The organism is Bartonella birtlesii IBS 325 (assembly GCF_000273375.1).
GTDB classification, from domain to species: Bacteria; Pseudomonadota; Alphaproteobacteria; order Rhizobiales; family Rhizobiaceae; genus Bartonella; species Bartonella birtlesii.
Genome location: NZ_CM001557.1, coordinates 300,738 through 358,408, shown reverse-complemented (window position 1 = coordinate 358,408; position 57,671 = coordinate 300,738). Strand labels below are relative to the sequence as shown.

At 40.4% G+C, this 57,671-nt stretch carries 47 protein-coding genes and 2 pseudogenes; 24 read left to right on the top strand and 25 right to left on the bottom strand.

Features of this window, described 5'->3' with window-relative positions; translation table 11 throughout:
- Nucleotides 1–323: 323 nt before the first annotated feature.
- The 5 genes from QWU_RS01965 to QWU_RS01935 all read right to left on the bottom strand — a co-directional run bounded on the left by QWU_RS01965 (nt 324) and on the right by QWU_RS01935 (nt 6,547).
- Complete coding sequence (locus QWU_RS01965; RefSeq protein ID WP_425338961.1) at nt 324–962, bottom strand: YdcF family protein; 639 nt, start codon at nt 960–962, stop codon at nt 324–326.
- Nucleotides 963–996: 34 nt separating this feature from the next.
- The gene (locus tag QWU_RS01960) at nt 997–1,950 is read right to left on the bottom strand and encodes a cell division protein FtsX (protein WP_006589862.1); all 954 of its coding nucleotides are present in this window, start codon (nt 1,948–1,950) and stop codon (nt 997–999) included.
- Entirely contained in the window at nt 1,943–2,602 is a 660-nt protein-coding gene (ftsE, locus tag QWU_RS01955; protein ID WP_006589861.1) for a cell division ATP-binding protein FtsE, read from the bottom strand. The genes QWU_RS01960 and ftsE overlap by 8 nt, the downstream gene beginning before the upstream one ends.
- A 638-nt stretch (nt 2,603–3,240) precedes the next feature.
- Nucleotides 3,241–5,199 carry an acetate--CoA ligase gene (gene acs, locus QWU_RS01950; RefSeq protein WP_006589860.1) on the bottom strand — a complete coding sequence of 653 codons (1,959 nt, stop codon included), beginning with the start codon at nt 5,197–5,199 and terminating at the stop codon, nt 3,241–3,243.
- Nucleotides 5,200–5,845: 646 nt separating this feature from the next.
- Nucleotides 5,846–6,547 (bottom strand): YggS family pyridoxal phosphate-dependent enzyme, encoded by a 702-nt coding sequence (locus QWU_RS01935; protein WP_006589859.1) that lies wholly within the window; start codon nt 6,545–6,547, stop codon nt 5,846–5,848.
- A 154-nt stretch (nt 6,548–6,701) separates the two neighbouring features.
- Between QWU_RS01935 and leuS the strand changes: the two genes are divergently transcribed.
- Both leuS and lptE read left to right on the top strand, forming a co-directional pair.
- Entirely contained in the window at nt 6,702–9,344 is a 2,643-nt protein-coding gene (gene leuS / locus QWU_RS01930) for a leucine--tRNA ligase (RefSeq protein ID WP_017196086.1), read from the top strand.
- Nucleotides 9,331–9,921 (top strand): LPS assembly lipoprotein LptE, encoded by a 591-nt coding sequence (gene lptE / locus QWU_RS01925; protein WP_006589857.1) that lies wholly within the window; start codon nt 9,331–9,333, stop codon nt 9,919–9,921. Before leuS ends, lptE begins: the two co-directional genes overlap by 14 nt.
- Nucleotides 9,922–10,190: 269 nt before the next feature.
- On the opposite strand, the gene fsa is transcribed toward lptE, so the two are convergent.
- Entirely contained in the window at nt 10,191–10,844 is a 654-nt protein-coding gene (gene fsa, locus QWU_RS01920) for a fructose-6-phosphate aldolase (RefSeq protein ID WP_006589856.1), read from the bottom strand.
- 719 nt (nt 10,845–11,563) lie between these two features.
- On the opposite strand from fsa, the gene QWU_RS01910 reads away from it, so the two are divergent.
- The 8 genes and pseudogenes from QWU_RS01910 to QWU_RS01875 all read left to right on the top strand — a co-directional run bounded on the left by QWU_RS01910 (nt 11,564) and on the right by QWU_RS01875 (nt 22,168).
- Complete coding sequence (locus QWU_RS01910) at nt 11,564–13,774, top strand: primosomal protein N' (RefSeq protein ID WP_017196084.1); 2,211 nt, start codon at nt 11,564–11,566, stop codon at nt 13,772–13,774.
- Between the two features lie 531 nt (nt 13,775–14,305).
- Complete coding sequence (atpH, locus tag QWU_RS01905; protein WP_006589854.1) at nt 14,306–14,890, top strand: ATP synthase F1 subunit delta; 585 nt, start codon at nt 14,306–14,308, stop codon at nt 14,888–14,890.
- Nucleotides 14,890–16,425: a F0F1 ATP synthase subunit alpha gene (gene atpA / locus QWU_RS01900; RefSeq protein WP_006589853.1), complete on the top strand. Its 1,536-nt coding sequence runs from the start codon at nt 14,890–14,892 to the stop codon at nt 16,423–16,425. The genes atpH and atpA overlap by 1 nt, the downstream gene beginning before the upstream one ends.
- Before the next feature lie 21 nt (nt 16,426–16,446).
- Entirely contained in the window at nt 16,447–17,358 is a 912-nt protein-coding gene (locus tag QWU_RS01895) for a F0F1 ATP synthase subunit gamma (RefSeq protein WP_017196083.1), read from the top strand.
- Nucleotides 17,359–17,377: 19 nt separating this feature from the next.
- Nucleotides 17,378–18,988: a F0F1 ATP synthase subunit beta gene (gene atpD, locus QWU_RS01890; protein WP_006589851.1), complete on the top strand. Its 1,611-nt coding sequence runs from the start codon at nt 17,378–17,380 to the stop codon at nt 18,986–18,988.
- Nucleotides 18,989–19,062: 74 nt separating this feature from the next.
- On the top strand, nt 19,063–19,479 hold the full coding sequence (gene atpC / locus QWU_RS01885) for an ATP synthase F1 subunit epsilon (RefSeq protein WP_006589850.1): 417 nt from the start codon (nt 19,063–19,065) through the stop codon (nt 19,477–19,479).
- A gap of 24 nt (nt 19,480–19,503) precedes the next feature.
- Nucleotides 19,504–21,164, top strand: a pseudogene (locus tag QWU_RS08895) (MFS transporter).
- Nucleotides 21,161–22,168, top strand: coding sequence for an HlyD family secretion protein (locus tag QWU_RS01875; protein WP_006589848.1), 1,008 nt, complete (start codon nt 21,161–21,163; stop codon nt 22,166–22,168). Before QWU_RS08895 ends, QWU_RS01875 begins: the two are co-directional and overlap by 4 nt.
- Before the next feature lie 362 nt (nt 22,169–22,530).
- On the opposite strand, the gene QWU_RS01870 is transcribed toward QWU_RS01875, so the two are convergent.
- Nucleotides 22,531–22,818, bottom strand: a complete 288-nt coding sequence (locus QWU_RS01870) for a hypothetical protein (protein WP_006589847.1) — start codon at nt 22,816–22,818, stop codon at nt 22,531–22,533.
- A gap of 514 nt (nt 22,819–23,332) precedes the next feature.
- Between QWU_RS01870 and ispG the strand changes: the two genes are divergently transcribed.
- Complete coding sequence (gene ispG, locus QWU_RS01865) at nt 23,333–24,583, top strand: flavodoxin-dependent (E)-4-hydroxy-3-methylbut-2-enyl-diphosphate synthase (protein WP_006589846.1); 1,251 nt, start codon at nt 23,333–23,335, stop codon at nt 24,581–24,583.
- A gap of 115 nt (nt 24,584–24,698) precedes the next feature.
- On the opposite strand, the gene QWU_RS01860 is transcribed toward ispG, so the two are convergent.
- Entirely contained in the window at nt 24,699–25,601 is a 903-nt protein-coding gene (locus QWU_RS01860) for a polyprenyl synthetase family protein (protein WP_006589845.1), read from the bottom strand.
- 405 nt (nt 25,602–26,006) lie between these two features.
- Between QWU_RS01860 and rpmF the strand changes: the two genes are divergently transcribed.
- Entirely contained in the window at nt 26,007–26,186 is a 180-nt protein-coding gene (gene rpmF, locus QWU_RS01850) for a 50S ribosomal protein L32 (RefSeq protein WP_026017266.1), read from the top strand.
- A 497-nt stretch (nt 26,187–26,683) separates the two neighbouring features.
- Here rpmF and QWU_RS01845 read toward each other — a convergent pair whose 3' ends face one another.
- From QWU_RS01845 to QWU_RS01835, 3 genes are all read right to left on the bottom strand, one after another.
- A complete protein-coding gene (locus QWU_RS01845; RefSeq protein ID WP_006589843.1) occupies nt 26,684–27,268 on the bottom strand; it encodes a CarD family transcriptional regulator in 585 nt (194 codons plus the stop codon).
- Nucleotides 27,269–27,574: 306 nt separating this feature from the next.
- Entirely contained in the window at nt 27,575–27,916 is a 342-nt protein-coding gene (fdxA, locus tag QWU_RS01840; protein ID WP_026017265.1) for a ferredoxin FdxA, read from the bottom strand.
- 20 nt (nt 27,917–27,936) lie between these two features.
- The gene (locus QWU_RS01835) at nt 27,937–29,484 is read right to left on the bottom strand and encodes a hypothetical protein (RefSeq protein ID WP_006589841.1); all 1,548 of its coding nucleotides are present in this window, start codon (nt 29,482–29,484) and stop codon (nt 27,937–27,939) included.
- 570 nt (nt 29,485–30,054) lie between these two features.
- On the opposite strand from QWU_RS01835, the gene QWU_RS01830 reads away from it, so the two are divergent.
- Nucleotides 30,055–30,966, top strand: a complete 912-nt coding sequence (locus tag QWU_RS01830; protein ID WP_006589840.1) for an RNA polymerase factor sigma-32 — start codon at nt 30,055–30,057, stop codon at nt 30,964–30,966.
- Between the two features lie 142 nt (nt 30,967–31,108).
- On the opposite strand, the gene QWU_RS01825 is transcribed toward QWU_RS01830, so the two are convergent.
- Nucleotides 31,109–32,647, bottom strand: a complete 1,539-nt coding sequence (locus QWU_RS01825) for a M48 family metalloprotease (RefSeq protein WP_006589839.1) — start codon at nt 32,645–32,647, stop codon at nt 31,109–31,111.
- A gap of 187 nt (nt 32,648–32,834) precedes the next feature.
- Here QWU_RS01825 and QWU_RS01820 point away from each other — a divergent pair, with 187 nt between their 5' ends.
- From QWU_RS01820 to QWU_RS01810, 3 genes are all read left to right on the top strand, one after another.
- Nucleotides 32,835–33,470: a thiamine diphosphokinase gene (locus tag QWU_RS01820; protein ID WP_006589838.1), complete on the top strand. Its 636-nt coding sequence runs from the start codon at nt 32,835–32,837 to the stop codon at nt 33,468–33,470.
- Nucleotides 33,471–33,566: 96 nt separating this feature from the next.
- Nucleotides 33,567–33,968, top strand: coding sequence for a hypothetical protein (locus QWU_RS01815; RefSeq protein WP_017196080.1), 402 nt, complete (start codon nt 33,567–33,569; stop codon nt 33,966–33,968).
- Nucleotides 33,968–35,833, top strand: a complete 1,866-nt coding sequence (locus tag QWU_RS01810) for an ABC-F family ATP-binding cassette domain-containing protein (RefSeq protein WP_006589836.1) — start codon at nt 33,968–33,970, stop codon at nt 35,831–35,833. Before QWU_RS01815 ends, QWU_RS01810 begins: the two co-directional genes overlap by 1 nt.
- Nucleotides 35,834–36,094: 261 nt before the next feature.
- On the opposite strand, the gene rimJ is transcribed toward QWU_RS01810, so the two are convergent.
- Together rimJ and QWU_RS01800 are read right to left on the bottom strand one after the other, a co-directional pair.
- Complete coding sequence (rimJ, locus tag QWU_RS01805) at nt 36,095–36,655, bottom strand: ribosomal protein S5-alanine N-acetyltransferase (RefSeq protein ID WP_006589835.1); 561 nt, start codon at nt 36,653–36,655, stop codon at nt 36,095–36,097.
- A 476-nt stretch (nt 36,656–37,131) separates the two neighbouring features.
- Nucleotides 37,132–37,389 carry a DUF2312 domain-containing protein gene (locus tag QWU_RS01800; RefSeq protein ID WP_006589834.1) on the bottom strand — a complete coding sequence of 86 codons (258 nt, stop codon included), beginning with the start codon at nt 37,387–37,389 and terminating at the stop codon, nt 37,132–37,134.
- A 229-nt stretch (nt 37,390–37,618) separates the two neighbouring features.
- On the opposite strand from QWU_RS01800, the gene QWU_RS01795 reads away from it, so the two are divergent.
- Both QWU_RS01795 and pyk read left to right on the top strand, forming a co-directional pair.
- Nucleotides 37,619–38,152, top strand: coding sequence for a DUF1036 domain-containing protein (locus tag QWU_RS01795; RefSeq protein WP_006589833.1), 534 nt, complete (start codon nt 37,619–37,621; stop codon nt 38,150–38,152).
- Nucleotides 38,149–39,585, top strand: coding sequence for a pyruvate kinase (gene pyk / locus QWU_RS01790; RefSeq protein WP_017196079.1), 1,437 nt, complete (start codon nt 38,149–38,151; stop codon nt 39,583–39,585). The genes QWU_RS01795 and pyk overlap by 4 nt, the downstream gene beginning before the upstream one ends.
- Before the next feature lie 736 nt (nt 39,586–40,321).
- Here the strand turns inward: pyk and QWU_RS01780 are convergent.
- Together QWU_RS01780 and QWU_RS01775 are read right to left on the bottom strand one after the other, a co-directional pair.
- The gene (locus tag QWU_RS01780) at nt 40,322–40,699 is read right to left on the bottom strand and encodes a cell division protein ZapA (protein ID WP_006589831.1); all 378 of its coding nucleotides are present in this window, start codon (nt 40,697–40,699) and stop codon (nt 40,322–40,324) included.
- A gap of 13 nt (nt 40,700–40,712) precedes the next feature.
- Nucleotides 40,713–40,988, bottom strand: coding sequence for a DUF4164 domain-containing protein (locus QWU_RS01775; RefSeq protein ID WP_006589830.1), 276 nt, complete (start codon nt 40,986–40,988; stop codon nt 40,713–40,715).
- 325 nt (nt 40,989–41,313) lie between these two features.
- On the opposite strand from QWU_RS01775, the gene tkt reads away from it, so the two are divergent.
- The 5 genes from tkt (at nt 41,314) to QWU_RS01750 (ending at nt 47,687) form a co-directional block, all read left to right on the top strand.
- Nucleotides 41,314–43,314 carry a transketolase gene (gene tkt, locus QWU_RS01770; protein WP_006589829.1) on the top strand — a complete coding sequence of 667 codons (2,001 nt, stop codon included), beginning with the start codon at nt 41,314–41,316 and terminating at the stop codon, nt 43,312–43,314.
- 138 nt (nt 43,315–43,452) lie between these two features.
- A complete protein-coding gene (gene gap, locus QWU_RS01765) occupies nt 43,453–44,460 on the top strand; it encodes a type I glyceraldehyde-3-phosphate dehydrogenase (RefSeq protein WP_017196077.1) in 1,008 nt (335 codons plus the stop codon).
- 421 nt (nt 44,461–44,881) lie between these two features.
- Nucleotides 44,882–46,075, top strand: coding sequence for a phosphoglycerate kinase (locus QWU_RS01760; RefSeq protein WP_026017264.1), 1,194 nt, complete (start codon nt 44,882–44,884; stop codon nt 46,073–46,075).
- A gap of 109 nt (nt 46,076–46,184) precedes the next feature.
- Nucleotides 46,185–47,228, top strand: coding sequence for a class I fructose-bisphosphate aldolase (locus tag QWU_RS01755; protein WP_017196076.1), 1,044 nt, complete (start codon nt 46,185–46,187; stop codon nt 47,226–47,228).
- A 186-nt stretch (nt 47,229–47,414) separates the two neighbouring features.
- Complete coding sequence (locus QWU_RS01750; RefSeq protein WP_026017263.1) at nt 47,415–47,687, top strand: hypothetical protein; 273 nt, start codon at nt 47,415–47,417, stop codon at nt 47,685–47,687.
- Between the two features lie 299 nt (nt 47,688–47,986).
- On the opposite strand, the gene rpmE is transcribed toward QWU_RS01750, so the two are convergent.
- On the bottom strand, nt 47,987–48,208 hold the full coding sequence (gene rpmE, locus QWU_RS01740; protein ID WP_006589823.1) for a 50S ribosomal protein L31: 222 nt from the start codon (nt 48,206–48,208) through the stop codon (nt 47,987–47,989).
- A 188-nt stretch (nt 48,209–48,396) separates the two neighbouring features.
- On the opposite strand from rpmE, the pseudogene QWU_RS08890 reads away from it, so the two are divergent.
- Nucleotides 48,397–50,185, top strand: a pseudogene (locus QWU_RS08890) (ABC transporter transmembrane domain-containing protein).
- 88 nt (nt 50,186–50,273) lie between these two features.
- On the opposite strand, the gene QWU_RS01730 reads toward QWU_RS08890, so the two are convergent.
- From QWU_RS01730 to QWU_RS01680, 8 genes are all read right to left on the bottom strand, one after another.
- A complete protein-coding gene (locus QWU_RS01730; protein WP_006589821.1) occupies nt 50,274–51,065 on the bottom strand; it encodes an inositol monophosphatase family protein in 792 nt (263 codons plus the stop codon).
- A 15-nt stretch (nt 51,066–51,080) separates the two neighbouring features.
- The gene (efp, locus tag QWU_RS01725; protein ID WP_006589820.1) at nt 51,081–51,653 is read right to left on the bottom strand and encodes an elongation factor P; all 573 of its coding nucleotides are present in this window, start codon (nt 51,651–51,653) and stop codon (nt 51,081–51,083) included.
- A gap of 547 nt (nt 51,654–52,200) precedes the next feature.
- The gene (locus tag QWU_RS01720; protein WP_006589819.1) at nt 52,201–53,250 is read right to left on the bottom strand and encodes a tetratricopeptide repeat protein; all 1,050 of its coding nucleotides are present in this window, start codon (nt 53,248–53,250) and stop codon (nt 52,201–52,203) included.
- A 551-nt stretch (nt 53,251–53,801) separates the two neighbouring features.
- Complete coding sequence (locus tag QWU_RS09945; protein WP_006589817.1) at nt 53,802–54,068, bottom strand: hypothetical protein; 267 nt, start codon at nt 54,066–54,068, stop codon at nt 53,802–53,804.
- A gap of 550 nt (nt 54,069–54,618) precedes the next feature.
- Nucleotides 54,619–55,017: a type II toxin-antitoxin system VapC family toxin gene (locus tag QWU_RS01705; RefSeq protein WP_006589815.1), complete on the bottom strand. Its 399-nt coding sequence runs from the start codon at nt 55,015–55,017 to the stop codon at nt 54,619–54,621.
- Nucleotides 55,014–55,265 (bottom strand): AbrB/MazE/SpoVT family DNA-binding domain-containing protein, encoded by a 252-nt coding sequence (locus QWU_RS01700; protein WP_006589814.1) that lies wholly within the window; start codon nt 55,263–55,265, stop codon nt 55,014–55,016. Before QWU_RS01700 ends, QWU_RS01705 begins: the two co-directional genes overlap by 4 nt.
- A 219-nt stretch (nt 55,266–55,484) precedes the next feature.
- Nucleotides 55,485–55,796, bottom strand: a complete 312-nt coding sequence (locus QWU_RS01695; RefSeq protein WP_017196074.1) for a hypothetical protein — start codon at nt 55,794–55,796, stop codon at nt 55,485–55,487.
- A 1,099-nt stretch (nt 55,797–56,895) separates the two neighbouring features.
- The gene (locus tag QWU_RS01680) at nt 56,896–57,300 is read right to left on the bottom strand and encodes a hypothetical protein (protein WP_017196071.1); all 405 of its coding nucleotides are present in this window, start codon (nt 57,298–57,300) and stop codon (nt 56,896–56,898) included.
- Nucleotides 57,301–57,671: the final 371 nt, after the last annotated feature.

The following is a 57,671-nucleotide window of genomic DNA, read 5'->3' as shown; positions in this document are numbered from 1 at the left end:
AAATTATTTCCTTAGATAAAGCTATTGCGAGATTGGGGCATTATTATTTGAGAGTGCTGCTTGCATTTTATAGAAACGTAAAATGGAATTTATAGCAGTCTGGAAAGTTATTATTCTTGGGAGATATTATGCATGGAGAGTGCCTTGAGATGAGCTTTGAATGTCTCTTTTTAACACAAGATTATGAATGTGCAACACAAGTGTATTTTGGGGGAGTATTTTGCTTTCCATGAGCGCAGGGTTTGCTTGTTGAGGCTTATAGAGTGAAGTGCATGGCGTGATCAGCCAAATAGCAAAATTTTTAGAAAAATAGTGTGAAAAGGTTAGAATGCCGTTCTTATGTATACTTCAATGGTTTTGATATATTGAAATGCAAGAATTCGGGTTTGATTGATCTGTTGTATCATGCTTTCATCACCGTTTTTTTTAACAGGATAAGCAATAAAATTGATATTAGGCATTAAGTGTTTGAGTTCACGTATTGAGCGCCACATGTGGTAATCATGGGTAACTATATACACTGTTTTATAATGGTGTTTTTTGATCCAAATAGCGCTTTCTTCGGCATTTCCTTTGGTATTCGTGGCTTTATACCCGATATCGACGCAACAGGTAAAAAGCTGGGGCGTAATATATGTGCTGTGCATGAAACTTTTCAGATTGGTGGTTGTATTTACTCCACTGATTAAAAGCCGTGAACCAAGTTTTTTTCGTAAAAGATTAAGTCCTGTCTCTATGCGGTTTTCTCCTCCTGTCAGAACAATGATTGCATCAGCTTTGGGTAAAGGATTTGGCGGTTGAAGTCGCTCGGTTTTTTCAGAAAAAATAATAAAACCAATACAGAAGAGCAGAACGATTATCAAAAGGATAAGTGCTGTTGGAGGAAAGTAGCGAAACAAGCGGCGCCATGGGTGGTATAGGTTATACTTTTTAAAAGAGAGTTTGGAAGTGTCTTGTATCATTGAATAAGAACTACAGACGTTGTGAATCATAAAATTAAAAGAGGCCGTTTTCGCATTGATCCATTTTTTTAAGTTGTGCAAGAATGGTCATGCGGTTTGTAAACATGGTGAGAAAAGAAACAAAAACTATGAGACCAATGATTTTTCCATAAGGCAGAGAACTTATGGAAAGATGTCCAAGTAAAGCGGTTATTTGACTCACTTCTACTTTCCCTAAGTTATAGTTTGTCCAAAAAGCAAAAATAAGAAAGAGAACTGCGCTTATGATACCACCATATAATGCACCACGCAGCGCAGTTTTAAAAAAATGCCAGTCAAATTGTCGCGCAATGAAAAGGGTTTCTGTGCCAAGAAAATATAACACATTGATAATATGTGCATTTTCTGCCAGTGCATTGCGTGTAGCAAAAATAATGGTGAGTATCAATGAGCCTAAAACCAGTATTAAAATTGCAAAACCAATCAAAACAGTGGTATGAGCCATGGTTGTAAAACGCTTGACCCAAATACGGTGATCGTCAAACTGACCTCCTGGAATTTGTGTTTTGATTGCTTGATTGATGGCATAAAAATCAATTTCTTCCTTGTCTTTTAGGGTAACGATGATGAGACGGGGAAGGGGCAATTCATTTAAATTAAAACCTGTTCCAAGCCATGGCTCGAGCAATTTTTCTGTGGCTGTTTGGTCAACAATTGTTGCATCTTCTACACCATGAAATGTTTTAACCAATGTTACTGCATCATGAAGAGATTTTTCGATATCAACATTTTCCATGGGGCGTATTTGAATGGTTGCTTCATAGCTAATTTGATGACTCCAGCTATAAGCTGCACGTTGAACTAAATCAACACTGATTAATGTGAGACTTGAGAGAAATGTCATAATAGCAATGACTGCAACCAGTGCTTGCCTAGAAATATTGCTGCTGGGAATAATAGCCGTGGTGTTTTTTTGATTGCTGGTAAAAATAGGGAAAGGCTTATTCATGAATTGTCATCCGTCCATTATGGAGAAGCATACGCCGTGCTGCGACTTGTTCCATCAGGGCGATATCATGGGTGGCAATGACAACAGCTGTTCCAAAACGGTTTAATTCAATAAACAAACGGAGCAGACGTTTTGCCAAAGGTGGATCAACGTTTCCTGTTGGTTCATCAGCAAGCAAAATTTCAGGTTGGTCAATGAGTGCGCGGGCAATGGCTACCCTTTGTTTTTCTCCGCCAGAGAGAACTGGTGGTAAAACATGAATATGATCGCCTAGGCCTACCCAACAGAGAAGATCTTCCACTTCACTGCGATAGGTTGCTTCTTCTTGCCCTTTAATGCGTAAGGGTAAAGAAACATTTTCATAGGTGGTCATGTGATCAAGGAGACGAAAATCTTGAAAGACCACACCAATACGCCTTCGTAATGCTGGAAGTTCTTGCCGTTTGAGCAATGCCGTATCCATTCCAAATAAATCAATGTGACCGCGTGTTGGTTTAAGCGCTAAAAACATCAGACGCATCAATGATGTTTTCCCTGCTCCCGAGGCACCGGTGAGAAATTGAAATGAGCCAGCAGGAATATGAAAACTAATATCACGAAGAACCTCAGGCCCCATTCCATAGCGCAGACCGACATTTTCAAAATGAATCACTTTTCGTTACCACTTCTGCTTTTATAGTGTATCATTTTCAGGATTTTTGCTCCTATTGTTTTCAATCTTATTCATGGCTCATAATATGCAATATTTCTCATTTATGCTTGAGAAATATTGTTTGTAAAATATCTCTTATATTTCTTTATTTTACCTTTATTTATGATTTTAGCAGGAATTCCAAGGTGTTTCTAGCAGAAACATGAGCATTGCTCTACCTGTTGTTTGGGCTTAACCTCGATCTTATTCGTTTTGTGATTGATGAGGTTTGGGCATTTTTCGCTTCAATGTGCATTAAAATGCATCTTTTATAATTTTAGTCTTTGTGGTTTTTTATTTTGCTAAAATAGTTTGATAAAAAATTTTTACAAATAGTAAAATTTACCCATGGCAAGCCTTTTTATTATGAATATAAATCATTCATTTGCGCTGGAAATGCATGCGTGGATAAAAACATCTGAAGTGTCAAAATATCTTTTATGAAGGATTTCAATATAGATTAAGAATGGTGACAATATTTTGAGTTGGATTTTGAGTTGACAAACAGGAATAACAATATTGGCAGAATAATAGTATTAGCTTATTTTTTTACTGAGGGCTTTAGCAAGACGCTAAAGCCCTCGTGGTGTTGTTGTGTCTTAGACCATGGTTTCTTTATTTTGGCGGTTGGTAATAAGATCATCAACTACTTGTGGTTCAGCAAGGGTTGAAGTATCTCCTAAATCATCAAAATTATTTTCAGCAATTTTGCGTAAAATGCGTCTCATAATTTTTCCTGATCGTGTTTTGGGAAGTTGAGGGGCAAATTGAATTTTATCCAATATGGCAATGGAGCCTATTTCTTTTCTGACATGTTTAATCAGGTCTTTGTGCAATTCTTCACTTGGCGCTGTTCCTTCCATTAAGGTGACAAAACTGTAGATTCCTTGCCCTTTAATGGGATGAGGGTAACCAACGATAGCAGCTTCTGAAACGGCAGGATGAGAAACAAGTGCTGATTCAATTTCTGCTGTACCTAGCCTGTGTCCAGAAACATTGAGAATGTCATCTACCCGTCCTGTAATCCAATAATAGCCATCACTATCACGTCTACAGCCATCGCCTGTAAAATATTTTCCTTTATAGGTGGAAAAATAGGTTTGGATAAAGCGCTCGTGATCATTATAGAGCGTGCGCATTTGTCCTGGCCATGAGTCAATAATACATAGATTGCCTTCTGCTTCTCCTTCTAGAATATTTCCTTGTTCATCTGTAATTTGCAGTTGAACCCCAAAGAAAGGACGTGTCGCCGAGCCTGCTTTAAGGGGTGTGGCTCCGGGGAGGGGGGTGATCATATGCCCTCCTGTTTCTGTTTGCCACCATGTATCAAGAATGGGGCAGTGATTGTTACCAACCGTATGATAAAACCACTCCCATGCTTCTGGATTAATGGGTTCGCCCACGGTACCTAACAAGCGTAGGGATGTTCTTTTCGAGCGTTCAACAAATGAATTGCCTGCCCCCATTAAGGCCCGAATAGCTGTTGGTGCAGTGTAGAATATATTGACTTTGTGTTTATCAACAATTTCCCAAAATCTGCCTTTGTCAGGAAAGGTTGGAGTGCCTTCAAACATTAAAGTAGTGGCGCCGTTGCATAAAGGTCCATAAATCAAATAAGAATGCCCCGTAATCCAGCCAATATCAGCGGTACACCAGTAAATTTCATCAGCATGATAATCAAAAACATATTGATGGGTTATCGCGGCATAAACAAGATAGCCCGCTGTCGTATGCAAAACACCTTTGGGTTTGCCTGTCGAGCCTGAGGTGTAAAGAATAAAAAGCGGATCTTCAGCATTCATCTTTTCTACTGGACAGTCTGTTTTTGCATAAGCAATTTCTTCATGGTACCAAAAATCCCGTTCCTCTACCCAATCGATTGGTCCACAGGTGCGCCGTATGACCATGACTTGATCCACATGTACATTCTGGCGGGCTGCAATCTCAATAGCATGATCAACATTGTCTTTTAAGTTAATTCGTTTGCCGCCACGCAAACCGTGATCAGCGGTAATGATGAAAGTCGATTCACAGTCAACAATGCGTCCTGCTATTGCTTCAGGAGAAAAGCCTGCGAAAATTACCGAATGAATGGCACCAATGCGGGCACAAGCAAGCATGGCATAGGCTGCTTCGGGAATCATGGTTAAGTAAATGGTGACTCTGTCCCCTTTTTTGATGCCGTGGTTTTTTAAAATATTGGAAAAACGGCAAACATGTTCATAAAGTTCGTTATAAGTGATTTTTTTATCATGATAAGGATTATCCCCTTCCCAGATTAGGGCTATTTTTTCACCATGGTTTTTTAGGTGGCGATCAATGCAATTATAGGCAACATTTGTTATTCCATCCTCGTACCATTGAATTGATACATCATCATGAAAGGAAGTATTTTTTACTTTTGTAAAAGGTTTAAACCATTCAATGCATTGCCCCTGTTTTGCCCAGAAGCTTTCTGGATCATTGATGCTTTCTTGATACCACTGATGATAAGTTTTCTCATTGATGAGAGCATTTTTTTTTATATCCTCTGGTATTGGATAGATTTTTTCAGACATAAGTTCCCTCTTTTCATTTATTGTAAGGGAAAAATTAGCCATGATCTTTTTAGGCAAAACTTCCCCGTAAGCTTTTCATTTTGAGATTAGATTAAATGACAAAGATTGGAATAGTCAATTTTAAAATCTGATGTCATTATGTTGAAGAGAGTATTTTGTGCTGCTTTGTGTATTTATATTATAAAATTTTTTTAAGTTCCTGAAAAATTAGATTTTTTAAATAGCTTTCGTTGTTCTTATGATTGCTATTATGTTGGGAGTATGACTCTTAGTGTTTTCTTGTGCATTTGAAGTGCTTATGATGCCAAGAAGCTATACGAAAATTGAAGTGTCGTTGAAATTTTTTAATGCCTATCGGAGAAGTTAAAAGAATTCGTGAATTTCCATAAAAATCGTCGCGATAATCATATTGAATATGTTTTTGGTGATGAGGTGGTTAGGGGGGATATTTTGCAAGGTAAAATCAAAGTATGAAAATATGAGAAAAAAATTGCAGGGCTGTTTTGAAGTTATTGTACATGTTGGTGAAGAGTTTTGGAAGCTTAGCTTTTTTTCTCATGTTTGTTGTTTTTGGCTTTTGGTAGATTTTTTAATGGGAATGAATTTATATTAAAGGGGGAATGAATTGGCATGAGAAGAAATTGCTTTACACAGGACGTTTTCCAAATAAAGCAGAGCCAATGCGAAGAACATTCGAACCAAATTGTAGAGCTGTTTTAAAATCATTGGACATGCCCATGGAAAGCTTTGGGAGATCGGCTTGTTTTGCTAGTTTGGCTAGCAAGGCAAAATAGGGTCCGGGATTCTCTTGTATGGGGGGAATGGCCATTAAACCAATTATGTCAAGTCCATAGTGATTTTTACACTGGGCAACAAAAGGGACCACTTCTTGCGGTGAAATGCCAGTTTTTTGCGATTCTAAACCAATATTGACTTGAACGTAGCAAGGGAGATGTTTTTGTTGTTTTTGCATTTCTTCGGCTAAGCTTTTTGCTATTTTTTCACGATCAACTGTTTGAATGACATCAAAAATTTTGATGGCCTGTGCTGTTTTGTTCGATTGTAAAGGACCAATAAGATGAAGTTCAATATTTTCAAACTGTTGACGCAAATCAGGCCATTTTTTCGCGGCTTCTTGCACGCGGTTTTCTGCAAAGACAGTTTGACCTGCTTGTAAAAGAGGGCGTATATTCTCTATGGAAACGGTTTTTGAAACAGCAATCAGTTGTACCTTTTCTGGAGGGCGGTGGTATTCTTTACATGTTTCAATAATGTCTTTTTGTAGATTTTGCCATGCGTTAATGGAAGGATCGGGGGAAAGATCGGATGGGTTGGTGTGTGTGTTCATATTTTCGTACTTTGTCTCTTTAATTTAGTGATTGCGTTGTTATTTGTAAAATACTTCATGAAATATTTATGGAAAATATTGACGATGAGGTTAATCCATGGTCAAGCATAATAAAACATTTTTTAGTTCAATTTTGTAAAAGAGTATCATAGAAATGACGATTGAACGTTATAATATAGGTGAACGCTATAATCCACATGCCCGTGAACAAAAATGGCAAAAGATTTGGGATGAAAAAAAGATTTTTCAGACTGCCCAAGAAGATGGACGTGAAAAATATTATGTTTTGGAAATGTTTCCTTATCCCTCAGGGCGTATTCATATGGGGCATGTGCGTAATTATGCTATGGGAGATGTTGTTGCACGCTATAAACGTGCAAAGGGCTTTAATGTGCTCCATCCTATGGGGTGGGATGCTTTTGGTATGCCGGCTGAAAATGCTGCTATGCAAAATAAGGTGCATCCCAAAACTTGGACTTATCAAAATATTGCTGTGATGCGTGGGCAATTAAAGCAATTAGGGCTCTCACTAGATTGGACACGGGAATTTGCGACTTGTGATGTGGATTATTATCATCGCCAGCAAATGCTGTTTCTTGATTTTTATCAAAAGGGGTTGGTGGCGCGCAAAGTGGCTAAGGTGAATTGGGACCCCGTTGACCACACGGTTTTGGCAAATGAACAGGTTGTTGATGGACGGGGTTGGCGTTCTGGTGCGTTGGTTGAACAGCGGGAATTGACCCAGTGGTTTTTCAAAATTAGTGACTTTGGTGAAGATTTACTGGCAGGGCTTGAAGAACTTGAACAGTGGCCCGAAAAAGTCCGCATTATGCAAAAAAATTGGATCGGTAAATCGCAGGGACTCTTGATTCGTTGGGCTTTGAAATCCATAGAAGGAGCCGATGAGGTTTGTGAAGAATTTCGTGAGGTTGTCTGTTATTCAACACGACCTGATACGCTGTTTGGCGCTTCCTTTTTGGCGCTGTCTGTTGATCATCCCATTGCCCAGGCTCTTGCAAAGAAAGATAAGGAGCTGGAGGTTTTTGTCGAGAGTTGTCGGAGTGGTGGAACAACAACTGAGGCACTTGAAACCGCTGAAAAGCAAGGATTTCGTACATCGCTTTTGGCTGTTCATCCCTTTGATGTGGCGGTGCATATTCCTGTTTATATTGCTAATTTTGTGTTGATGGACTATGGAACGGGGGCTGTTTTTGGCTGTCCTGCCCATGATCAGAGAGATTTGGATTTTGCACGTAAATATGATCTTCCCGTGCGACCGGTGGTTTTGCCAAAGGGGGTTGAGAGGGAAGATTTTGTGATTGCTGAAACAGCTTATGTTGGTGATGGCGTGATGATCAATTCCAGCTTTTTGGATGGCTTGACACCGCAACAAGCTTTTGAAGCAGCAGCTAAAAGGCTTGAGGAGCAAATATTTGGGGGGCAGCCACAGGGAAAAAAGACTGTGCAATTTCGCTTGCGTGATTGGGGGATTTCGCGTCAACGTTATTGGGGGTGCCCTATCCCAATTATCCATTGTACATCTTGTGGGGTGGTTCCTGTTCCGCGTGCTGATTTGCCTGTTGTGTTGCCCGATGATGTCACTTTTGATCAGCCTGGAAATCCTCTTGCGCGTCATGAAACATGGCAAACTGTTGCTTGTCCTGTTTGTGGAAAGACTGCCAAACGCGAAACCGATACTATGGATACTTTTGTGGACTCTTCTTGGTATTATGCCCGTTTTACTGCTCCTTTTGCACAGGAACCTGTTGATTGCCAAGCGACAGAGGAATGGTTGCCCGTGCAACAATATATAGGCGGAATTGAGCATGCCATTCTTCATCTTCTTTATGCGCGCTTTTTTATGCGTGCCATGAAATTGTTGGGTTATGTGAAGATCGACGAGCCTTTTAAGGGGCTGTTTACCCAGGGTATGGTGGTGCATGAAACTTATCGGGATGATCAGGGGTGGGTTTCTCCAGCAGAAATTACTATTGTTGAAAAGGATGGAAAGCGGCAGGCTTATAAATTAACCGATCAAAGCGAGGTGACGATTGGTTTGATTGAAAAAATGTCCAAATCAAAAAAGAATGTCGTGGATCCTGATGATATTATTGCCTCCTATGGAGCCGATACTGTGCGCTGGTTTGTTTTGTCCGATTCTCCTCCTGAGCGAGATGTTATTTGGACCGAATCGGGTGTTGAAGGAGCGCATCGTTTTGTGCAACGTGTTTGGCGCCATGTGGCTTTGAGTGCTCCACTGTTAAGAGAAGTGGCACCCCGTGCTGGGCACCAGGGGGCGGCTTTGGAACTCTCAAAAGTGACGCATCGAACACTCTATGCCGTGGAAGATGATTTGGAAAAATTTGCTTTTAATCGGGCAATTGCACGCCTTTATGAATTTTTGAATATTATGGCACCTTTGTTAAATAAGGTAGCAGATGTTGAGGATGAAATGAAGGCAGCTTTGCGCCAAGCAGTGGATTTTTTCCTTGCTATGATTGCACCTATCATGCCGCATTTGGCAGAGGAGTGTCATGCTGTTTTGGGAGGAAAAAATTTGATTTGTGAGCTTGCCTGGCCTGTTTATGATACCGCATTAATTGTTGAAGATTCCTATATTTTGCCGGTACAGATTAATGGTAAAAAGCGCGGTGAGGTTACTGTGGCAGCAACGGCAACTGTAGCGATGATTGAAGAAACTGTTCTAGCTCTTGATTTTGTAAAGGCGCATTTGGGCGAGAAATCGGTAAAAAAAATAATTATTGTTCCAAAAAGGATTGTGAATGTCGTTGTTTAAAAATTTTGTTCTTGTGGGCTTAGCTGGTTTGTCCACGCTTTTGTGTGGATGTATAGTTGAACCGCTTTATCATCACGCATCTGGGATTTCGACAACAATAGGTTCTGTAGATTCTGTTTTTGATGATTCGTCTTCAAAACAAAAATCTTTGAATCTTTCCGAAAAACTAGCTTCCATTGTTGTTGCAGAGCCTTCAGATCGTTTTGGGCAAATGGTGCGTAATCATCTGTTATTTCTTCTGTACGGAAATGGCAGTAAAGTAGCTTCTCCAGCTTATCAATTAACATTGCAAACATCTCTGTTTACAAGGAGCTCTGTACAGATCGAGGTTGATCTCGATAGGAAAAAGGAGGGGCGACCTTCTGTTGGAACTGTGGTGGGAAAAGCTTCCTATATCTTGCAGGATATGAAAAATATGCCTGTTGCTGACGGTATGGGAACTGTGAGCGCGTCTTTTGAACGGTTGCGCCAAGAGTATGCAACAATGCAAGCAGAAGAAGATGCGCGGAAGCGTGTGGCTGAGGAATTAGCCGAACAGATTCTCATGTTGCTTTCAAGAGATTTGACAAAACATTAAATAGTTTTTTGATCAATCGTTTTGGTCAAGGTTTGTATCCTTTAATCGGTGAGGCAGCTCATCAGCGTTTCTAAGATTGCTGATGGGATAAGTTTGAGAGACAGTATGGGGAAATGTTTGCGACGGAGCTCTAAGAGCATGAGGACCATGAGCGCGTCTTTATGTATGGTTGTTATTCAAGAATATATTATGGAAAAGACGCGCGAGAGCATGTGGTTAGAGAACTTATCGGTACAGATTTTTGTGTTGTTTTGAGTTCTTGCAAAATATTAAACGATATTTTGTCCGGTTTTTTTCCAATCTTCGAGGAAGATTTGTAACCCTTTATCGGTTAGAGGATGGCTCACCAGTGCTTTTAAGATTGCCGGTGGAATGGTTGCAACATCTGCACCACTTAATGCTGCTTCTTTGACATGATTAACGGTACGAATGGAAGCTGCCAAAATTCGCGTTGCAAAGTTGTAGTTGTCATAAATTGTGCGGATTTCATGCAACAGTGCAATGCCATCACTTCCACAATCGTCGATTCTGCCAACAAATGGTGAAACAAATGTTGCGCCTGCTTTGGCAGCTAATACAGCTTGATTGGCAGAAAAACAGAGGGTGAGATTGGTTTTTAATCCTTTTGCTGTCAGGGCTTTACAGGCTTTTAATCCATCAAATGTTAAGGGAAGCTTGATACAGATATTGTCGGCAATTTTTGCTAAAACAGCTGCTTCTTTCATCATATCTTCAAATTTTGTTGCTGCAACTTCGGCAGAAACAGGTCCATTAACAAGGCTACAAATTTCTTTTGTCACTTCAAGAATATTGCGTCCTGATTTTAAGATGAGTGAGGGGTTGGTGGTCACACCATCAACGAGATTTAAATTTTGTAATTCTCGGATTTCTTCAATATTGGCGCTGTCCACAAAAAATTTCATCTCTCATCTCCTTGGTTGTGCTTTTTATTCAAAGTCTCTCATGTTGTAACTTGTTTTTGTTATGCGCTATTGTTTATGGCAAAAGCAAGAGGGCGTGTGGCAATCTTACAGAATAGGCAATAGCATAAATCGGCAAGGGGAAAAAATTCGCTGTTGGATAAGAAAAATAGGCGCAGGGAGAATAAATATGGGAAATGGCTGCTAGCGCTTAGTGTTTTTTATGCAATGCTTAATAATTATAGAGTTCCATTTTTTATAGAGGATGAAGTTGCTTGTTTGATATGTTTATCAATAATGGGGGCGTGTGAAAAGGTTTGGGAAATTAGAATGAAATAAATTGGATCAATCATTTTCTACATCCAAAAGGTTGTCTATGAAAATATTACTGCGAAAATATTACTGCGAAAATATTAAAGATGAAAATACTGGTTTTATAAAAGGGCTGATATAAAGTTGCTGTGGAAAATAATAGAATATGTAACAGAGGGGAAAATTACTTCTATTGGGGTGTTTTTTTCTGTATGGGCTTATCGTTTTTGATCTTTATCCGCTATGGAGGAGGTATAACTCTTTGCGGGAGCTGTAGCTTTTTTATGATTTTGTGGTGGGTGGTACAGCGGTTAAGGGGTGATTGGTAGGGCTAGAATGATAAGATCAGCAAGAGATCCTTTATAAAAAAATCTGCGATAGAGAAGTTCATATAAAATTTGAGATAAAAGATGAAGCCAAGTGTGATGGAAGATGTAAGGGAGAGAAAAATTGTTGCAGTATTGGTGCCTCTTCCTGTTGCGCATGCTTATAGTTATGAGGTTCCTTTGTCTATGGTGTGTGAGGTTGGCTCTTTTGTTCGTGTTCCAGTGATGGGGCGGCAAGTTTGTGGCATTGTCGTTGATATGGGAGAGCAAACGATAAAAGATAGGCAAATAGTGGGTAAAAAATTACGCCCTTTGCTTCATGTTTTTGATTGTCCGCCATTAAAGGCAGAGATGATCGCATTCTTGCGGTTTGTTAGCCGCTATACGATGACTCCTGTTGGTCTTGTTGCACGATTGGTTTTAGGAGTCCCGGCAGCTTTAGAGCCAGAAGCACAATTACAGGGCTTGCGCTATTGTGGGGGGGATGTGGAACGTTTAACACCAGCACGTATAAAGGTTTTAGAGTTGGCACGCGATGGTGAGGTTTGGACACGTTCTGGGCTTGCACATGCTGCAGGAACTTCTATTTCCGTTGTTGAAGGTTTAAAAGCACTGGGGATTTTTGAAGAGGTTATGGTACCTGCTCCTGCTCTTGTGGGGCTGCCTAATCCGAATTTTTGTCCCCCTCAATTAGAGGGGGCACAGAGTGAAGCAGCGCATCTGTTGCGGGAGGGTGTTTTGTCTTCTCAGTTTCAGGTTTTTTTGCTGGATGGTGTGACAGGGTCAGGAAAAACAGAAGTTTATTTTGAAGCAGTTGCTCAAGCGCTTACAGGTGGTAAGCAGGTTTTGATTTTATTGCCGGAAATTGCTTTAACACAACAATTTTTAGATCGCTTTCATGCACGTTTTGGTGCAGCGGCGGCGGAATGGCATTCTGATTTGGCACCGCGTCGTCGGGAACGCGTATGGCGCCAGGTGGCAGAAGGGCGTGTGCGGGTGGTGGCAGGAGCGCGTTCAGCACTTTTTTTACCCTTTCATGACCTTGGATTGATTGTGGTTGATGAAGAACATGATACTGCTTATAAACAAGAAGAACGTGTCTTTTATCATGCGCGTGATATGGCTGTTGCACGGGGGTCTTTTGAGCATTTTCCTGTTATTTTATCTTCAGCAACACCTTCGATTGAGAGTCAGGTAAATGTTTTGTGGGGACGTTATCAAAAGGTGCATTTACCATCGCGTTTTCAAGAGGCTGCACTGCCACAGTTGCGGGTTATTGATATGCGTAAAGGGGGGGTAGAAAAGGGGCGTTTTATTTCCTCTGTTCTTGAGAATGCTTTAAAACAAACGCTTGAGAAAGGCGAACAGGCGTTGCTTTTTCTTAATCGTCGTGGTTATGCACCTTTAACCTTGTGCCGTGTTTGCGGCCATCGCTTTCATTGTAGTGATTGTTCGAGTTGGTTGGTTGAACATCGCGCGCAAGGACAGCTTAAATGCCATCATTGTGGATATCATCAATCGCTTCCAGAAGCTTGTCCTGAATGTGGGACATTAGACCATCTTGTGGCTTGTGGACCTGGTGTGGAAAGAATTGCCGAAGAAATAGGCGTGCTTTTTCCACAGGCGCGGTTATTGATTCTTTCAACGGATCTGAAAGGCGGTATTGGTCAGTTGCGAAGCGAATTGCAAGCAATTGCCAATGGTGAGGTTGATATTATTATTGGAACACAGTTGGTTGCTAAAGGGCATCATTTTCCAGGACTTTCTCTCGTGGGGGTACTCGATGCTGATCTTGGTCTTGCCAATGGCGATCTACGTGCTGCTGAGCGCACTTTTCAGCTTTTGTCTCAGGTGACTGGGAGAGCAGGGCGTATGGGATTGGAAAGCTTAGGATTATTGCAAACTTATCAACCCGATCATCCAGTGATACAAGCTTTGCTTTCACGCCAGCGTGAGAATTTTTACACGCATGAGATTGCTATGCGTCAGCATTATCATCTTCCTCCTTATGGGCGGTTCGCCTCTTTGATAGTGTCTTCAGAAAAACGTCAAGCGGCAGAACATTATGCACGGGTGTTGCGCCAAGTTGCACCAGGAGTAAAAAATATCTCGGTCATGGGGCCAGCGGAAGCTCCATTGGCTCTCATTCGAGGGCGTTATCGTTTTCGACTTTTATTACAAGGGCTGCGTTCTTTTGATATACAAGGCTTTATTCGCACGATGCTTGCAAATGCTCCCAAAATGCCTTCTTCAGTTCGGGTTCAGATTGATATTGATCCACAAAGTTTTCTTTAGCAACGCGGTATAAAATGAAGAGGGATGCTTAATGGGTGCATTTTAAGAGGAAATATACTTGGCGAGATGTTCTTAAAAGAGGGAAAATCAACTTTCTCCCTATTTTAAGGCAAATATCTGTTATTATTTTTTGCTTATAAGCTTGAAATAATACATTTTTTCGGTAGTGGTAGAAAAAAAATCTCAAAAACGAATTTAATATTTCAGCAAGGGAGAGCTTTTGCAGTTTGTTTATGTGCCTTTATGGAGCGAAGAAAAAAAGCTTGAAAAATCTATCAGAGAATGTCAAAAGAAAATGTAGAAAAACTGATGGTTCTCTGAAAAATCCTTGTTTAAAAATATTTTGAATATTTTATTTAAAATTTTCAAAAAGCGTAGGTTTGTGGTGTTGCGAGTCGATGATGTCTATGCTAGAAACCCAAAAGTTTTTCGTTCTGGGTTTTAAGAAAGAGATTCTTAAAATTCGGGATATCTTTTGTATTTCATCTGATAACTATCAGAGAGTCGCTCAAGGGAAAGAGGCGGTATTTCGTGTCGGATTCATTTTCTCTTATACCGCTGCCATTGGTAGATCAGCGCTATGCGCAAGCGCTTTTTGACCTCGTTCAAGAGGCAGGAAACGTTGAAGGGGTTGAAAAGGCAGTGGCATCTTTTTTGCTTGTCTTGGATCAAAATGAAGATTTAAAACGCTTTGTGCAGAGCCCATTTTTTTCAATAAAAGAGCAGGTTAAGGTGATGCATTCTGTTTGTGAGCACATCAAATTTGCTGATGAGGGCGCTGGTCAGATTGTTGGCAATTTTTTGCGTGTTATTGCACTAAACAGTCGGCTTTGTGCCTTGACTGGTATTTTACATGCTTTCCAACGTCGTGTTGCTCTCTCTCGTGGAGAAGTTTCTGCACAGATTGTTTCTGCGCGCCCATTGAATCCTCAACAGGAAAAAGAGTTGCGCGTGGCTTTGGAAGGTGTTGTTGGGGGAAAAATTTTACTACATATCCTTGTTGATCCAACAATTCTTGGTGGATTGATCGTTCGTGTGGGGGCGTATCAGATTGATACGTCTCTTTTAACAAAATTATCTTCGCTTAAGCTTGCATTGAAAAAAGAGGTCAGCTGATGGATATTAGACCATCTGAAATTTCAAAAATTTTAAAAGAACAAATCAGAGACTTTGACCAAAAGGCTGAAGTTTCAGAAATTGGTTGGGTTCTCTCTGTTGGAGATGGTATCGCCCGCGTTTATGGTTTGGATAATGTCCAAGCTGGTGAAATGGTTGCCTTTTCAAATGGCGTGCGTGGTATGGCTCTTAATCTGGAAGTCGATAATGTTGGGGTTGTGATTTTTGGCTCTGATCGTGATATCCGTGAAGGTGATACCGTTAAACGGTTGGGTGCTATTGTTGATGTTCCTGTGGGACCCGCTTTGCTTGGGCGTGTTGTCGATGCACTGGGAAATCCTATAGATGGTAAGGGACCTCTTAAGGCGACAGAGCGCCGTCGTGTTGATGTTAAAGCTCCGGGAATTATTCCACGTCAATCTGTGCATGAACCAATGTCAACCGGATTGAAAGCTATTGATGCTCTCATTCCCATTGGGCGTGGACAGCGTGAGTTAGTGATCGGTGATCGGCAAACAGGGAAAACAGCGATTTTGCTCGACACATTTTTGAACCAGAAATCTTTCCACGAAAAAGATTCTGGGCGCGAGCAGGATAAGGTTTATTGTATTTATGTAGCTATTGGTCAAAAACGTTCAACGGTAGCACAGTTTGTGAAAATTCTAGAAGAACGCGGAGCCCTCGAATATTCCATTATCGTTGCGGCAACTGCTTCTGATCCTGCTCCCTTGCAATTTATTGCGCCTCTTGCTGGATGTGCTATGGGTGAATATTTCCGCGACAATGGGCAGCATGCTTTGATCGGTTATGATGATCTGTCGAAACAGGCTGTTGCGTATCGTCAAATGTCTCTTTTGCTTCGTCGTCCTCCTGGACGTGAAGCTTATCCTGGTGATGTTTTCTATCTTCATTCGCGTCTTTTGGAGCGTGCTGCTAAGCTGAATGCTGAAAATGGGTCTGGATCTTTGACAGCCTTGCCTGTCATTGAAACACAGGCAAATGACGTTTCTGCTTATATTCCTACAAATGTGATTTCTATTACCGATGGGCAGATTTTCTTGGAAACCAATTTGTTTTATCAGGGGATTCGTCCTGCTGTGAATGTTGGTCTTTCTGTGTCGCGTGTTGGTTCTGCTGCGCAGATTAAAGCAATGAAGCAAGTGGCTGGTTCGATCAAAGGTGAATTGGCGCAATATCGAGAAATGGCTGCTTTTGCCCAATTTGGTTCTGATTTGGATGCTTCAACCCAGCGTCTTTTAAATCGTGGGGCACGTTTGACAGAGCTTTTAAAGCAGCCACAATTTTCTCCTCTGAAAACAGAAGAGCAGGTTGCTGTCATTTTTGCTGGAGTGAATGGTTATCTTGATTCTTTGGCTATTGCTGATGTCGCGCGCTTTGAACAGGGACTTTTGACACTTTTACGCAGTGATTATCAAGATCTCTTAAAGGCGATTGCTGAGCAAAAACAACTAACCGATGAACTCAAGGATAAATTGCTTACAGTTCTTAAGTCTTATGCGAAGAATTTTTCGTAATGGAAGTGATGGAATGCTTAAATGGCGTCGTTGAAGGATCTTAGAGACCGTATCGCCTCGGTTAAGGCAACACAGAAGATTACCAAAGCCATGCAAATGGTTGCGGCAGCAAGATTGCACCGTGCACAAGAAGCTGCGCATTCTGCGCGCCCTTATGCACAGCGGATGGCTGCTATTTTAACAAGTGTTGCAGCTGATGTTGATGGGATTGATGCTCCGCCTCTTATGCGGGGTACGGGACGAGATGATGTGCATCTTTTGGTGGTTTGTACTGCTGAGCGTGGGCTTTGTGGTGCTTTTAATGTGCAGATTGCACGTCGTGCTCGTGAACAGATTAAAACACTGCTTGCTGCTGGTAAAATTGTTAAGATTTTGACAGTGGGCAAAAAAGGTGCTGATATTTTATCACGTGATTACAAGGAATTGATGATTGATCACATCGATTTGCATGCTGTAAAGCGCATTGGATTTCCTGAAGCTGCTATGATTAGTCAACGAATCATTGATTTATTCAATGAAGGAGCATTTGATGTTTGTACGCTGTTTTATTCTGAATTTGTTTCCGTGATTAATCAACGCCCAATGACTTTTTGTTTAATTCCAACGCTTTCTCCAAAAGAAGCGGTGGAGGAAAGTGATGTTTTCGGGAAAGCAGATAAAAGTGAAGCTTCACAGCCTATTATTTATGAATATGAACCCGATGCTGTCTCTCTTTTGGATGAACTTGTTCCGCGTAATCTTTCTGTGCAAGTCTTTCGCGCTTTGTTAGAAAATATCGCTGGTGAAATGGGTGCGAAGATGACGGCTATGGACAATGCATCGCGCAATGCAGGTGAAATGATTAATAAATTGACGGTGGCTTATAATCGTCAGCGTCAGGCGCAGATCACAACAGAATTGATCGAAATTATTGCGGGCGCTGAAGCGCTGTAAATTGAAAAGGTAAAGATTGATGGTAAAAGCAGTGACGTCAAGTAAGGAAGCAGCAAAAGTTGGAAAAAAGAAGCCTGCTGCTCGTTCAGGCGTGAAAAAAGCCGCCTCGAAATCTCAAGCAAGTGTAAAGGGTTCTTCTACGCCTGTGCATAGCTCTTCTCAAAATACCCCTGCAAAAGAAAATGGGTATGCAAAAGGTGCTGTTGGTGAGATCAAACAGGTTATTGGTGCTGTTGTTGATGTGCAATTTGAAGGTGTGTTACCGAATATTCTTAATGCATTGGAAACCGATAACTTAGGCAATCGATTGGTTTTGGAAGTTGCCCAGCATTTGGGTGAAAATACCGTGCGTACCATTGCTATGGATACCACCGATGGGCTTGTTCGTGGTCAGAAGGTTTTTGATACAGGAACACAGATTAGTGTGCCTGTTGGTGAAGCAACACTTGGACGTATTATGAATGTGATTGGAGAACCGGTTGATAATGTGGGGCCAATTGCAACAACCAAAACGCGCTCTATTCACCAAGATGCTCCGGAATATGTCGAACAATCAACCGTATCAGAAATTCTTGTCACTGGTATTAAAGTCGTTGATTTGTTAGCGCCTTATTCTAAAGGTGGTAAAATTGGTTTGTTTGGGGGAGCTGGTGTTGGTAAAACCGTGCTTATTATGGAGCTTATCAACAATATTGCAAAAGCACACGGTGGCTATTCTGTGTTTGCTGGTGTTGGAGAACGCACACGTGAGGGAAATGATCTTTATTATGAAATGATCGAAAGTCGTGTGAATGTGAATCCAAAAGAGAATAATGGTTCAACAGAAGGGTCAAAATGTGCGCTGGTTTATGGACAAATGAATGAACCACCAGGAGCCCGTGCCCGCGTAGCGCTTTCAGGCTTGACTATTGCAGAAAGTTTCCGCGATGAGGGGCAAGATGTCCTCTTTTTCGTGGATAATATTTTTCGTTTTACCCAAGCTGGAGCCGAAGTTTCTGCTCTTTTGGGGCGTATTCCTTCTGCTGTGGGGTATCAGCCAACTTTGGCAACCGATATGGGAGCTTTGCAAGAGCGTATTACCAGTACAAAAACTGGTTCTATTACCTCAGTTCAGGCGATTTATGTTCCGGCCGATGACTTGACTGACCCTGCTCCTGCGACATCTTTTGCCCATTTGGATGCAACAACGGTTCTTTCTCGTTCAATTGCAGAAAAGGGAATTTATCCAGCCGTTGATCCACTTGATTCTTTCTCACGTATGCTTGATCCATTGGTTGTGGGTGAGGAGCATTATACTGTTGCTTGTCAAGTGCAAACCATTTTGCAACGTTATAGAGCACTGCAAGATATTATTGCTATTCTTGGAATGGATGAACTTTCTGAAGATGATAAATTGTTGGTGGGGCGGGCGCGTAAAATTGAACGTTTCCTTTCGCAACCCTTCCATGTGGCTGAAGCTTTTACTGGTTCACCAGGTAAACTCGTACCTTTAGAAGAAACAATTAAGGGCTTTAAAGGTCTTTGTGCTGGTGATTACGATGATTTGCCGGAAGCAGCTTTTTATATGGTTGGTTCGATTGATGAAGCCATTGAAAAAGGAAAGCGTCTCATTGCAGAGGCTTCTTCATAAGAAGATATCCGTCAATGAATGCTTGTTGTCAATAAACACAGCAAGAGGTCTTATGTGGCCTCGTGGAGATTTTTGTGGAACACAATAGAGAAGAGCATTTTTTGTTTGAATTGGTGTCGCCTGAAAAAATTGTCTTTTCAGAACAGGTGAGATCTGTTGTTCTTCCTTCAGCGTCAGGCGCGTTGACAGTGATGGCACATCATGCACCGCTGGTGGCGAGCATTGTATTGGGCAGTGTTCGTATTCATACTTCTGCAGGGGAAAGGCTCTTTGCTGTTTGCGGGGGTGTTGCGAATATTACCTCCTTGGGGTGCTCTCTTTTGGTGGAGCATGTTGTTGCTGTGGAACAGCTTTCTTTTGATGCGTTGGAGCAGAAAATTTTGCAAGTACAAGCAAGCTTGGCAGGGGGAACAGGTGATGAAACAAATCATAAGATCGAGGAGTTTTTTCATCAATTAATGGCTGCAGATCTTAGGGTAGCAGAGGCGTAAAGGGTTATACAGGAATAAAGCGACATGAGCGGAAAAAAGAGTACGGTTATGTCTGCTAAAAGAGGAGGAAAACCTTTTCCTCATCCAGGTCGCGTTTTTGCGGGACCTTTGCCAAAGTGTTTTGTGTATATTTTTGCCTCGTTTATTTTGCAGTGGGCTTATGGTTTAGGGGCAAATGTTGTTCAGTCTAACATCGTTCATCTTACTGGCGGTTTTCATGCAACTTTAACCGAAACGACATGGTTGGTTGCTGCCTATATGGCGCCTAATGTGAGCGTTGCTATCATGTTGATCAAAATTCGCTACCAGTTTGGGCTTCGCGCTTTTGCTGAATTATCAATTCTTGGATTTGTTTTTGTTTGTATTTTGCAGCTCTTTGTTACGGATTTGCGTTCCGCATTGATTATTCGCTTTTTTGCTGGGATTGCTGCGGCACCCATGGCTTCACTCGCGCTTCTTTATATGATGGAAGCTTTTGCACCAGCAAAAAAGTTTACTGTTGCTTTGAGTTTGAATTATATGAATGCTGCCCTAGCAGCGCCTCTATCACGGTTGATCTCGCCTGGTTTATTGGAAAGTGGTGGATTTTCAAGTCTTTCAGCATTGGAAATGGGGTTGGTTCTTATCAGTTTGGGATGTATCTATGCCCTTCCGCTAACCCCTGTGGTACGCAATAAGGTTATTCAGAAATTAGACTGGGTAAGTTATGGTTTAATTGCACTGGGACTTGGACTCAATGCGGTGATTATGTCTGTTGGTATATTATATTGGTGGTATGAAGCGCCATGGATTGGTTGGGGGTTGGCCTTTGCCGTTTTTTCTTTGACTATCGCTATTATTATTGAACTTAATAGAGAAAAGCCCTTGATTGATTTACGTTGGCTTTTCAGTAAAGAAATGGTGCAATCTGTTCTCATTTTATTGATTTTTCATGTTTTTTTACTGGAGCGGTCAACTTTAGCAGTAGGTTTTTTTAATCTTTTTGGTTTGCTAAATCGTGAGATGGCACCCATGTATCTTGCGATCATATTGGGGACCCTTTTAGGGGGAGCAGTTTGTGTGTTTTTTTACGTGTTGGGCGTGAAGATTATTTTTATCTTGTCTCTTTGGGCTGTTTGGCGATTGGGACATATTTGGACAGCCATGTGAACTATTTAACACAGCCTCAAGATATGATGCTTAGTCAAGGTTTGGTGAGTTTTAGTTATGCACTTTTTTTACCGCCTGCTCTTTGCAGAGGGTTTGTGATATCTGGCGAGAGAGGACCACGTTATGTTTTAAGTTTTATTGCTGTCTTTTTGTTGACACAAGTGACAGGGGGATTAATGGGAGCGGCTTTTTTTGGCAGTTTACAGTTTTTTTTCGCCCATAAAAACTTTGAATCTTTAACGCAAAATATTGTTGTTACCGATCCGCTTATTTCAGGGGAGGTCAATACTTTATTTTCTTCCCATTATGGTGCTTCTGTTTCTCAGTTTTTGGCGGATGAGCAAGGTACATCTGGGCTGATTGAAAAGTTTAAGTTAACGGCAAATATTTTTGCTTATGATGATGTTTTTCGACTGTATTTTTATATTGCCATGCTTGCTTTTGCTGTTTTTCTTGTCAAAATATCTATAAAGTTATGTTCTTTTTATACATTCACAAAGCAATTTCATGTTCGTGAAAAGGGGTGCAAAAAGTGATAAAAGCATTACGATCGAGAGCAACGCTTATTGCATTCCTTGCAGGTATTACTGGTATTTTGCTGATTTTATGGGCGTGGAGGTTGCCTCCTTTTGTTAGTACCATTCAAATAACCGATAATGCTTCCATTAAAGGCAATGTGACTTTGGTTAGTTCACAAATTTCAGGTGTGGTTTCACGAATTTATGTGCAAGATTATCAACGCGTTGAAAAGGGAATGCTCTTGTTTGAACTCGATGATGCCTTGTTTCGCCAACAGTTGGCACGAGCACAGGCTGTTCTTGATTCAAAAAATGCAAAACTTGCAAGTGTTGTGTTGCAAGCTCAGATTTTACAGGGAGAAGTTAATGCTGCAGAAGCAGAATTAGCGCGCTCAAAAGCATTTTCCAATGTTCTTCCTGAAAACAAAAAGCTGAGTTTTACTGATACTTCCAGTTCTGTTTTTCGCCCTCTCCCACAATTGTTGGCGGCGCTTGAAACAAAACGCCAATTGCAAAAGCAGTTGGATCTTGAACGACAAAGTTTACAGTCAGAGGTGGCGAGCGCAAAGGTTAGTGTTGAATTGGCTAAACTTAATCTGGATCATACCAAGATTTTATCTCCTAAAACAGGGTATGTTGGGCTGGTTGGTGCGCGGGTAGGGCAATATGTTTTGCCTGGTACGCAATTGGTCTCTGTCATTTCTGATGATATTTGGATTATTGCCAATTACAAGGAAACACAGCTTTTTCAAATGCGTGTTGGGCAACCGGTTATTTTTTCTGTTGATGCATTGAACAATAAGAAATTAAAAGGGCGTGTGGTTCGATTCGCGCCTGCAACAGGTTCAGAATTTTCTTTGTTAAAAACAGATACAACAATGGGCAATTTTATTAAAATTGCCCAACGTATTTCAGTGCGTATTGCAATAGATCCTGGACAGGAAGGGGTTGAAAAGCTCATTCCTGGTATGTCTGTTGTTACATATGTAGATACTTCACAGCGTGCCGACTCTGGAGGGTAGAATTTTGGGTTTTTTGAGTTTGCTCTTTATACCTTTTTCTTATAGCAAGTGGATATTCACTTTAGAGGATTTTGTTTGGTTTATCATGATACATCTCTTTAAGCTGGTAGCTGCACTATTGTAAAATATTATCTTTTAGGGTGCTGATATAAGCTTTTTCATCTGCTCGAAAAAAGCGATCTGTCATCAGATTGGTGGTGTGGGAGATCCCTCATCCGTTAGGGTGCGATGTGATTTTATCGAGATGATTATGGTGATTTATCACGTTTTTTAACGTTATGGTTTTTAAAATAGAGGAAAATGCCCGATATAAAACAGGCATTAAAAGGGGCGGGGATACGTTAAAAAAACTGGTTTTCTGGTTAGTTTTTGCGTACCAGCAAAAAACCAGCTAAAGCTAATCCAGCAGCTAAGGCGAAGGTTGTTTTAGGGTGTTCTTTTACTTTTTTCTTCAATTCTGTGGCGTGCTCATTGAGGTGGTAAAGCGCGTGACGGCCTTTTTGTTTCCATGTGTTAAGCATATCAGAGATATTTTCAAAGCTGTCATTATGAGAGGAGCCCCATTGGCTGACAGGGATAAGTTCACTTTTTAATTTTGCAATGCGTTTCTTAATTTTAGCATTTTTGGCGTGGGTTGAAAATAGATACATTTGTTGACTCCTTCATGTATGATATTGTTTTATAAGAATTGGAATTGTGTGTGGGGCTTTGCTATAACGGTTTGGAAATTGAAAGGTTGCATTAATGGCGCTCTTTGTCGCTGATGTAAAAAGACAAATGCTTTGATTGAATGAAACGGTGTCTTTTACATTATATTGCCATAAGCATTATTTGTCATGCTGTAAAAAATTATCTTTTAAGGGGGAAGGTGTGATAAGCATACAGACTTGTCCTTTGTCTCATTTCAGTTTTCTTTTGAATAAACCCGGTGTAAAAGTGTAAAATTAAACGGGATATTTAGGATAAGGCTTATCCAATGATTCCATGAAGTGAATAGACAGCTCAAATAAATCACAGAAGTGATGAATAAGATGAGAGCATCTTGAGAAAGCCTCATCCGTAAAGAGATTGGCAATTTGAAGGAATTTTCATCCTTAAGGGGACAGAGATGAGTCAATGAAATGATAGTCGATAAGTGCTAGATTTTGAAAATTTGAGGACTTGATGAACACAGCGTATTTTTTATCTAAACCTCTTGAACGTCGCTGGTCTGTTGGAGTTGCAGTTGGTGATGTGATGGTTGGTGGTCATCATCCGATTGTTGTGCAGTCAATGACCAATACTGATACTGCTGATATTGATGCAACCGTTGCACAAGTTGCAGCTCTTTGGCAAGCTGGTTCCCGATTGGTGCGCATCACTGTTGATCGTGATGAAGCTGCTGCTGCTGTGCCTAAAATACGTGAGCGATTGGAGCGATTAGGCTTTTTTATACCATTGGTGGGGGATTTTCATTATATTGGACATAAGCTTTTATCAGAACATCCTGCTTGTGCACAGGCGCTGGCAAAATATCGAATTAATCCTGGTAATGTCGGTTTTGGTGCAAAAAAGGATCGCCAGTTTGCAGAAATTATCGAAATCGCTTGTCGGTATGGTAAAGCTATTCGCATTGGTGTGAATTGGGGATCTCTTGATAATGTGTTGTTGACACGGCTTATGGATGAAAATGCAAAGCAGGAAAATCCTTTATCTGTTGCTGAAGTTATGCGGGAAACGGTTGTTCAGTCGGCTTTGCTTTCAGCTGCTTTTGCGGAAGAGCTTGGGTTGGAGCGTGATAAAATTATTCTTTCTGCTAAGGTGAGTGATGTGCAAGATCTTATTGCTGTTTATAGCAGTTTGGCAGGGCGTTGTGATTATGCGCTCCATTTGGGATTGACCGAAGCAGGAATGGGAACAAAGGGTGTTGTTGCTTCTGCTGTGGCTTTGGGAATTTTGTTACAACAAGGAATTGGCGATACCATTCGTATTTCCTTAACGCCTGAACCTGGTGGAGATCGGACACGAGAAGTAAAGGTGGGGCAAGAGCTTTTGCAAGTGATGGGGTTTCAGCAATTTTTGCCTGTTGTTGCTGCTTGCCCTGGATGTGGTCGCACAACCTCGACAGTGTTTCAGCAATTGGCGCAAAAAATTGAAGCGGATTTGCACAAAAATATGCCTGTCTGGCGTGAAAAATATCCTGGTGTTGAAAGTTTAAAGGTTGCTGTGATGGGTTGTATCGTTAATGGACCGGGAGAATCAAAACATGCTGATATTGGCATTTCATTACCCGGGGTGGGTGAGAGTCCAGCAGCACCTGTTTTTATCGAAGGAAAAAAGGTAAAAATTTTGCGCGGTGATCACATTGCTGAAGAGTTTGAAACAATTTTGAATGATTATATTCATACACGCTTTGGGCAAACTGGAAAAAATTAGTTCTATAAACTGAAATAAAAAAAGCTTTATATATTCTATTGCTGGTGGGTTTTCATTTTTGCCTGTTATCACTCTTATGTTTTGTTTATGATATGTGTGAGGGTTTATGGAGGCGTTAATTTTTACGTGTTGCACTAAAATGGGCAGCGTGTAGGAGTGGTTTTGCTTTGGCACCAAAAGGGAGTAGAAGTGTTTCTGCTTTAGCAATGAATTCATCTCGTTTTTTTTGTGTTTCTTCAATGCCATAAAGACGAACAAAAGTGGCTTTTTGCGCGGATTCATCTTTACCAGCGGTTTTGCCAAGAACTTCGCTGCTGGTGGTGAAATCAAGAAGATCATCCGTTAATTGAAAGGCTAAACCAAGATAAGTTCCAAAAGTAGCAAGTTTTTCTGTTAATTCTTTCGAAGCATTGGCGATGAGTGCTCCTGCTTGGCAAGCAAAGCTTATAAGAGCAGCTGTTTTCATGCGTTGTAGTGTGATAATATCTTTGCTTTTTTGCAATTTTTTTTCTGCTTCAATGTCAAGCATCTGACCGCCTATCATACCACCAAGTCCTGATGCTTGTGCAAGTGCTGTGATTAGCTTTATTTTTGTGTCAAAAGAAAGTGTACAGGCTTTATGGGCAATGGTTTCAAAGGCAAATGTCAAAAGGGCATTGCCTGCCAGAATTGCTGTTGCTTCATCGAATGCTTTGTGGAGGGTGGGCTTGCCACGGCGAAGTATGTCGTTATCCATGGCGGGGAGATCATCATGAATAAGGGAATAACAGTGAACACACTCTAAAGCACAGGCAACATCGAGAACGTTTTCTGCAGGGATATCAAAAAGGGCACTGCTTTGAAGTACAAGAAAAGGACGTAGGCGTTTTCCGCCATTCAATACACCATAACGCATGGCTTTAATCAACATCTCAGGGCGGGAAATTTCACCATTTTGTGGTTGACTACTAAGCAGTGTGTTAAGCCGATTTTCAACACTTTGGCCGTGTTTTGCAAGAAGGGTAGTAAATTCGTGCATTCTTGCTTCCTTTGGTTTGGCAAAATAAAATCTTGGCATTTACAAAAAAGGCTGTTGCTTTTTCTTGTTTTTTTAAATCAATTTGCTTCAAAATTTATGAAAAAATCAATTGCCCTTTTACTTCTTATGGCCACTTTATGCGAGAGTCTCTGCTAAAGCCAAACAAAAATTGTGTAAAAGACTCAATTAAAGGTTTTTAATCAATGTATAAAACTCTCAAGTTTGGGGGCATGCTATTGTCTCTTCTAATATCAATTTTGTAATTGTGATAAGAGTATTATCATTTTGACATTGCCTCTTTTGTTTAATCAGTGTATAAAGGTTTCAGATTTCATGGTGTTTTTAAAAAGCATTGTCATTTTTGACATTGCTTTTTCTGTTTTAATGGATTTGGAGTATCTCTTTATGGCTGTACCTAAACGAAAAACCTCTCCATCGAAGCGGGGTATGCGCCGTTCGGCTGATGCCCTTAAGGTGCCAACTTATATCGAGGATAAAAATTCTGGTGAATTGCGTCGCCCTCATCATATTGATTTAAAAACAGGGATGTATCGCGGGCGTGTTGTTTTAGCGCCTAAAGATTGAGTATTTTCTCTTTTTATGAAGTGATAAGGTCTCTTTTTAATATATGCATTTGGGCGTGAGCATGTACGCGATTCCTGTGTGATTTTTACTTATTTTTCTTCATGGAAATGTTGAAATGCAAAGTTTTCTTCTCGTGTGGTGAAGTGAGATTGTCTTGTTATCTTGAGAGATAAGTTGATCTCTTCTCTATGCTTTGTCTGTGCTGTATCGTTTGTTGAGAGAATGTCGTGAAATACTCTTCTTTCGTAGTTAGTAAGTAAGTCTTTTAGAAAACTCTTTTTGTAATAAAGAGGTTGAAGACATAAGATGATAAGATATCAATCTTTTCTTGGAAGCATAAAATTGCAATAATACTTAGACTGTACTTATTTCGATCACGTAACATTAAGGTGGAAATATTTGGTGAAATTTTTACCAAATATTTTTTTCACAAAAAGCCTGATAGCATAAAATAAAACCGACATGTTGCCGATTTTATTTTATGGAAAAGTATTTTATTATGCAGCACAAACAGCTTCGTCATTTGTGGTTGCTTCATCTCTTTTTGTTTTAAATTCACGCTTTGGTTTGTTTGAGAGATGCATCTCTATGAGATTGATAGCTTCCGTTTCAGAAAGACTATTAATAACAGCAATCTCACGGGCCATTCTTTCAAGTGCAGCAGTATAAAGTTGACGTTCAGAGTAAGATTGTTCAGGCTGTAGGTTAGAGCGAAAAAGATCGCGCACCACTTCTGCGATACAAATGAGATCTCCCGAATTGATTTTAGCATCATATTCTTGAGCACGACGTGACCACATGGTGCGTTTAACACGTGCTTTTCCGTGTAGGACTTTTAATGCGCGTTCAACAGAATCAACAGCAGATAATTTGCGCATTCCAACGGATATAGCTTTTGCAATGGGGACTTTAACATCCATTTTATCTTTTGCAAAATGAATAACGAAAAGTTTTAATTTATGTCCTGCAACTTCTTGATCTTCAATTGCTATAATTTGTCCTACTCCATGGGTTGGATAGACAATATATTCAGAAGTTGCAAAACCTTTAGCCTTGGAGGATGTTCCGTGTTGGGATGCCATATCTTAGTTTACTCCCTTTATGACCAACAAATATATCGGAAAACAGGCTATAAACCTGAGGGTTGAATATTCTTTCACCAAGTATATTACACTAATTGAATGAGCATAAAAGTTGAGTACTTTTAAATCCAACAAAAAATACTTTGCTTTTTTTAAAAAAAAGCAAAGAACAATACTTAGAAAGATGATCTTATTAAAGGAACATTAACATCAAAATTCAAAAGAATCAATCATTTCGCTTAAGAATTTTTATGGTTAGAAGAAAATGCTCTTAATTTTCGCAAATGTGTGGTGCGCTTTGTATCTTTATTCGTCGCCGCTTCCTGGATTTTCTGAAAAATACTTCTCTAATTTATTGGGAACGCCATCCATTTCTTTTGCTTGAGGTAGAGGGTCTTTTTTTGCGGTTAAATTGGGCCATTTTTGGGCATAACGAAGATTAAGTTCTAACCACTTTTCTAATCCTGGTTCTGTATCAGGGAGAATGGCTTCTGCTGGGCATTCTGGCACACAAACACCACAATCGATGCATTCATCGGGGTGAATGACAAGCATGTTTTCACCTTCATAAAAACAATCAACGGGGCAGACTTCAACGCAATCCGTATATTTGCAGTGAATGCAGTTGTCGGTTACTACGTGGGTCAAGATCGAACTCCATTTTTATTTTAGTGATCTTTGGAGGAAATTATGTCTTTATTGTTCGTGAGTTGATCACGAAGTGCCGCTAATTTTGCAAAAGGTGAATCAGGATTAGGGAGCTTTTCTCTTTGAAGTGATTTATTGTTTCCATGTTTAGTGTGATGTTTGTTAAACTTATAAGAATCTTTCCTTTGTGATATGGCGCTTCGGGGGCTCTTTTCACTTGTACCTTCCCCCTTTTTGAAAATTTTTTTCGGTTTATTTTGCCATTTATGCCCAGATTTATCACGCTTTTTTTGTGTATTATGGTGAAATTGGTAGTTATAGCGCCATAGTAAAACAATTTTTTCTTCTTCTGCAATGCGTTTTTGCTTGGCAAAATCGCCAACAGGCTCTGCTGCTGGTAAATTATCTATGGTATGGGATTGTGTTTCAAGATAAGGAGAAATAGCGCTTGTTTCTTCTTGTGTGGTGGTTGGCATTGTTTGCCATTGATCACCAACGCATTCTGCTGCAGGAATATCTTGTGCTGTACGGCTATGGGTAGAGGCGTGTGCCAAGAGATGTTTTTTAAGAGCAGCGCTGCTTATGGCATGCGATTGATAGCCAAGTGCTTTGAGAATTTCTTCCATATCCGCTCCGTTGGCTCCAAGAATCGACATCATGGCTGGCGTGACAAAAAAACTTTTTCCATCATAGGTGCCTTCAGGCTTTGGTTCGCTGCCTTGTTTCCAATGAAGTGTGGGGCGGATGAGATTTGCAAGACGTTCCAAAATATCAATGCGTACAGCTCGCTGCCCTAAAATTCTGTAACCCGCTAACTGATAAAATTGCCGATTATAACTAGGATCAACAGCCAACGAGGTTCGGCCAGCAGATAATGCTGAAAAAATTTCTTCTGAACCAGTTTGATCATGCCCCTCATTTTGAAGATTCCATAGCAGTGTAATAGCTTGGACTGGTGCTGGTTTTAGCATTCCTGCGATATAGATATGAAAAGCCCCAAAACGTACACCTAGCCGCCGCAGGACAGAACGTGATTCTTGGTCCAGACCTTTGACGATTTCAGCGACCTCTCGACGTGGTAAAATTCCTAAAGAATGAATCAATTTTGAGACAAGAGTGCTCATTGACTCTGTTAAACTATCAGCATTGCGTAAATCAAAGAGTGGTTGTAGAGTGGTTTCGAAATGAAAGATCACAAAACGTTCTAAGCGTTTTACTACGCTATCGCGGGCTTCTCCGGTTAATTGCGCATCTGCTAAGACAATGAGTTTGGGTTTTAAAAAATCTTGCCCCGCAGCAAGTTGCCCTACGGGTTGGCCAATCCAGCGCACAATTCCATCAGAACTAAGGGTAAAATCTTTATTAGCACAAGCAGAAAAACGCATTGCACGTTTGGAAAAAGCAAGAATCAAATTTTCATTCTCTATAGAGTTTTGTGCATCTTTTTCTTGATCATTTTTGGTCTTGTTGGCATAAAAACGAAAACCTTCAAATTTTCCATTGCCATGTTTTTCGATAAGAATATCATCCTGAAAAATATTATTCTGTTGAACAATCTTGCTATCCATGGGTATTTTCTTTCTCAGTTCTAGACTGGTAAAAAGCTTATTCTTGCAATTGCGTCATTATGCCCTCCCTTTAACACGTTTGTTGCGTTCGCTTCAATCATTCTTGTCGTTTTTTGATGCTTCTTTTTGCTTTCTTAACTTTAAATATTTTCTTTATTTTTTCATTTACCTTGTAATGTTTTATAGAGGGTAATTACACGTATTGGTTGTAATGTAAAGATAAAAGCATATAATGAACTTTTTATTTAAAGGAAAAGTAAGTTGATAGTTAAAAAACAGCATTTATTTTCTCTGATCTTTTTCCTTTTTTGTTTTGTCACAAAAATATGAAAAGGAAGTTTTTTCGTGCATCTTTTGCCGATAATAGGGGTATTCTCTGCTGTTTTGTAAGTAAAATTATCATCTTATAACAATAAGTTTTGCGATGATAATAAAAAAAACATTGCGATTATAAAATTACACGCTAAAGTAGTGCCGTGCAAACAAACAACTTTAGCGTTCTTTTTTTGAGAAAGAACAGTGATGTCGTTACCAAATCAATTTTGATAATTTTAATCGCAAGGGGTTATTATGGGTAATCTTTCAAATGCTGTTTACAAAGGCAGCAAAAATTATGGCGACGCGGATAAAAGCTTAGGACGTGATATGATACGTTCTGCTATGCAAGCACCTTATCTTGAACGACAAAAAGAGCATGATTTGGCTTTGCGGTGGAAAGATAAACGCGATGATGAGGCTATGCACCAAATTGCAGCGGCACATATGCGTTTGGTCATTGCGATTGCGAACCGTTTTAAACGTTTCAAAATGCCATTGGGGGATCTGGTACAAGAAGGTTATGTGGGGCTTTTGGAAGCTGCTGCGCGTTTTGAACCTGATCGCGAGGTACGTTTTTCAACCTATGCAACATGGTGGATACGCGCTTCTATTCAAGATTATATTTTACGAAATTGGTCTATAGTTCGAGGGGGAACCAGTTCTTCGCAAAAAGCTCTTTTCTTTAATCTTCGCCGCTTGCGAGCAAAATTGGTGCAAGATGATAGTGCTCTTTCAAAACAAGATATTTTTCGCACAATCGCTGAGAAGCTTGGTGTGTCTGTGCGTGATGTGGAAACGATGGATTTTCGTTTTTCCAGTTCTGATAATTCTTTAAGTGTGTCTGTTTCTGAAAACAGTGATAATCCTGTTGCTAAAATGGATGTCCTGGTAGATGAAAATCCTCTTCCTGATGCTTTAATTGAGCAAACAATTGATGGACAACGGCGTACACAATGGCTTTATGATGCTTTGCAAATTCTCAATGAACGAGAGCTTGAAATTATTCGTTTTCGTCGCTTGAATGAAGAGGGAGCGACACTCGAAGTTTTGGGTGAAAAATTGGGAATCTCGAAGGAACGTGTGCGCCAAATTGAAGCACGCGCTTTACAAAAACTTCGTTCTGCTCTCCTTACCGTTCATTCGGCAGATGCTTATGAGATATAAGCGTTAAAGGGGGCAGGGGATATGAGGTGTATGGGGGTGTTATTGGCGCTTGATTAAGATTGGGGTGAAAAATGCTTCAGAGAGTAGAGGGTAGGAAAGAATCAAAAGGGTAAAAATGATGAAAAACTCGCTTTTGTACCGTTTATTCTGTGATGATTTTGACGTTTGTTCCTGCGCGTAGGGTTTGCGTGGGGGAGAGAGCGTTGAGAATGCGAAAGAGTTTTTCTTTATGTGCGGTGTTTTGCATTTGCTTGGCAAGGCTTGCAACGCTTTCTCCCCGTTTAACCTGCACCACACGGATTTTCAAGGGTTTCAGCTTTTTTAACTGTGAGAATGAAAGGGTGTGAAAACTTTGGACTGTTTGTGCAGCAATTGCTGCAAAATTTTTAGAATCATGTGGTGCTGCAATCAAAAAACGGAAAATATGGTTGTTGAGTAAAATGGCAATAACATCAAATTGCCATTGTTCATTGGCTGCTCGAGCACGTGCTCCAGATAGCCCTTGCAGGGTGATGGGTTGGATAGATGATTCGTCTAATCCTGCAATCCAACCACTTTTCAAATAATTATTGGCAGACCTTTCAAAAGATCGTGGTAGAGAATCAAAACGAATGGCAATTTTTTCTGGTCCACTTGCCCAAACTGTGTACGCTGAATTTTCTATTGTGAAATTGTGGGGAACGGAAAAACTTACACGCAATTGCGGGTGGATAAAGCGATTTTCTCGTACGAAACCTGTTTGGGGACTCCCACCAAAGATCATGCCATCGATGCTTTTTAGAAAAGAATCACGATCTGTTTTTTCTCTGTGTCCTACACTGATTTTACGTGCTTTTTTTCTCGCAAGGTGAATCCGTTGTGGAGTGGTTGGATGATTTGCTAGAAAGTCTAAGGAGGTATTTGTTGTGCCCGAGAGATGACGAAAAATGCTATAGGCTTCCATTGATTGGAGAAAATGTGGAGAGGCAAACGGATCATATCCTGCTTGCTTGAGCATCTCTAGGGCAATGGAATCGGCTTGAAGTTCCTGATTGCGTGAAAATTGTGCTAATTGTTGCTGCTCTTTTATGGGATTGTAAAGTTTGTTTCCCTCATGGGTGAGAAGGCGTGATGGCATGTGTTTTGTATTTTTTAATTCAGCTTGCTTTTGCAGGCGCAAAATGCCGTGATTGGCAGTAATATGTGCTATTTCATGAGCCAAAATTGCCGCAACTTCTGAACAATCATTGGCTAATGCAAGCATGCCACGGGTGATGTAAATAGAACCATTGGGGAGGGCAAATGCATTGACATTCTCTGAGTTTAAGATTGTGACAGAGTAATGTTGCCGAGGATCTTTTTGTGAAAGGGTAGCAGCCAGTTTTTGTACAATCTTTGCCAGGAGGCGTTCAAGTTTTGCATTATGATAGGCACCTCCATATTTTTGCAAAATATGCGGGTGTTGTAGAGCGCTTAATGTGACATAGATATTGTCTTTGCTGGCACGTCTGATTGTTCCAGAAGAATCAGAAGAAAGCATATCATTTTGGGGAAGATGCGTATGACAAGCAGAAAGGAGAAGAGTGAGGCTTATGAGAGATGCTCTATAAATTTTGCTGCAGAAACAAAAGTTTCGTTGAAAAATTGGGAGTCGACGATTTTTATATACTTTGTTTTTGAGCTGTATTTTGGCAAATTTCATTTGTATTTTTGTACGTGTTTTTTACAAGTAAGAAGAAATTTTTTGACAAGGATTCTTTTGAGTTTCCTCGAGTGGGGTGCTTTCAACTATAGCATGGTTCTTGTTTACAAGAAATGGCTCTTTTTTATGAAAAAATACTTGTTTATAAAAAAATGTTTGGGAAACATTACGGAAAGCAGGGCATAGCATGACAACATTTACAATATTGTTAAATGGAGATGTTTGTATCACTGATCGTTTGCTCACTCAAATTCATAATAGTCGGGTGATTGCTGCCGATGGTGGAATGCGTCATGCAGCTGCACTTCATGTGATGCCGGAGTTGTGGCTGGGAGATTTTGATTCATCGAATCAAACATTGATAAGCCAATATCGTCATGTTGCGCGTGAGGTTTTTCCTTCTGATAAAGATATGACCGATAGTGCTTTGGCATGTGAAAGAGCTCTGCAAAAGGGCGCCAAAAAACTTATTTTGTGTGGTGCTTTTGGAGGAGAAAGAAGTGATCATAGTCTTTCTCATATGACACTGGCATTGGCGATGGCCGACAAAGGCATTACAGTGTTGTTGACAAGTGGTTTTGAGGAAGGATGGCCGGTTTTGCCAAAAATTGTATCCTATGATTTACCCGATGGGTGTTTGTTTAGTGTTATCGGTTTTTCTGATTTACAAGGATTAACACTTTCAGGAGTTAAATGGCCGATTTGTGATAAAAATGTGCCTTTTGGTTCTTCTTTGACACTTTCTAACCGTATTTGTGGAACCTTTTCTTGCTATTTAGGTTCTGGAAAAGCTATATTGTTGGTGTCTGTACCTATTCTATAAAACTCTTCCGGTATATTTGAATAAGGTAGGAGGGGACATAGTAATGAAGTGCTGGCATGAATGATATATCTATGTATTGATAAAGAGAGGTTTTATATGTTAAAATCATTTTTGAAAGTGGCAGTTGTTTCAGCCATTGGTTTAAGCACCGTGGCTTGTACCACAAATGATCAGCGCGTTGCACGTTATGGCGTGGGAGGAGCAGCAATAGGTGCTTTGGCAGGAACAGCGCTTACAGGAGGTACTCCTGGAGCAGCACTCACCGGTGCAGCATTGGGTGCTTTGACAGGAACAGTAACAGGAGCTGCTGTAAATCAGCAAAGACAAGAAAGACAAATCATTATTCACCAGTCAACACCAATGTGCACTTATCGTGGGCATAAAGGGCGCTATTATAAAGCTCCTTGTTCGCAAAAAGTTCACACGCCGCAATTGTGTACTTACCGTGATGGAAGAGGTGCGATGTATCAAGCGCCTTGTCCGCGCCACGTTCGTTAATGGCGGTGCCGCTCTTGCGGCTTGACCGCGTTTTCCTAACCTTTGGAACAACGCCTTTGCTCAACCAAGCTTGCTTGTCGGTTGAGCAGGGAGCGCGTATCGCTTTGGTAGGCCGTAATGGTTGTGGAAAATCAACGCTGTTAAAAATTGCTGCAGGAATGCGTGAGCCGAGTGGGGGCGAAATTTTTCGCCACCCCCATGCCACGCTGCGTTATGTTGCGCAGAATCCTGATTGTGCAGGTTTTGAAGATATTAACGCTTATATGGAAGCAGGGCTGGATAATAACCCTGATGTGGCGTGGATACACAAACTTCGTACCAACTTGGGCTTTGTGGGAACTGAAAAATTAACCACGCTTTCTGGGGGAGAAAGGCGCCGCCTTTCTCTGTTGCGCGCCATTGCTGCAAAACCCGATATTCTTCTGCTCGATGAACCAACAAATCATCTTGATTTGCCAACCATTGAATGGTTGGAAGGTGTGTTATGCTCGTTACGTTCAGCGATTGTGGTGATTTCGCATGATCGGCGATTTTTGGAAAATGTTACCCATTCAACGCTATGGCTTGATCGAGGTGTTACAAAAAGACTGGAGAAGCGTTTTTCGGAGTTTGAAAATTGGCGTGATAAGGTGTTGCAAGAAGAAGCTCTCGAGCAACATAAATTAGGGCGACAGATTGCCCGCGAAGAACAATGGTTGCGCTATGGGGTAAGTGCACGGCGTAAACGTAATGTGCGCCGTTTGGGGGCGTTAAAAGAATTGAGACAGCAGCATCAAACCTATACAGGGCAACCGGGAAATGCACTTTTGACAGCTGCTAAAAGCCATAATTCCGGTCAATTGGTGCTTGAAGCAAAACGAATTTCAAAATCTTATGGTGATCACGTTGTTGTAAAAGATTTCTCTTTGCGGATTCAACGTGGTGATCGAATTGGTTTGGTGGGGCCTAATGGTATTGGAAAAACAACACTGCTTTCCACTTTAATTGGGCAAGAAGCGGTGGATAGTGGAACGGTAAGGCATGGATATAACCTTTCCATGGCTTTGCTTGATCAACAACGTATTTTAAATGAAGAAGAAACTTTAGCGCATTATCTCACAGGGGGGCGGGGTGATACTCTCGTTATCAATGGGCAAGAGCGCCATGTGGTTTCTTATATGAAAGATTTTTTATTTTTACCAGAACAAGCACGAACACCACTCAAAGAGTTCTCAGGTGGAGAAAGAGCGCGACTCATGCTTGCCCGATTGCTTTCGCGTCCGGCAAATTTTTTGATTCTTGATGAACCGACCAATGATTTGGATATGGAAACATTGGATTTGTTACAGGAATTTATTGCCGATTTTGCTGGAACAGTGTTGTTGGTGAGCCATGACAGAGACTTTTTAGATCGCACTGTGACCCATATGTTGGCGCCCCAAGGCGATGGCCATTGGGTTTTATATGCTGGCGGTTATAGTGATATGATTGCACAAAACAAACAAGCTGCATTGTTGAGGCACAAAGGGAAGGCATTATCACAGCGTCAAGTGCCTACAAATTCTCGTGTATCGGAAAATGAAAATCCCAACGCGTCAACAAATCATGGCTCTATGGAGCGGCAGGAGAAAAACAAGCCGCGCAAACTTTCTTATAAGCAGGTTTATGCGTTGGAAAAATTGCCTGAACAAATCGCTGCTTTGCAGGATGAAATCAAAAAAATTGAACAAGAACTCTCTGATCCTGCACTCTATTGCAACGATAGAGAGCATTTTGAGCGTTTATCAATAATGCTAGAAGAGAAGAAAAAGAATTGTATGAGCAAAGAAGAAGAATGGTTAGAACTTGAATTGTTGCGTGAAGATATAGAGTGTATGCAATCATAAAAACGCTTTAGCGTTAATTTCTTGCAAGAATGTTGTTATAGATTTTGAGTCATATTTTACCCTCGTTCTCTCTTTGTATTTTTTATAAGATATATGTGTGGCACTGGAGAGAAAAAAGAGCTCTGCGCACAAAACAATGATTCAAATTTGCATTGTTGTATAAAGAGAGTGAATGCATCGGGGATATAGAAGATTGTGTAGAAAATGTCTTCACAAAGAGGTGGTAATATTACCGCAACAGGTAAAAATCCTTATGATATTTTATGCTGTTTTTTTTGGGTTATAAGGATCATGAATTCGAGAAGTGAGAATGTGATCTCTCCATTTTCCGGCAATCATCAGATAATCTCTGGCGTATCCTTCTTTTTCAAAATTAAGACGTTTCAATAAATTTCCGCTTTTGATATTCTCTGGCATATAATTGGCCATTACTCTATGCAAGTGGTAAACATCAAAGATATGGTGTATGAGAGCAGATAAAATCTCGAACATGAGGCCTTTACCTTGTTGTTGTTCATCAAGAGAAAAACCAAGATGACAGGCTTGAAAAACACCACGAACCACATTTGTAAAATTTACCACGGCGATGATTCTGCTCTCATTTTTCAATCGTACGGCATATCGATATGCTCGTTCTTGAATATTCTCACAAGCGAATGCATTTGCTCGTATTTTCCAAGCTGTTAGAGCGTTGTAATCATCAGATTTTATTGGTTCAAAGGGACGTAAATAGTTCGCATTGCGCAGGTAATAGGAAGAGAGTTCCGCTGCATCTTCTAAACAAATCAAGGTAGAAATTGTGCGTTTTGTTGTAATTCCCATAGTTTTCTTCCCCATAGAAATATATTTTCCTCATCTCTTTCATGTTTTTTTACATGCTTTTTTTGTTTAGGAAAATTTATTTCAAAAGGTGGAGAAATTAACAAGGAACTTTGAATAAAGGCAGCAGCTTTTGCCTACAGGTATAGAATGAGGGGGAAAGTTATACATAATGGGAGAGCATTTTGATTAAACGTAAAGATCATTATAGCATTCATGAGACTATTTAAAAATTGTTCAGAAGGACTCATGAGATCATTTAGGCGCTATTTACGAGTGCTGGCATGAAATGAGTTAAGATTTGTTGAGGGTCTTTCTTTCAAGATAAGTATTTTAAAATCAAGTGCCTAAATTGGCAACATGAGGGCATTCTATGCGCTTTATTTTGCATGGAGGCATATTCGCCCTTAATGCAACATGTTGCCTCTATTTTTGTCACAAATGATATGCATTGCTCATCTTTAGCAAAAATTTATCTGCTAACTCATACCAAGTGCTTCTTTATAAAGCTGGATGATGGCTTCTTCTTCCATGCGTTTATGTTCTTCTTTTTTGCGTAACCGTATAATGCTCCGAACAGCTTTACCATCAAAACCAGAGCTCTTAAGTTCGGCATAGACTTCTTTAATATCCTCAGAAATGGTTTTTTTCTCTTCTTCTAATCGTTCAATACGTTCGATAAAAGCACGCAATTGGTTTACCGATATAGCATGTGTTTCATCAGTTACTGTGTTCATTGCATTTTTCTCCGGACTTTATATACAAGTTGTTTTTTTCAGTGATAAATTTTTGTTGGAAAAGCTTGAAAAACACCCGGTCAATCAAGCTGTACTGTTTTTTTACAAATTGACTTTAAATATTTTGTAAAATTTTGAAATATATGCATTGATAAAAAGACACTAGAAGTAAAAAAGGATAAAAAATACCTCTATAAATTGAAAGGTTTTTAAAAAAGAAAAGGGCTGTGTGCTTTGTTTTAATCACTTGCATGATAAAGGAGGTCTTGTGGTTGTTAAAAAACAAAAATGGGAAGGAAAGAAGAAACTGAAGGTTTTTTTCGTGAGCATTTTGCTGTCGTGCTCATTTGCTGTTTTGGCGAAAGCTGATTTTAGAGTTTGTAATAGCACCCAACAGTCCGTTGGTGTTGCCCTTGGCTATCGCACGCTTTCAGGCTGGGTGAGTGAAGGATGGTGGGTGGTCCCAGAGACAGGGTGTAAGACTTTAATTGAAGGACCGCTTTTTTCACGGTTTTATTATTTTTATGCAGAAGCTGCACAGAAAAAAAGTAATTGGTCGGGTTCTGTAACCATGTGTGTACAAGATAGCCAATTTATTATTCAAGGGGTTCATGATTGTTTTCCTCGAGGTTATCAAAAGGCTGAGTTTAAGGAAATTGATACCGGTAATCAAAGCAGCTGGATGGTGCAGTTAACCGAGGAGTCTTTGTTGGATGATTCGGTTGTCAATACTCCTACTCTTTCAGGAAGGATGCAACCTTGAAGCGTGCCCGTAAAGTAAAAATTATTGCTACTCTTGGTCCTTCTTCTTTTTCCCTTGAGATGATTGAAAAGCTGTTTAGAGCAGGGGCAGATGTTTTTCGTTTGAATATGAGCCATACCGACTGTGAAACAATGAGGGATGTGATCGCGCATATACGGGAGGTTGAAAAAATCGTTCAACGCCCCATCGGTATCTTGGTGGATTTACAAGGACCAAAATTGCGTATTGGGCATTTTGCTAAAGGGCAAGAGGATTTGCATATTGGTCAAAGCTTTACCTTGGATGATCGTGATGTGCCAGGTGATGCTCAGCGGGTTTATTTTCCCCATAAGGATGTGTTAGCGGCTGTGAAACCAGGAGATCGGCTGTTGATCGATGATGGAAAGTTGGAACTACGTGCACAGCTGTGTGATGGCCATTTGGTTGAGTGCCGTGTGGTTGCTGGAACCCATATTTCTGATCGAAAAGGTGTGAGTTTTCCCGATACCATTTTGCCTTTTGGTTCGATGACACAAAAGGATAAGATTGATCTTCAGGCTGTTTTGCAACAACCTGTGGATTGGGTGGCACTTTCTTTTATTCAATGTCCAGAAGATATTGTCGCGGTGCGCCAATTGACGAAAAATAAAGTGTTGTTGATGGCTAAAATCGAAAAGCCTCAAGCTTTAGAGCACATAGAAAAGATTATTGATGTCTCTGATGCTATTATGATTGCACGGGGAGATCTTGGTGTGGAAATGCCCTTGGAAAAGATTCCTGCACTTCAGATAGAATTGATCAAGGCCTGTCGTTTAGCCGGGAAACCAGTGGTGGTAGCAACACAAATGCTCGAATCTATGATTACTTCTTCTGTTCCAACACGCGCAGAAGTTTCTGATGTTGCTACAGCGGTGTATGCGGGCAGTGATGCTGTGATGTTGTCTGCTGAATCCGCTTCTGGTCTTTATCCTGAAGAGGCTGTATTGATGATGGATCGCATTGCTCGGTATATCGAACAAGATCGCACCTATGCGGCTCAGGTTGGAGCTGCGCATCCTGCACCTCAGTCAACGGGAACGGATGCCATTTCTTTGGCGGCACGACAGATTGCTGAAACACTTGCATTAGCAGCTATCGTTGCTTACACTGCTTCAGGAACCACGGGTGTGCGTGCCTCACGCGAGCGCCCAAACAGACCCATTATTGCCTTATCACCTATTGTGCAGACAGCACGGCGCTTGGCTTTGGTTTGGGGGCTGCATTGTGTGGTAACCGATGATGCACGCGATTTGGAGGATATGGTTGATCGTGCGGCAGCAATTACTTTTCGAGAAGGTTTTTGCCAAGCAGGAGATCAATTTCTTGTAACAGCAGGTGTGCCTCTTGGCACGCCTGGTGCGACAAATCTCTTGCGTATTGCTACGGTTTCTCAAGATGGAACAAAGGGGCTTTAACAGAAACGTTTCAGTATGGTGTTTTTTATGTTTTGACTATGACATTGTGTTTGTTTGTCGTTTGAGATAGGCATGGGTTTTTGATGCTCATACAATTATTTATGCGTTCAGTGCTGCTGTTGTGATGCTGTGGTGTTGTCTGCTGAATCTGCTTCTGTTCTTTGTTTTGAAGAAGGTGTGTTGATGAGAGGTCTTATTGTTCCCTACATCGGATAACATCAAATTTATGTTGTTTAGATGAGGGTAATCTTTTTCTAGAGTTAACGGGAACTGATGCTATTTTTCTCACTTGTGCGACAGAATATTGGAGCAGTTGCTAGCTGCTATCGTTGTACACTGCTTTAGGTATTCGGGGTATGTGTATTTTACGGGAGATCCCGAACAGATATTATTGCTTTATCAGCTATCGTGTAAACAACATAGCGCTTGGCTTTGGTTTAGGGCTGTACCTTGTGTGGGAAGAAAAATTGGCAGCAGGTAAAAAGGAAGGTGAGGCAGGGCCGTTCATTGAGTGTAAAATAGGGGCGAAGATGGATTTTGTCTGATCTTATTTATGAAAGGGCTTTTTGATCGGAGAGCAGGAGTTTATAGAAAATATAAATACTGCTTTTTTAAGGGGAGAATATTTTTCTTCATTTACCGCTTTTGCAATACGCATGAGGCTGTTGCTATTTTGTTGGTATGCCGTTTTTCTTTGAGATTTGTATTGCTGGTCAAGATCAGGATTGATGTGCTTTTATGAATTTTCTGGTTCTTGAATATCAAAGCTGGTTTGGTTGTCTTGAAGCAATTGATTGGTGAGTTTTTCAATGCGTTCTGTGGTGTTTCGTACAATTTTGCCCATAGTACGCTCTCTTTCATGGTGTAGCCGCAAAAGAGCCTGATAATCTTCTTGTAGCTTTTTATTTTCTTGTTGTATTTCTTCCATTTCATCGATAATCATAATGCCGGCCATGACCGATAAACGATGGTCGCCAATTTCACCGAAATTTTTCTTCAAATGTGTGATATATTGATCTAGTCGTCCTGCAAGTTCAATAAGATGCTCCTCTTGCCCTTTATTGCAAGCCATGCGATAAACTTTACCATCAATGGTGACAGAAACAGTTTCCATATATCCAAACCTTCTATCTATCAATGACAACACGAATCGTTTCCATCGCTTTAATCAAACGTTTGGAGACTTCTTTGTTGACAGCCTCCAGCCGCTCAACTCGGGCTTCTGCTTTGTCAAGTGCTTGGGCAAGGTGGCTACGATCAGCATTCATACGTTGTATTTCTTCTTCCCATTCGTTGTTTTTATCAATAACAGCATTGCGGTTTATAATAGTGATTTCTAAGGTTCTTAATGCTTTTTCCAATTGCTCTAAAGCGTGTGGGAAAACCGTAGTTTCTTGATTCATGACATTTTTTTCCTTTGGATGATTATATCTTTATAACAGTTTTTTATACAAAAACGAATCAATCCTTTTCTTTTCTTGCGTGAATTTTATTTTTAGGTATGTAGAATATTTTAGCAAGCAAGGCAGAAAATACATGTTAATTAAAAGCTGGATTTTTTGAGAGTATTGGCATAAATGATTATGTGTAAATAAGGATTGTGTGAGGGGAATGTATTAATTACTTACGTGATGAAAAATTTTGCCCTGAGGATGAAAAAGTCTTTCTCTAATAAGAGATATGCACAAAGCAATAAAATAACCCGTTTAACGAAATGGTCTATCATTTATGACAAATACTGAACAACAGAATCAGATGGCTAATGCTATTCGTTTTCTTGCCATTGATGCGATTGAAAAAGCGAATTCTGGTCATCCGGGCTTGCCAATGGGCGCTGCCGATATTGCTACCGTTCTTTATACAAAGTTCCTTGCTCATGATCCGAAAAATCCTCATTGGCCAGATCGTGATCGTTTTGTATTATCGGCTGGACATGGGTCGATGTTGCTCTACGCTTTACTCTATCTTTCCGGTTATGAAGATATCTCTCTTGAGGATCTCAAAAATTTCCGCCAATTAGGATCAAAGCTTGCTGGACATCCAGAATATGGGCACATTGTTGGTATTGAAACAACTACTGGGCCACTTGGGCAAGGTCTGGCAAATGCCGTGGGAATGGCAATTGCTGAGCGCCTACAGAATGCCCGTTTTGGCGATCTTATTAACCATTATACTTATGCGTTGGTTGGCGATGGCTGTCTTATGGAAGGGATTTCTCAAGAAGCACTTTCTTTGGCGGGTCATTTGAAACTCAATAGGCTTATTGTGTTGTGGGACGATAATAATATTTCTATCGATGGAGAGATTTCTCTTGCTGATAGTACAGATCAGATGGCGCGTTTTAAGGCGTCTGGTTGGAATACACAAAAAGTCGATGGACATAATCAAACAGCAATTATACGTGCTATTGAAGAGGCACAAAATTCTGATAAACCAACTTTAATCGCTTGTAAAACAACCATTGGCTTTGGTGCACCAAATAAAGCAGGAAGCAATAAAGTTCATGGTGCCCCTTTAGGAGCACGGGAAATTACTGAAACTCGTATTGCTTTGGGGTGGGATGCGGAGCCTTTTGTTATTCCTGCCGAGATTCTGGATAATTGGCGTTTAGCTGGTCTTAATGCTGCTAAAAAACGCCAAAAGTGGGAAGAAAAATTGGCTGCTCTTCCCGTATCAGAACGCGTGGAGTTTGAAAGATTAATGCGGGGCGATCTCTTGGGTGGATTTGATGGCGCTATCGATGTCTATAAGCAGAAACTCATCGAAGAGCGCCCTATGGTTGCTACCCGTAAAGCTTCGGAAATGGCGCTTGAGGTTATCAATGAGATCGTTGTTGAAACCATAGGTGGTTCTGCTGATTTGACTGGCTCTAATAACACGAAAAGCAGCCAGATGAAAGCTATCTCTGCTGAAGATTTTTCCGGGCGCTATCTGCATTATGGAATTCGCGAACATGCCATGGGAGCTGTGATGAATGGTCTGGCCCTTCATGGTGGTTTTATTCCTTATGGGGGAACTTTTTTGTGCTTTTCTGACTATATGCGTCCTGCCATGCGTCTCTCTTCTCTTATGGGGTTGCGGGTGATTTATGTTATGACTCATGATTCCATTGGTCTTGGTGAGGATGGACCAACGCATCAACCCGTGGAGCATTTGGCTTCTTTGCGTGCAATGCCCAATCATCTTGTTTTTCGCCCTGCTGATGCTATGGAGACAGTTGAGTGTTGGCAATTGGCTTTGAAAGCACGCGGGACACCTTCTACTTTGGCTTTGAGCCGACAAAATTTACCACTTTTGCGACAAGAATATGAAGAAGAAAATCTTTGTATGCTTGGCGCTTATGAATTACTAACAGCCAGTGATGATGTGCAGGTGACTCTGTTTGCTTCCGGTTCAGAATTGCAAATTGCGGTACAGGCACATGCGCTTTTAGAAGAGAAGGGCATCCCAACCCGTGTGGTTTCTGTGCCTTGTTTTGAACTTTTTGCACAGCAATCTCTTTCCTATCAACGTGCTCTTATTGGCGAGGCACCCATTAAAATTGCAATTGAAGCTGCCGTTCGACAAGGGTGGGAGCGTTTTATTGGCTGTGATGGTATCTTTATTGGTATGGATGGTTTTGGTGCGAGTGGGACGATAGATTCACTTTATGCACATTTTGGCATCACTTGTGAGAATGTAATTGCTACCGTTGAAAAAGAACTTGAAAAAATCAATGAGGAAAAATAACTCTTGTGCTTTACAAAGAAAGGGGCTGGTCATATTGGCTACAATATTTTCTGTTCAACTGTAAAGAAGGGGTTGATGATTTGGGGTTGGTGGAAGCGAATACCCAGAGGTTGTGCTTAAAAACGATGAGGATATAAAATGACGGTTCGCGTTGCAATTAATGGGTTTGGTCGTATTGGTCGCAATATTTTGCGTGCCATTGTGGAGAGTGGACGACACGATATTGAAGTTGTGGCTGTTAATGATTTGGGAGCGGTGGAAACCAATGCCCATTTGTTGCGCTATGATTCTGTTCATGGGCGTTTTCCAGGTTATGTGAAGGTGGTGGGTGATGCCATTGATGTTGAGGGCAATTTGATAAAGGTATTGGCAGAGCGTGATCCAGCAAAATTGCCATGGAAAGCTTTGGATATCGATATTGCTTTAGAATGTACCGGAATTTTTACAGCACGTGATAAAGCGAGTGTTCACTTGGATGCGGGGGCAAAGCGTGTTCTGGTTTCTGCTCCCTCTGAGGGTGCAGATCTTACCGTGGTTTATGGGGTGAATCACCAGTCTTTGAGCAAAGAGCATAGGGTTGTTTCTAATGCTTCTTGTACAACCAATTGTTTAGCGCCTGTTGCGCAGGTTTTGCATCAAACGGTGGGTATTGAAAAGGGCTTTATGACTACAATCCATTCTTATACGGGTGATCAACCGGTATTGGATACCATGCATCGTGATCTGTATCGGGCACGTGCTGCGGCTCTTTCTATGATTCCTACTTCAACGGGGGCGGCGAAGGCTGTCGGGCTGGTTTTGCCAGAATTAAAAGGGTTGCTCGATGGGGTGTCAATTCGTGTTCCAACCCCAAATGTTTCTGTGGTGGATTTGACATTTACCGCTAAGCGTTCCACAACGGTTGAAGAAATTAATAGCGCCATTTGTACTGCTGCGCGAGGTTCACTTAAGGGAGTTTTGGATTATACAGAGGAAAAGCTTGTGAGTTGTGATTTTAATCATAATCCGCATTCAGGCGTTTTCCATAATGATCAAACAAAGGTCATCGACGGTCAGCTTTGTCGTGTTTTGGTGTGGTATGATAATGAATGGGGTTTTTCAAACCGCATGAGTGATACGGCAGTGGCTTTTGCAAAAACACTCTAAATGAGGGCCTTCGGGTCCTTTTTTATATTGAAAAGTTAAGTTTTATGATGAAAAATAAAAACGCATTTTGTTTGAAAAAAACACCTAGAGATTGCTCTTTACGTAGCTGGATAAAAGCTGCTGTGCCTGCATGATGGTGTGTTGTGTATTGTGGGGATGTGTGTTTTTTTAACCTCATGAAAGAATAGAATTTGCAAGAGTGTGCTTTTGAACGAAACAAAGTTTGAGAAAATACGGCCGCGTATTTGTTTTTTGCTTTTAAGCAAAAGAGTTTGCGTGGAAAGATGGTTGGGTTTTGGTTGAGGTGTTTTGTCTCATGCGTGAGAGGATACGGGTTGGCTTTCTTTGAGGAATTGCCTACGATGTATAAGCGAGGTGTTGTATTTTGTTTGAAACAACAGAAAGTGAAGAGAGAACAGTTATGGGATTTCGTACGCTTGATGATGTTGATGTTTTGGGCAAACGTGTCCTTGTGCGGGTGGATTTTAATGTGCCCATGGCGCTGGGCGAAGTTTGTGATGTAACGCGTCTTCAACGCCATAAAGAAACACTTGTGGAACTGCAAAAGCGTGGTGCGAAGCTTATTCTTCTTTCCCATTGTGGACGCCCTAAGGGGCAAGTGGAGGCAGAATTTTCACTCCGCCCTGTTGTGCAAGCGTTGGAAAAAATCATTAATCAACCGGTGGCTTTTGCCGCAGATTGTATTGGTGAGGCAGCACGGATAGCAGGTGATGATTTGCAAAATGGTGGTGTTTTGCTGCTTGAAAATGTTCGTTTTCACCTTGGTGAAGAGAAGAATGATTGTTCTTTTGCTGAGGCTCTTGCCCATAATGGCGATCTTTATGTTAATGATGCTTTTTCAGTTTCTCATCGTGCCCACGCTTCGGTGGAGGGAATAACACATTTATTGCCTTCTTATGCGGGACGCTCTCTGCAGGGGGAATTGCAAGCGTTAGAAAAAGGACTCGGAAATCCAACGCGTCCAGTTATTGCAGTTGTTGGAGGAGCGAAGGTTTCTAGTAAGCTTTTTGTGCTCAATCATTTGGTTGAAAAGGTCAATTATTTGGTGATTGGTGGGGGAATGGCAAACAGTTTTTTAGCCGCGCAAGGCATATCTGTTGGCAAATCATTATGTGAGCATACGCTGATGGAAACGGTGAAGAAGATTATCGAAAAAGCACGCGCGTGCCAATGTGAGATTTTGCTTCCTGTGGATGCAATCGTTGGATTTCGCTTTGAAAAAGGTGCGCCGCACCGTCTCTATGATATTGAAGATATTCCGCAGGAGGGTATGATCTTCGATATTGGAAAACGCTCCATTTCTCATATCAATACGGTTATTGATAAGGCTGCCACTCTTGTTTGGAATGGACCCCTTGGTGTTTTTGAAATGCCTCCCTTTGATCAGGGAACGATAGCAGTGGCATGCCATGTAGCAGAACGCAGTGTGGCAGGAAAATTGGTTTCAATTGCTGGAGGGGGAGATACGGTTTTTGCACTTAACCATGCTGGAGTTGCTGGTGATTTTACTTACCTTTCCACTGCAGGAGGTGCTTTTTTAGAATGGATGGAAGGTAAGATGCTTCCAGGTATTCTTGCTCTCATGCAGGCTTAAGGCTCCCTTTGAAAGGAAAGTTTAAAAAGCTGTAGGCTCTGAGTACTGTGAAGTGTGATGATCATATCGCTTCGTTTTGGAAATAAGACAAAATAAAGAGGAATTTTTTATGAATGAACGTCTTGAAGATATAGCATTTGCTCTGGTGCGTGCGGGTAAGGGTATTTTGGCAGCCGATGAAAGTACTGCAACAATTGGCAAGCGTTTTGAAAGCATTGGGGTGGAATGTCATGAGGATAATCGCCGTGCTTATCGTGAAATGCTTTTTAGTGCAAAAGAAGCTATGGAAAGTGCTATTTCTGGTGTCATTTTATTTGATGAAACCATTCGTCAAAAGGCAGCATCTGGGAAAATGTTGACAGATCTTATCCGTGAGGCGGGGGCTTTGCCAGGAATTAAAGTTGATACTGGTGCTAAATCCTTGGCGGCTTTTCCTTGCGAAACAATTACAGAGGGATTAGATGGGTTGCGTGAGCGGTTAAAAGACTATTATGCCCTGGGAGCACGTTTTGCTAAATGGCGTGCGGTAATTGCCATTGATGCACACACTCTGCCAACAAGGGGGGCGATTAGGCAAAATGCACAGGCTCTTGCGCGTTATGCTGCTTTGTGCCAAGAGCTCAAAATTGTGCCTATTGTTGAACCGGAAGTGCTGATGGATGGAACTTCGCGCGCGCATTCGATTGTGCGCTGCTTTGAGGTGACACAGGCTGTTTTAACCGCGGTATTTCAAGAATTGTTTGAAGCGCGTGTTATTTTCGAGGGGATGATTTTAAAGCCTAATATGGTGATTGACGGAAAAGATGCACGCAAAGCCTCTGTTGAAGAGGTGGCGGAAAAGACAGTTCAGGTGCTTAAACAGACTGTGCCGGCCGCTGTTCCAGGAATTGCTTTCCTTTCTGGAGGGCAATCTGATGAAGAGGCAACGGCGCATTTGTCTGCTATGAATGCTTTGGGGAATGCTTTGGGAACATTGCCTTGGAAATTGACCTTTTCTTATGGGCGGGCGTTGCAAGCGGCGGCTTTGAAGGCATGGGCTGGCAGACATGATAATATTGCTGTTGCTCAAAAAGCTTTTCATCATCGTGCTCGCATGAACCATTTGGCCGCTTTGGGGCAATGGACAAAAGAGCATGAACAATCTTTTGCTTAAAAACAGTGGGTTTTATGGACACAGATTTGTATGAGCAAGTGGGGGGTATGCCCGTTGTTGAACAGGGATGTAATTCACAAGATATGAATTTATAGGGCATGGATTTATAAAGACAATTCATTAATTATTTTGCATGTTGAATGAGAGATCTGAATATTTTAGATTCTCTCATCTCAAGTTTCTTTTATGTTGAATCAATCAAAACCATTGGTTTGCTCGTCGCAAGCGGGGGTGGTGTGTGGGTGGGAACTGTTACGAGAAAGGTTTAAGAACGCTTTTCGTGAATCGTTTCAAGTGTCACAGGTGATAGCAACATTGGGGGTTGCAAATATAGGGGCGGGTTTCTTTGTGTGGGCATTTAGTGGCAACGCTGCTTTGGCAGCGCGTTTTGCTCAATGGTTGTTAGGTGATTGCTATGGAGGCGTACATACTGCCAATAAGAGGAGAAAAAATGCATAAATTTTTACCTCTTTGCTGCTTTGCTGAGGAGCGCAGGTGTTATGCCAATTGGTGTTATGCCAATTATTGAAGCGTTGCGTTTTTCTGAGGTTACAGATTATTTTACTGTTTTAGCCTTTTTTGTTTTATAGGCGGAGGCTTAAGGCTTTCTTTATATTATGGTGATTTAAAGAAGCCTTATCCGTTGTTATTTTTTCAACAAACAAAAAGCCCTCCTTTACAGTGGGGCAACACATTGTTTTCAATGTTTCAATAACTTTATTGGAGTTTTTGTGCTTTTTACAACCCTAAAGAGGCCGTTACATGCCAAGATTACCAAAACGATTTTTAAATTTAGAAACACGACCACCACGGTCTACAAGTGTTTGAGAGCCACCTGTCCACGCTGGATGGGTTCTTGGATCAATATCCAGATTAAGGATATCCCCTTCTTTTCCCCAAGTAGAGCGCGTTGTATATTGGCTACCATCCGTCATAACGACAGTGATTTTATGATAGTCGGGATGAATATTCGCTTTCATGCGTTAAACCTTTTACGTTTACAGAACAAAATAGCACTTTTTCACTTTTTTCAGTGCACTTCTTTTGTCTTTTTGATAAATTGATTAAAGTAGCCCTTCTATAACTGAGCACGCATAAAAAAACAAGTGTTCAAGATATATCATGACATCAAGTGTTATAGACAACCTAATATAGTGAGCGAAACCTTATGAATCTCCTCTATCATTCAGAAAAATCTACCGAGTCTTCAGCAAAAAAATCTTCATTCTCTTCGCTTAAAACTTTCGGTCCTTATCTTGTGCGTTATCGCTGGTTGTTTATCTTTGCTTTTGTCGCTTTATCTGTTGCTGCTCTTATCACACTGGCTTTGCCTGTTGCTATCGGCAAAATGTTTGATCATGGTTTTTCCACTTCAAGCCATGGTCACATCAATTTTTATTTCTTTATTTTGTTCGCTTTAGCTTTGCTACTTGCGCTTGCTTCGTCTTGCCGTTATTATTGTGTCATCACTTTGGGAGAACGGATCGTTGCCGATTTACGGTGTGATGTTTTTGTCCATATTATGAGACTTTCGCCTGCTTTTTTTGATAAGTCCCATTCTGGCGAACTTGTGTCGCGGCTCCTTACCGATACAACACAGATAAAACTAGCTGTTGGCTCAACTGCTTCTACGGCTTTGCGTCATCTGATTGTGGTGATTGGCGCAATTGTGATGATGGTTATCACCAATGCTAAATTATCTGCACTGGTGCTGCTTGCTATCCCCTTTGTGGCTATTCCATTAGTTGTTTTTGGGCGCAAGGTTCGTACACGCACTCGCGCGGCGCAAGATCGTCTTGCAGATGCCAATGCTTTGGCAACCGAACAAGTAAGCGCCATTCGCACGGTGCAAGCCTTTACCGCTGAAAAACTTATTGCGACACGTTTTGCACAGTTGGTTGAACGCGCTTTTCAAACAGCCCGTGCTTCTGTGATCTTGCGTTCCTTTTTACCGGTTTTGCAATTTTTTGGTTTTTAGTAGTGTGGTTACTGTTTTATGGATTGGCTCTCGAGATGTTTTGAATGGCACCATGACAGCGGGAACCTTAGGTCAATTTGTTCTCTATGCCGTTTTTGGAGCCTCAACTTTTGCGCAATTATCGGAATTGGGTGCAGAATTAATCCAAGCAGTGGGTGCTGCTGAACGATTGGCCGAATTGTTGCAAGAAAAACCTACAATTTTAGTTCCTCAAAATCCTTTACCGTTGGCACAACCTGTCCGTGGTGCACTTGTTTTTGATCAGGTTGATTTTACTTATCCTTCTAGACCACAGGAGAAGATTTTGCGTTCTCTTTCTTTTTCTATCAAAGAAGGTGAAACGGTTGCTTTTGTTGGCGCTTCTGGTGCAGGAAAAAGCACCATTTTTTCTTTGATCCTTCGTTTTTATGATCCGACAAGTGGTCAAATTCGCTTTGATGGCGTGGAGATTAATCGCCTTTCTCTGCAAGATTTACGCAGTGCAATCTCTTATGTTCCACAAGATGTCGCTATCTTTGATGGCACGCTGCGCGATAATATTACTTTTGGTACAGAAAAGAGCAATGAAGAGGAAATTATTGCTGCAGCTAAAGCAGCCAACGCACTTGAATTTATTGAAGCTTTACCAAACGGCTTTGATACACAAGTAGGGGAACGTGGTACTATGCTTTCTGGTGGACAAAAACAACGCATTGGTATTGCACGTGCGATTTTAAGAAATGCGCCCTTGTTGCTGCTTGATGAGGCAACATCTGCTTTAGATGCAAATAGTGAAAAGTTAGTGCAAGACGCTTTGGAAGGATTGATGCAAAATCGTACAACACTGGTGATTGCACACCGTTTGGCAACAATTTTAAAAGCTGATCGTATTCTCGTGATGGATAAAGGCGCTCTTGTTGAAGAAGGAACCCATGCAGAACTTGTGGCAAAAAATGGGGTTTATGCATATTTGGCAAAACTCCAATTCTCACCTGAATAAGGAATTGGTATAAAATCAGCATTATACGAATTATCGTTATTGGTCTTGAGAAAACTGAAGGCAGCGTTTACAGCCTTACTTCTTTTTCTCAAATGCCTTTTTTGAGGGTTTTTTCTAATTTCATGCGAATAAGTTCATTGCCAGCGATGATATTTTTTTTGCGAAATATATCGCTACCACCTTCTTTATCTGTGACAAAACCACCGGCTTCGCGAACCATCAGTATTCCAGCAGCTATATCCCAAATTTGCAGATTGTCTTCCCAAAAGCCATCTGTTCGGCCAGCCGCGACATAAGCCAAATCAAGGGCGGCAGCGCCAAAACGGCGCAGACCAGCAACTTCAGCCATGACATTGCGCAATTCGATAAGATATGCGCCATGATTTGGACGACCAAAATGCGGCATGCCCGTTGCAATGACACAATCTTCCAATTTGCGTCGTGCAGAAACGCGACAGCGCCGGTCATTAAAAAAAGCACCCCCACCGCGTTCAGCGGTAAATAACTCATCATTCACGGGATTATAAATCACACCAGCAACGATTTTTCCTTGTCTTTCTAAGGCAATGGAAACTGCAAAAAAAGGAATGCCATGGAGAAAATTTGTTGTGCCATCTAAAGGATCGATAATGAAACGATGTTGTGAATCTTCTCCAATGATTTCTTCAGACTCTTCCATGAGAAAACCGAATTTTGGTCGTGCTTTGCTTAATTCATTGAAAATAATCTTTTCGGCTTTGCGATCTGCTTGGCTTACATAATCGGCTGGCCCTTTCAAAGACACTTGCAAATTTTGCACTTCACCGTAATCACGCACGAGTGAGCGTCCAGCTTTCATTACAGCTTGCACCATGACATTCATGATTGCAGAATGGGCCATATTTTCTTCCTTTATTTATCCTTTATCACTCGCACGACGCAAATAAGTCAATTCGTTGGTGTCGACAATGACACGCTCACCGGTATTGATAAAAGGTGGTACAAGGATGCGAATACCATTTTCAAGAATAGCAGGTTTATAAGAAGATGTGACGGTTTGCCCTTTGATGGCAGGATCTGCTTCAGCAATTGCTACAGTGACCTGATCAGGAAGTGATATACCAATAGGCTTTTCTTGATAGAGTTCAACGGTCACTGTCATCCCATCTTGCAAGAAAGCAGCGCGTTCACCAACAAAATCCTTTTGCAATTCCAATTGTTCATAAGATTCTGAATCCATAAAAACAAGAGCATCACCTTGTTGATAAAGAAAGGTAAAATCTTTTTGTTCAAGGCGTACCCGCTCTACCGTTTCAGCCGCACGAAAGCGTTCATTGAGTTTTGTACCATCGAGCAAATTTTTCATTTCAACTTGGTTGAATGCACCACCTTTTCCTGGTTTTACAGCGTTGCATTTTACAGCAACCCATAAGCTGCCTTGATGTTCAATTACATTCCCAGGGCGAATTTCATTGCCATTAATTTTCATCGTTTCTATCCAATTCTATGCCTGCAAAAGAGCTCTCTGTTTGTTTCCCTAACGATCCTTTGTTATCCTTGGTTGCGTACTCTTTTGTTGTTTTTGCCCCCTTGTGGTTTTAGGTGGGCTTTCTTATGATCTTTGTGGCATGCTCTATTATATTGCTCTTACCCTGTCTAGGGGAGCTTTCTCATGGTTTTTGCAGAGAAAGAAGTCTAGATCAGTACCGCAAGAAAAGCTTTTGTAAGATTGTTGCTTTTCAATTCTTTGCAAGACCATAAAAAGTGTTCAGACGCAAGCTTTTTAAAAATTTGCGTAAAGATTTTTTGGGGATTTTACTTCTTTAAAGGCAAAGAATATCATTCCTGCTTCTTTGCTTGCTTTTGCTAATTATATTTTGTCTTATCTTGCAAGCATTAAGATCAGAGGCTTATTGTTTGCTTACTGTGCAAACATATCCGGCTTTCTTTATTCTATGGCTTTTTGTGCCTCTGCTTTCTTGATGTAGTCTTGTCTGATAAGGTGTTGTAAGAGAAGCCTGTTTTGGTGGTGCATTTTAAAAAATCGTAAGAAGATTTGCGGCTTCTTTGCGTGCTTTTTCCAATTGTGTTTTATCCATCCCTTCAAGCATGAGTTCAAGATCAGGGGCCTGTATGTGTGCTTGCTGTGCGAGCATATACCATGCTGCTGCTTTGATCATATCGCCTTTTGTGCCTATTCCATCGCGGTAAAGCCTGGCAAGAGAAACCTGTGCTGGTGCTATCATATTTCTGGCATTGTTGAGGAGTAAATGAAAAGCACGTGGGTAATCTGTTTCTCCGCCACGGCCTTGTACGAGCCATTGTGCCAGCAAAATTTGTGCGGCGGAATGTTTGTTTTGTGCAGCAACTTCCATGAGTTTGCGTGCATTGTGATCGTCCTTTGGTCGTGTTAGGGTTCCTAATGAGAGAATTTTTGCTGCAGAAAAAGCAGCTTCAGAGTCACCAAGAGCGGCACCTTTTAAAAACCATTTTAAGGCTTGTTCGATTGCTTCATTTTCGCGACTTTGTGAAGTAACACCAGCAAGAATTTGTTTTTCTCGTGCAGCTTTATAAAGCAGCAATTCTCCATAATAAAAATAGGCCTCTTTTACTTTAGCATCTACAGCTTTGCGAATAAATTGTTCCCCTAACTCTTGGTTTTGGGAAATAAAATTGCCATCAAATAACATGAGACCATAGCGCAATTGCGCTTGGGGTTCGCCTTGTTTTGCGGCACGCCCAAACCACAAAGCTGCACGTGCACCATCTATGGGAACGGCGCATCCTTCTAAGTAAATTCGAGCAAGCAGAGTTTGGGCAAAGGGATCATTTTGTTCAGCACGCCGCAGTGCCTCACGAAAAGCTTTCAAATAATAGCCTTGGATGTAATAGTCATAGGCTTGATCATATTCGCCAGCTTGTAAGGGGTGGAAAGATTCTTGTGTGTTTGAAGGGGATTGAATCGTATTCAAAGAACGTTCAAGATCTGAGGATTCTTCAGTCATTTCGGTGGAATTTGCATCAATGACAGTACTGACAAAGCAAAACATTCCTACGATAAGCAGTTTCATGCTTCTTTGTATCATGGATGTTTCCTCCTCCTCATAGTCTAAGAATTTTCACATTTTTCTTTTACCATTTCAAGCAGGGCTAGAGGGTTATCCCTGTGAAAAAAGACTATAAATGTACACTTGACTTTACTGCTTTATCAAGGGACATATATGATGACTTATTATTTAGTAAGTAAGGTATTTAAAATTTTTTATTCTAATTAGAAATTAAGCACAAAATTGTCTTTTGTTTTTTAGATTTGAGTTCTCTAAAACTTTTCAGGAGTTGATGTTCATCTTTACTAGATGTTCCTTCGTCATATGCGTGCAAAATATTTTCTTCTGTCTGTACTTACACGATTTATTTCTTTTTCGTATTTTTGAACTTGTTGGAAAGTTGTGCCTAAAAGGGTGCCTAACTCTTTTTGAGACATTCTTGAGATTTCTCTTTTCAATTGAATTTTTTTGCCTACAGAAATATCATAGGAATGTTGAATTTTATCTTGCCCTTCAAGGTTCTCCCTGATAGCGAGCGCTCTCGCATTGATATTCCGGGAGTTACCGCAAAGCGGGTTCGATTTTCATGTTCAAACTTTAGGGCTTTCAAATCCATATTGATCGTTGCGTATATAACCAAAATATTCGCTTACCAGTAAAATAATTTCAGGAGATTGGAAAATAAAAATACAGTTGATTAAGTGAATTTTTGCCTTACGTACAACATCATTTGAAAGATCATAAACCACAATATAATTTGTATGAATGACAAGTTCACGTGTATTTACAACTCTACAAAGACGACCAAGAGTAGGAAATTTAGCAAGCTTTCTCTTTTTTAGATAAAAATTTATCAAATGCTAGAGCGGCAGAAGAGTTATCTTGTGCTATATATTCACGTATTTTCTGACGATCAAAGTGCGCTATACGCGTCCAAATTAGCTTCATAAAGTTAACTTATTAGCTTACGTTGTGTTTCAAGGCGCCACACCGCCGCTTCTGCTTCAACTTCTTCAGCAGATATTACATCACCAGCATTAGCGGAACTAATACCAAGCTGGATTTGCTCCCTAAACCATAAATCATACGTATTTTTTTCTTTTGTTCTCTTATAATATCACGCATATAACCTTGTAGGAGTTGTGCATCAGATCTCTCATATGCTTTTGCAGCTTTAGAAAATTCACTTTTTAAGACATCATCAAGGCGAAATGTGAATGTTGTTTCAACTATTTTGCCACCATGTAATCTGTTACAATATAAAAGATTTTATTATTTATTCAATAATTGCTTTGAATATGCTAAAAAAGCCATAGATATTGAGATTTCACGCAATAAAGGTCATTCTCTTCATGTTGAAATTGAGGGATACAAAAAATGCAATATAGGGAGGCCTTAAATTATTCATTAAGAAAGAAGTTTTGTAGATTGTCCGTTTTTTGTTAATAGTTCAATTGCTAATTTATCAAATGAAACAAAGGTTTCACCGCCTAGCCAATTTCCCCCGTAGGATATGATACCATCAGCAAAATCTCCACCAGCCTCAAGGATAGCAAGCCCTGCTTTAACAGCTGGTCTATTCATTACTATATTACTGGTTGCTAGCAGATCATGTAACATTCCAGCTATATCTTCTTTTGATAATTTTGCACCTCGACGAAGTATCCAAACAAGTTCGCATAAACAAGGCAAAGAAATAGCTATTAGAGAAGCTTCTCTTAAAATCTTGCTTGCCACCTTGCCCTGCCTTTTATCGTCTTGTAAAACAGCACGAGCTAAAACATTTGTATCTACAGAAATCTTCATTTTTTCCCTGCCCAACTAGAGGCAGCAATTTCATTCATTTCTTCAATAGTCAGTGTTTTTTTTACTTTTCCAGCAAATCGTCCAATGAAGCTATCAATTGTGCGTGTAGGTTGTGCTGCTTTTATACGAAGTTCACCATTTGGTAATTTGTCAAATTCGATTTTCTCACCTGGTTTAACCCCAAGGTGCTGTAGTAAATCCCGCTTCAGTGTAACTTGTCCTTTCGCTGTAATAGTTAATGAATGCATAGAAAAATCCTCTTACTATAAGTATAACTATTGAATATATATAATAAAAGTAATGTAAAATTCAATTACTTTTAAAAAAAGAGTTATATGAATAAATGTTTATGAAGATGATAATGTTGCAAAAATTGTTGAAAACAAAGCAACATCAATAAAGACGCGTGAAGTGCTTGATTTTTAAAAGTAAAGAAAGTCATGTCATTTGAAGATGCGGCTTTCATTTTATAAAATTTTTGGTATCGGTTTGCCTTGCATTTTTTCGTAGAGCTTGCGCATCACCTTCATATTGTTACGACGTGTATCAATAATTGCTTTTTCAACCGTTGTTAAACGGGCTTTGTCGAGATTTCCTAGTCGTGTATAATGAGAAAACATTGCTTTTCGCGCTTCATCATAAGGTAAACCACCTTTGCGGTGCTTTGATAAACTATGCCCCCTATTTATCACCTGATATTTCTCAGAATTTTCTACAAACGCCACATGCTTCCTAATAGGATCAATCTCAGTTAACGCTGTCTTAAAGCTACTTATCATAGATTTGTTATTGCCATACTTAACCAAATCATTTGCTACTATTGCGCATATGTGCGCATATGATTGTATAAATAATTTCGCGCACTCTAGCATTTTTAAGTTTAGCAATTTGAAGCGCTAGCTTTTGTTGATTGGTTGATACTCTCGCATAACCTAAAAGTACTATTTCAGATTATGATACATATTTTTGTATTTTTTGCAGAGTATCAAATATTATAACATAAGGTATAATAAAGCACTAAATTATAAGTTAACAAAGGAGCAAAAATGCAACATAAAACAGGTAGCTTTAACAAATCTGACATCATACAGTGTGATGGGGTACGAAATTTGCTTTGCCTTTGAACAAAGTGAGGCTTGTATCATCTCGTTTTGCTGCTTTGCTCATTGAATAAGGCGAAAAAAGGGCGCATAGTTTTATATGAGTACTTTGTTTTGCCAGTTCTTCTTTGATAAAATCTACCCAAAGGGGCAGATTGCTTTCGTATAAAATTCTACTTCGTGGAAAAGAAAATATTTTCAAAAGAGTAAAAATAACATTCTTTACCATATTATCCTTTACGACTAACGTGAATAGAAAATTCAACGCATTTTTTATTAAAAATAAAATTTGAATTAATAAGATATTAACCTTTGTCGACATGTTAGGCAATTATTGGAGTTGCTTTTAGCTCTACCAAATTACGCTGAAATATTGATGATGGTATTGTTAATAAATGTCTTTGGCGATGTCTTTGGGGATGTTTTTGGGGATGTTTTTGGGGATGTTTTTGGGGATGTTTTTGAATGTTGAGAAAATAGCGCAAAATAAAAACCTCTCAAGATATTGGACTTTTACCAATACCCTAAACAAGCAATACGAGATATAGCAAGCTATTTAGCTGCTGTAGCCACAGGTGGACCACACTTCCACGCACTAGCTCGCTGAAGTGTGGAGTTTTTTATTGTTTTTAAAGCCATAAATTACGATACTTTGTATCGTTACAAGATATAGCAAAATTTATGCACTCTGGCTAAAAAACAAGAGTTTTTATTGAGGCGTAACTCTCTTTATCTTTCGCAAGAGCTTTTAGATCTTTACGTTATTAAACAGGGGGATTTATTTATTTTCATAAATACGTATATAATAACTTGGATCTCCAGACCAATTATACTGAAGAACGGACATTATACGTCCATCATTCTGTGGCGTTAGTCTGTAAAGCAAACTTACACCCATGTTTTGCTGTTTTTGGGGTTGATCTGTATAGATCACGCGATATCCAGCTCGTTTTAACAGATCAACAAATAAAGGAGTAAAGTTGTCTTCAACGTTATTTTTCTGTATAATAACGGTTGTTTTAGCTGGTGGTAAAGGTCTTTTGATATTGCGAATGTAATCATTAGCGATGAATTTTGCGGTATTCTTTGTAATACCTTGACCAACATAACTTGATGAATAAACACCTACAGATGCACAACCCGCTGCTAACACAAGCGGTGGCAGCAACAAATATTTTAACATTTTATTTCCCCTCATTATTACATTCTCCTGAAAAACCTCTTACATTAGGAGAACATCTTTATTCATGACTATAACAACATGCCGATTTCCAATCAAGCTGTATTTTTTCATTGGTTTTTTAAAACTACTATCCTTTCCAAGAGTACTTACAGCTTATACTTAACATACGAAATAAAATGATGCGGTAGGCACTATGTCCAGATTGACCAAATAAATTTTCAGGCATTGCTTTTTGATGGTTGCTTCTAAAAATAGCGTATGAATGTAGATATACAGAGCCTGTGGGGCGCGTAATGATATTAAAAACTTTCATTCTGATCAGCGATGAGTTGTAAAATTGCTCTTTGTTTTACAGAGGTTAAAATCCTAAA

Bases quoted from the DNA above. Each gene is read 5' to 3' on its own strand.
- QWU_RS01965 (WP_425338961.1), bottom strand. From the start codon at position 962: ATGATACAAGACACTTCCAAACTCTCTTTTAAAAAGTATAACCTATAC.
- QWU_RS01960 (WP_006589862.1), bottom strand. From the start codon at position 1,950: ATGAATAAGCCTTTCCCTATTTTTACCAGCAATCAAAAAAACACCACG.
- acs (WP_006589860.1), bottom strand. From the start codon at position 5,199: ATGTCTGAAAAAATCTATCCAATACCAGAGGATATAAAAAAAAATGCT.
- QWU_RS01935 (WP_006589859.1), bottom strand. From the start codon at position 6,547: ATGAACACACACACCAACCCATCCGATCTTTCCCCCGATCCTTCCATT.
- leuS (WP_017196086.1), top strand. From the start codon at position 6,702: ATGACGATTGAACGTTATAATATAGGTGAACGCTATAATCCACATGCC.
- lptE (WP_006589857.1), top strand. From the start codon at position 9,331: ATGTCGTTGTTTAAAAATTTTGTTCTTGTGGGCTTAGCTGGTTTGTCC.
- fsa (WP_006589856.1), bottom strand. From the start codon at position 10,844: ATGAAATTTTTTGTGGACAGCGCCAATATTGAAGAAATCCGAGAATTA.
- QWU_RS01910 (WP_017196084.1), top strand. From the start codon at position 11,564: ATGAAGCCAAGTGTGATGGAAGATGTAAGGGAGAGAAAAATTGTTGCA.
- atpA (WP_006589853.1), top strand. From the start codon at position 14,890: ATGGATATTAGACCATCTGAAATTTCAAAAATTTTAAAAGAACAAATC.
- QWU_RS01895 (WP_017196083.1), top strand. From the start codon at position 16,447: ATGGCGTCGTTGAAGGATCTTAGAGACCGTATCGCCTCGGTTAAGGCA.
- atpD (WP_006589851.1), top strand. From the start codon at position 17,378: ATGGTAAAAGCAGTGACGTCAAGTAAGGAAGCAGCAAAAGTTGGAAAA.
- QWU_RS01870 (WP_006589847.1), bottom strand. From the start codon at position 22,818: ATGTATCTATTTTCAACCCACGCCAAAAATGCTAAAATTAAGAAACGC.
- ispG (WP_006589846.1), top strand. From the start codon at position 23,333: ATGAACACAGCGTATTTTTTATCTAAACCTCTTGAACGTCGCTGGTCT.
- QWU_RS01860 (WP_006589845.1), bottom strand. From the start codon at position 25,601: ATGCACGAATTTACTACCCTTCTTGCAAAACACGGCCAAAGTGTTGAA.
- rpmF (WP_026017266.1), top strand. From the start codon at position 26,007: ATGGCTGTACCTAAACGAAAAACCTCTCCATCGAAGCGGGGTATGCGC.
- QWU_RS01845 (WP_006589843.1), bottom strand. From the start codon at position 27,268: ATGGCATCCCAACACGGAACATCCTCCAAGGCTAAAGGTTTTGCAACT.
- QWU_RS01835 (WP_006589841.1), bottom strand. From the start codon at position 29,484: ATGGATAGCAAGATTGTTCAACAGAATAATATTTTTCAGGATGATATT.
- QWU_RS01830 (WP_006589840.1), top strand. From the start codon at position 30,055: ATGGGTAATCTTTCAAATGCTGTTTACAAAGGCAGCAAAAATTATGGC.
- QWU_RS01825 (WP_006589839.1), bottom strand. From the start codon at position 32,647: ATGAAATTTGCCAAAATACAGCTCAAAAACAAAGTATATAAAAATCGT.
- QWU_RS01820 (WP_006589838.1), top strand. From the start codon at position 32,835: ATGACAACATTTACAATATTGTTAAATGGAGATGTTTGTATCACTGAT.
- QWU_RS01815 (WP_017196080.1), top strand. From the start codon at position 33,567: ATGTTAAAATCATTTTTGAAAGTGGCAGTTGTTTCAGCCATTGGTTTA.
- QWU_RS01810 (WP_006589836.1), top strand. From the start codon at position 33,968: ATGGCGGTGCCGCTCTTGCGGCTTGACCGCGTTTTCCTAACCTTTGGA.
- rimJ (WP_006589835.1), bottom strand. From the start codon at position 36,655: ATGGGAATTACAACAAAACGCACAATTTCTACCTTGATTTGTTTAGAA.
- QWU_RS01800 (WP_006589834.1), bottom strand. From the start codon at position 37,389: ATGAACACAGTAACTGATGAAACACATGCTATATCGGTAAACCAATTG.
- QWU_RS01780 (WP_006589831.1), bottom strand. From the start codon at position 40,699: ATGGAAACTGTTTCTGTCACCATTGATGGTAAAGTTTATCGCATGGCT.
- QWU_RS01775 (WP_006589830.1), bottom strand. From the start codon at position 40,988: ATGAATCAAGAAACTACGGTTTTCCCACACGCTTTAGAGCAATTGGAA.
- tkt (WP_006589829.1), top strand. From the start codon at position 41,314: ATGACAAATACTGAACAACAGAATCAGATGGCTAATGCTATTCGTTTT.
- gap (WP_017196077.1), top strand. From the start codon at position 43,453: ATGACGGTTCGCGTTGCAATTAATGGGTTTGGTCGTATTGGTCGCAAT.
- QWU_RS01760 (WP_026017264.1), top strand. From the start codon at position 44,882: ATGGGATTTCGTACGCTTGATGATGTTGATGTTTTGGGCAAACGTGTC.
- QWU_RS01755 (WP_017196076.1), top strand. From the start codon at position 46,185: ATGAATGAACGTCTTGAAGATATAGCATTTGCTCTGGTGCGTGCGGGT.
- QWU_RS01750 (WP_026017263.1), top strand. From the start codon at position 47,415: ATGTTGAATCAATCAAAACCATTGGTTTGCTCGTCGCAAGCGGGGGTG.
- rpmE (WP_006589823.1), bottom strand. From the start codon at position 48,208: ATGAAAGCGAATATTCATCCCGACTATCATAAAATCACTGTCGTTATG.
- QWU_RS01730 (WP_006589821.1), bottom strand. From the start codon at position 51,065: ATGGCCCATTCTGCAATCATGAATGTCATGGTGCAAGCTGTAATGAAA.
- efp (WP_006589820.1), bottom strand. From the start codon at position 51,653: ATGAAAATTAATGGCAATGAAATTCGCCCTGGGAATGTAATTGAACAT.
- QWU_RS01720 (WP_006589819.1), bottom strand. From the start codon at position 53,250: ATGATACAAAGAAGCATGAAACTGCTTATCGTAGGAATGTTTTGCTTT.
- QWU_RS01705 (WP_006589815.1), bottom strand. From the start codon at position 55,017: ATGAAGATTTCTGTAGATACAAATGTTTTAGCTCGTGCTGTTTTACAA.
- QWU_RS01700 (WP_006589814.1), bottom strand. From the start codon at position 55,265: ATGCATTCATTAACTATTACAGCGAAAGGACAAGTTACACTGAAGCGG.
- QWU_RS01695 (WP_017196074.1), bottom strand. From the start codon at position 55,796: ATGATAAGTAGCTTTAAGACAGCGTTAACTGAGATTGATCCTATTAGG.
- QWU_RS01680 (WP_017196071.1), bottom strand. From the start codon at position 57,300: ATGTTAAAATATTTGTTGCTGCCACCGCTTGTGTTAGCAGCGGGTTGT.